Source organism: Marivita cryptomonadis (genome assembly GCF_002115725.1).
Classification (GTDB): Bacteria; Pseudomonadota; Alphaproteobacteria; order Rhodobacterales; family Rhodobacteraceae; genus Marivita; species Marivita cryptomonadis.
Genome location: NZ_JFKD01000024.1, coordinates 1 through 46,572, shown reverse-complemented (window position 1 = coordinate 46,572; position 46,572 = coordinate 1). Strand labels below are relative to the sequence as shown.

The window sequence follows — 46,572 nt, the reverse complement described above, 5'->3', positions numbered from 1 at the left end:
CCCCGGTGCCAAAGTCCCTACCCGATCCGCGATCCGCAACGCGCGGGCCGATCCTTCGGTGGCCAGCCACAGCAACGCCGAGGGATGCAACGCCACGCCGCGCAGTTGGGCGATCTCGTAGGCCGCGGCCATCGTGCGCAGCATCGAAAAGGACGATCCACCGCCGGTATCGGTGGCCAGCCCGACGCGTTGACCCTCGGCCACCAGCCCGGCCATGTCGAACAATCCCGACCCGATAAAGGTGTTGGAGGTGGGGCAATGCACCAGAGCCGCGCCCACCTCGCGCAAGCGGTCGCGTTCGCGCGGTTCCAGATGGATCGCGTGGCCGTAGAGACCGTTGGCACCCAGCAACCCATACGCCTCGTAGGTGTCCAGATAATCCCGGGCCTCGGGATACAAGCCCCGCACCCAAGCGATCTCGTCGGTCTGTTCGCTCAGATGCGTCTGCATCAGGCAATCGGGGTGTTCCGCCCACAAGGCACCCAACGAGGACAGTTGTTCGGGGGTCGAGGTGGGCGAGAAGCGCGGTGTGATGACGTAGGACGCCCTGCCCTGCCCGTGCCACCGCTCCAGCAGCGCCTTGCTGTCGTCATAGGCCGATTGCGCGGTATCCAGCAGACCGTCGGGCGCATTGCGGTCCATGCAGGTCTTGCCGCCCAGCACTCGCATCCCCCGCGCGGCGGCTGCCGTGAAATATGCGTCCACGCTTTCAGGATGGATCGTGCAATAGCTGCACATCGTCGTGGTGCCGTGCGACAGGGCCAGATCCAGATATCGACCTGCAATCTCGGCGGCATAGTCCGGATCGCCGAACCGCAACTCCTCGGGGAAGGTATAGGTGTTGAGCCAGTCGATCAGCCGCTTGCCCCAACTCGCGATCATCGCAGTCTGGGGGTAATGCACATGCGCGTCGATGAACCCCGGAAGGATCAGCGCTTGTCCATGATCCTCCACCACTGCGTGCGGATACTCCCGCCGCAGATCGTCCGCCGTGCCCCGCGCCAAAACATGACCGTCCTGCACCGCGATCCCGCCGCGCGAGTCGTGATGGGCGGCGTTTGGCCCGTCGATCATGGGATCGCTGCTGAACCAGAGCGTCTGGCCAAGGTGAAGCGTGATATCTGACATGAAATGCCCTTTTTGACACTGGCTCCGTGAACCTATCTCTAGATACAGAGTTGGTAAATCACGCGGACGCTCTGTTTTCTCCCGAGCCGATTGCGTAAAGGTGACACAAAGCGCACAGCGAGGGGGCAAGATGAGCGACGATCCAACCATCGAGGCACCCGAGGTCGAAGAAAGCGAAGACGCCTACAGCCTTGGCCGCAAGGCCGTGGCGCAAATCCTGTTTTCTGTAGACCGGGACGACCGTGAAGAGCTTGTCGCGCTGATGGAGCCGTTGCACCCGGCTGACATCGCCGACCTTCTGGAACAGATCAACGCCTTCGACCGAATGCGGCTGATCAAGCTCTACGACAAGGAATTCGACGGCGACATCCTGTCGGAACTCGACGAATCGATACGGGAAGAGGTCATTGGCCTGCTGTCGCCAGAAGTTCTGGCCGACGCCGTACGCGATCTTGAAAGCGATGACGTTGTCGACCTTCTCGAGGATCTTGAACAAGGACAGCAAGACGCGATCCTTGACGCGCTTGAAGACAGTGACCGCGTCGCGGTTCAGCAATCGCTCACCTATCCGGAATATTCCGCCGGACGCCTGATGCAGCGCGAAGTCGTGATGGCTCCCGAACATTGGAATGTCGGAGAAGCCATTGATTACTTGCGCAATTCCGACTACCTGCCCGATCAATTCTATCACATTGTGCTGGTCGATCCGCGCCTGCGCCCGGTGGGCAATGTCACGCTGGGCAAGCTGATGGGATCGCGCCGCGAGGTGATGCTGCAATCACTGGTCGAGGACACCTTCCACGTGATCCCGGTCGCGCAATACGAAGGCGAAGTCGCCTATGCGTTCAACCAATATCACCTGATCTCGGCCCCGGTTGTCGATGAGAACGAGCGGTTGGTGGGGGTCATCACCATCGACGACGCCATGGCGGTGCTGGACGAAGAGCACGAAGAAGACGTGCTGCGTCTGGCGGGTGTGGACAGCGAAAGTTCGCTTTCGGACCGCGTGCGTGAAACCACCAAGCGGCGGTTTCCGTGGCTGTTGGTCAACCTGATCACGTCGATCCTCGCCAGCCTCGTCATCGCGCAGTTCGAAAACGCTATCGCCACTATCGTCGCCTTGGCGGTGCTGATGCCCATCGTCGCCTCGATGGGGGGCAATGCCGGGACGCAGTCGCTCACCGTTGCGGTGCGGGCGCTGGCCACCAAAGACCTGACCGGATCAAATGTCTGGCGGGTGATCCGACGCGAGGTGATTGTGGGGTTGATCAACGGCATTGCCTTTGCCGTGATCATGGGGATCGTGGGCTATGTCTGGTTTGGCTCGCTTGCGCTGGGGGGCGTGATTGCGGCCGCAATGGTGATTAACCTTGTCGTGGCCGGGCTTGCAGGCACGGCGATCCCGATCGTGCTGGAAAAACTTGGTATCGACCCGGCGCTGGCCTCGGGTGCCTTTGTCACCACGGTCACGGACGTGGTCGGCTTCTTTGCTTTCCTCGGCCTCGCTGTGCTGGTGCTGCTGTGACATTGGACGCGCGCAAGGCCGCCGCGCGAAAAGCCGCCTTTGCCCGCCGCAAGGCCGCGCACGAGGCGGGGCATCGCGGTGCAGCTGGCCATCTGAGCGAAGTGCTCGCTGGCTATCGCGGTGTGCCCGTGTCGGGCTACCTGCCGATCCGAACCGAGATCGACCCCCTGCCCGCCATGGCCGAAGCCGCAGCACATGGGCCGGTGGGCGTGCCAGTGATCCGCGCCGCCGGAGCACCCTTGGTGTTCTCGCAATGGGAGCCTGACTGCGCTTTGGTCGATGGCCCCTTTGGCGCGTCCGTGCCTGCCGAGGAACGGCTGATCACCCCCGAAGTTTTGATCGTGCCCTTGGTCGCCTTCTCTCGAACCGGTGGACGGCTCGGCTATGGTGGCGGGTTCTATGACCGCACACTTGAAGGCTTGCGCGCCCAGCGCCCGACGCTCGCCATCGGCTTTGCCTACGCCGCGCAAGAGGCCGATGACCTGCCGCTGGAGCCAACAGACCAACCGCTCGACATGATCGTCACCGAACGCGAAGTGATCGACATCAAAAGGTAGTTGGGCCACCCGCCCCATAACGGTCACAAAAGACCCATGTCACCGGATCGACACACGCCGCGTGCTGTCCCCGATCAGACGCGCATTTTCCAGCGCGATCACGCTTTGCGCCGCAAAGATCTGCGCAAGACGCAAGGCGTCATCGGAAAACGGCCTGACGGTTTGCCTGTAGATCGTAAAGGCACCAACCAGACGATCCGCCGCCATCATCGGGATCGCCGCGAAAGAGCGCGCGCCGCCAAGATCGGCCGTGGCGAACCGCAAAGGATCGTCCATCCGGTAGAGCGTTTCGGATTTCACATCGATGATGTTGATCACGTCCTGTTGGGTGACCATCCGGCCAAGACCGGTTTGATCGCTCACAGCGAAAGTTGCGCTTTCATCCAGCCAATCCTTGAACGCCTGCGGGATGCCCAGCGTAAAGCTCGCACAGAAGCGGCTTTTCTGGCGGTATTCGAAAAGGATACCGAACTCCGCATCGCACAGATCCAGCGCATAGCGCAGGATCGCGGGCATCACCAAATCGAGGTCTCCATGCGATGCGCCGATGATCTGTAACACTTGGCTGAGCGCCCGTTCCCGGCTCAGTGCCTCCTCAAGGTTCAACGCCAATTCCGAGATGACGGCGGTCATCTCGGTCTGGCTGCGCGGCTCGGCAACGGCGCCGTTCAACCGTCCAGCCAACTCCAGCTTCGAGGAGACCTCCAGCTTGCGATAGATGGCGGCCAGATGTGTCCGTACGGTCGAGGGCGCGATATGCAACTCTGTCGCAATGTCCTGATAGCTGCAGCCAGCGGCGTAGCTTTCAGCAATTTGCTGTTCTCGCGGGCTAAGATGACTGTGATCCGGCATAAAACGCGATCCTTGATCCTGCGCTTGAGTGTGGTCAAAACCCATGCCCCCCGCAATCCTGCAGATGCAGTAGTCGAATTCGATAGGGTCTTTCGCAAAATACTACACCTGCCCGATACGAGGCACGTGGCGCAGGGCGTAATCTGGACGCACGGAATTCAAACCAAGGATCAGCCCCATGTCACAGTTCGAAACCGCTCAATCCTTTTTTCAAGCCTGCGAAACCGGTCAGGGTTGGGACACGTGCGCTCAATGGTGCACCGACGCCGCATCCTTTGCCTGTCAATCCGACGCCTTGGCTGAAACGACCACTTTGGCGGCTTATTGCGACTGGATGAAAGGCCTGCTGACCCCGGTTCCTGATGGCCGTTATGTGCTGACAGGGTTCGCCATGGACGAGGCGCGCAACACCGCGATTGCCACGGCAGAGTTTCACGGCACACAGACCGGAGAAGGCGGGCCAGTGCCCCCGACCGGCAAATCGGTGGTGTCGGATTACGCCTATGTCATGCAGTTCGACGGCGACAAGATCAGCCACATGACGAAGATCTGGAATGACGCTCAGGCCATCCGTGCGCTTGGTTGGTCATAATGCGCTGGCGCATTCTGGCGCTGCTGTTCCTTGCCCGCATCGGGCTTGGATTTCAGTTCCAAACGCTTGCCTCCGTGGGCGACGACCTCGTTGTGGCCTTCGGGCTCGACTATGCGGGGCTCGGGCTTCTGATCGGTCTGTTCATGGCACCTGGATTGGTTTTGACCTTGCCTGCGGGCTATCTGGGTCGACGGGTCTCGGACCGTGAAATGGTCGTCTTCGGGCTCGGAACTTTGGCATTGGGCGGTGTCATTTCATCCCTTGCGACCTCGGGCGTCAGCGTCGGCATCGGTCGTGCCATCGCCGGTGTCGGCTTTCTGTTCGCTAATCTGTATTTCACCAAAATGGTGGCCGACTGGTTCGATGGGCGTGAAATCGCAACGGCAATGAGCGTTCTTGTGATGTCATGGCCCTTTGGCATCGCCATGGGGCAGATCGGACATGCCTGGCTGGTCGACGCGTTCGGCTGGCACCTCCCCTTTCGCATTGCCTCCGCCTATTGTCTGCTGGCCGGCTTCGCCGTTCTTGTTCTTTACCGCGCACCGGACAAACCGCGTGACACAAACGCCAGTGGCAACACGCGCCTGACCGGTCAGGAATGGCGCTTGATACTCTGTGCCGCCGGGGCGTGGGGGCTCTTCAACTCCGCCTATATCATCTACCTGTCGTTCGGTCCGATTGTGCTGCAAAGCCTTGGCTTGACCGCGATTGCCGCCGCAGGCGTGATCAGCATCGCAAGCTGGATCATGATCGGGTCCGGCGCAGTTTGCGGTCAGATCGTCGACCGGTTTGGCCGCCGCAATCTTGTGATGACCATCTGTATGGCGGGTGCGGTTCTGGCACTTTGGCTTTTAAGCCTCCCCGGCGCAGGGCTCGCGGCGAGCCTCTTGCTTGGGCTGGTCGGCATGGCACCGGCTGGGGTCATCATGGCCCTGTCCGGCCTCGCCTTACGCCCTCAAGTGCGTGCATTGGGCATGGGCGTGTTCTTCACCGTCTACTTTGCTTGCATGATGGCCACACCACCCGCAGCAGGTGCGCTGCTTGACGCAACAGGAGACGCATTCGCCCCGATCTGGCTCGCTATTGCGATGTTTGCCTGTGTTGTGCCGCTGGTGTTTGCGTTTCAAGCAATCAGGAACGGTGCCGGTGTCGCCCCCCAAAAGGCACCGCTCTAATAAACTGCGAGGCGCAGGATCACCCGCGCCTCGCAGCATCAATCAACGCACTGTGGTCAGATACACCTTCAGATCACTCTGAGCGCGGACCGTTGTAATCCGCGTCCGAAACATGCTCTTGCCAATTGGCCGTTTTCCCCTCGACCGCAGTCTGCACTGCCAGATGGGTCATGGCACAATCCGGCGACGCGCCGTGCCAGTGCCGTTCGCCCGGCGCAAACCAAACCGTATCTCCCGGGCGAAGCACTTGCACCGGCTGGCCTTCTGACCCGGCCAAACCCAGCCCGGACACGATGTGCAAAGACTGACCCGCCGGGTGGGTGTGCCACGCCGTCCGTGCACCCGGCTCGAATGTCACCATCAGGATCTTGACGGCGGACTCATCGTCGCCAGAGACGACCGGGTCCATCCGAACGGTCCCGGTGAAATAATCGGGGCTTGGCGCTTGCGATGGCCGGTCTCCGGCACGGTGAATTTTCATGGTGGGCTCCTCTCTATGTGTTTGGCTGAGATAACGCAGCGGCGTCGAATGGAAAGCGTCGCGGTGTGACCCGAGGCACGGCTGTCTTTTACCGATCCCCCGGTGCGATGCCCCGCAGACGCAGGCTCAGGTCTTCGACCTCTTCCGCCGTCCAGCGTGACAGCACACGCGTGGTGCTTGCAGGCTGATGGCCCAGCCCAAGCGTCTTACCTGCGCGATGCGCCCCCTTGGGCCGGATTGGACGCTGGGAAAAGCCACCGCCACAGGTAGCGCAGACATTGTGCAGAACGGTCTCAACGCACTGGGCGCAATAGGTGCACTCATAGGAACAGATGCGCGCGTCTTCGGCGTCAGGCGGCAAATCCTTGTCGCACCATTCGCAATTCGGTCGAAGTTCCAGCATGGCAGCCCCGGCAAGAAACGTTGGATATTGGATCAAAACCTCTCTTGCCAGCAAACTGCAAGCACCGCGATCACGCGATGCCGGTTTTCAACCATGCTTCGGCCTCGTCACGCTCGTCCAGATCGAACGCCTTGATGTCGAAACCTGGGATCAGCGCACCTTCGATCTCGGCCGCAGTGCGCAGCCACGACGTATCACTAAGAACGGCGCACCGATCGAACCGACCCAACAGGCCAAACAGCTTGGGCAGGCGCGCCATCTCGGCCGCAATCGCCCCAAGGTCGGGAAAGGCGAACGACGTAACCGTATAGAGCATCGTGCCCTTGTTCACATCTTGCGACTGTTCAAGCAGATCATCGAGACCCTTGGCCATTTCGTCAGACGAAATCTTGCCGGACAGGTCAACATCGACGCGGTTCGCTTCGGGTTTGGTGATTGTCAGCATAGTCCACTCCATTGGCTGGACCTAGACTCCACACCAAAAGACGCGATTACGCCATGACTCAAATCAACCTAGGCAAGAAATCGCTGCATAAAGACGGCTGGGAACGTGATCCCCGGACGCAGGTCTATGTCGATCTCACCTTCTGCAACAAAGCCCATGCTTTCGTAGAAGGGCACTGCCGTCCGAGTGCTTTGGCAATGCAGCTGCATCATCCCGCAGGCATGGGCATGCAGGATGATATGCTCGATCAACCGCCGCCCGATTCCTTCACGGATGCGCCGATGGTCGGTCACCATATGGCGGATATGCCCGATGCCGCGCGTCCCCGGCTTGCCGCCCGGCGCTTGCATTGTCCATCCGCCCGCGCCGACAATATCGTCACCGTCGCAGATGACGAAAAATGTCCCCGTTGCGATCAGCGCGGGCTGCGCCTTCGAGATCAAAGGCACCGCTGTCACCAACACCGAAGGCGGGTAATCCGGCTTGAGCAAGATCGGATAGCTTTGGCCGAACAGCCGATCAAGCGCATCCGTGTCCGACGGCTCTGCCGGGCGCAGGGTCAGGGTATCTGTGGTCATCTGGGCCTCCGCGAATATGTCTTGCGCGCAACCTAGTGCCAGACATCCACGCGGCCAGCCTAGGCCGCGTTCCAGGTCGGCCCTGCCGGATCGTCGGTTGACCGCACCCGGTACATCGACGCCTCTCCGGTCATGGCAGGCGTCACGCTATGGGCCAGACCGGGGGGCACCGCGACCGTGTCACCGGGGTTCAGCGCTGTGGTCCCACCATCCCAGCTCAACCGCCAATGCCCGCGCATCGGCATCAGAACCTCGTGGCTGGCAACGGTATACATGGCCTCAGGGATCGACCCACGCGTGATGAAATCGACGTCAAAGCCCGGACGATCCCGCAACCGCCCCTCTGGCCCGATCACCTTGGCAGGCTGGCGGTCGGCCAAAGCCATCAGATCCCAATAGCGGGCGACATAACCCGGAACGACATCGGCTGTGGTCGGTTCGGGAAACGCGCTAAGCTCTGCATCCGAAAGCAGCGGCATCGGCTTGACCCCGTCGGGCAGAGACTGCCCCTTCTTGCTATCATACAGCTTGCCGTTCTTGCCCAGAACCAGCCCATGATCCTTGGCGTCCTCAATCACCTGCGGCGCCCAGATCACCCCGCCCCCGGCATCGTCGCCGCCAAGGATCGCCATGATCATCCCGTAATCGGTGCCGATATTCTCGAACCCGCGAAAGATACCTGTGGGAATATTGAAGATGTCGCCCTCTTCCAGCACCACCTCACCCGCATTGCCCCAACGCCCCCAGAAGAACCGCCAACGGCCCTTGAGCACAAAGAACACCTCGGCCGTCCGGTGGCTGTGCAGCGAGTTACGGCACCTCGGCGGTTGGCCGGCTGCACCGATGTTAAACCCCGGTGTTTCGGTGATGTGCACGTGCTGATCCGCACTTTCCGACACGCCGCCACCGATGATGGTAAAGTTTTCCTTCTGATCGCTACCCGGCGTGTGGGCGTCGATAAAGGCGGTGCGACAGGGGCGCAGATCGCCATAGCGGACGATGCGGGCTTCCATCTCTTGCGGGGTCATTGGTCAGTTCCCTTGGTGTTGTCAGCCCTGATGGGCCAGAATTTGCATCCAGATCGCGGTCTCATCGTAAAGCGTCCATTCCCGGCGCAACCCGCGCGGACCGAACTCGGCATGGCTGATACCCATCACATGCACCTCGGCCCCCGAAGGGATGCCGAACGCACCCCAGCCGTCATGTTTGCCCGTCAGCGACCAACGGATCGCAGCGCGCGGCGGCATGTTGAGCTCTTCCATCCCGATCTGGTGATGAATCTCGAATTTGGCTGATGGAAAGGCCGACCGAAGACCAAGCCAGAATGCATCAACCCCTCCGGTGCCATGCACAGTCTGGCCGCCGGGATATTCCGCATGTACCGCGCGATCATACTGGTCGGGAATGACTGAAAACTCGCCATCCATGATCCGTGTCAGCAACGCGGCAAAAGCAGCGCCCCACTGATCGTCATTGCCCCGCCCCGTATAGGGCCCTTGCACATCGACCGCCGGGCGGAAGGGCTGGCTTTCAGGATTAAGCCCGGCGACGCGCGCCTGCGCCCAATCCTTCACATCAAACCCCAACTGCCGGACAATCGCGCCATTGTCGCGGATCAGCCATTCGTCGCTGATCATGTTGTTCTTGGCATAGCAATCCGCCATCGCACGCGTCGCGATCTTGCGCCCCGTGGCGGGGCCGAACTGCCCGTCATTCACATGGGTTGCCGTCGACAGGATGCGATGCGACGATAGCATCCCTACCTCGGGTGTCCCCGACCAGATCACGTCTTCACCCAACAACTGCCGGTCCGGGAATTCATGGCAGGTCGCCATCGTCGCCGCCGTCATCGCGGGTTCGCCAAAGCCGATGCCACCGGGCGTGCGAACAATCACCTCCGGGTGGTAATAGTCCTTCATCCGCGCCCCAAGTCCACGATCCTCCCAGATCTCCTTGGTGATCCCAAGGATGTAATCGGGGAAATCCGTGAAACGGTTGTCGAACCCTCTCATTGCAAGCCTTCCGGTATGCGGGCCGATCCACGCAGGATCAAAGGCCCGTCGATTTCAGTCACCTCCGCTTGCGCGGATTTGTCTTCGATTTGGTTAATGAGCGCCGCCACGGTCGTCTTGACCATGCGCCCCACAGGCTGCCGCACCGTGGTCAGGTCGTAAGCCGCGAACGCGGCCATCGGCACATCATCATAGCCCACCACCGACACGTCATTCGGAACCGACAGACCCAGTGTGCAGCGCAGGTGATCCATGACCGCAAAGGCCATGTGATCATTGCCGACAAACAGCGCATCCACACCCTTGGCCAGCAAGTCATCGGTGGCACGCACCGCCTCGGCATGGTCATACCGCCCGTCCTCGACACCCACGCAATCCTGCCCCAGCTCTGCCAGCCGCGCGACAAACCCCTCGGTTCGGTCACGCCCGGTAGACGATCCCTGCCAGCCCGCAACATGGCCGATGCGGGTATGTCCACCGGCCACCAGAAAATCCGCCACCTTGGCCCCGCCCAACCGATTGGCCGAGGTGACCTGCGCCAATCCGCTGCCCACCTGCCCGCGATTGAACAGCACAACGGGAATGCCTGCCGCCTCGCAGCGCGCCGCCAACGCATCGCCCAATCCGACACTGGCCAGCACGATGCCATCGACCTGATGATCCAGCATCTGCTGAATGATGCGGTCCGTATCCGTGTCCGCCGCCCCTTCGGGCACAGTAAAGACCAGCGTGTGATACCCCTCATCCTGCAAGTCGCGGCTGAACCGCTCCAGCGCGTCGGGGTAAAACGGGTTTCCCAGATAGGCCACCACCAACCCGATGATGCGGCTGCGCCCGGTAATCAACGACCGCGCCAGCACATTGGGCCGGTAGCCCAGCGCGTCGGCCGCTTCGCGCACCCTGTCCGCCGTGGCCTTGCTGGCCGACGCACCAGAGAACACCCGGCTTACCGCCGACTGGCTGACCCCGGCCCGCGCCGCCACATCAAAAGAGGTGACCCGCCGCGTCATCCCGCCGTCCATCCCCCATCGATCAAGAGCGAAGTGCCCGTCACCAACGCACTCGCATCCGAGGCAAGAAACAGGCAGGCCCCCATAATGTCCTCGACCTCGCCCACGCGCGGCAGCTTGATCTTGCTTTCGATCCACGCGCGTTTCTCGGGGTCGGCAAAGGTCGGCTTGCTCAACTCGGTCAAAACGAAGGTCGGACAGATCGTGTTGACGCGGATATTCTCCGGTCCCCATTCAATCGCCATCGCCTTGGTCATGCCTTCCAGCGCATGTTTGGTGGCGCAATAGACCGCCCGTTCAATCCCGCCGACATGCGACATCTGGCTGCTGATCTGAATGATCGACCCACCGCGTCCGACCATCTGCCGCGCCACAGCCTGCGCCAGAAAATACGCCGCCTTGATGTTGATCTCCGACACCGTGTCGAAATCCTCGGGCGTGGTCTCAAGCGCAAGGCTGTGCCGCGCAAGCCCAGCGGAATTCACCAGAATGTCGATCGGTTCCAGCGCTGCCACCGCGTCCCGCACCGCCCCGATGTCCGTTACGTCGAGCACCAGCGCTTCAGCGCTGAACCCGGCCTGCGCCATCTCATTTACCGCTGCCTGCACCTGCGTCGCACTCCGCGCCGCAACAATCACATGCGCGCCCGCTTCGGCCAGCGCCACGGCACAGCCAAACCCAATGCCGCGCGACCCGCCAGCGACCAGCGCCCGCTTGCCATCAAGCCGAAAGGACGGGGTTCTGGGCAGCGACATAGGGACAACTCCGAGGCTTTGCATAGGTGTGCAAAATTACGCTACTCCGGGCAAACCGCTCTGTCCAGCCCCCGCTTCACGGATAGGCAATCCCCCGAAACGGAGGGAAATCTGCATAGCGCCGCTCCCGCTGATCGCGGCGCTCAGACGGCTCCGCACCTGCACGAACCAACGTCCCCTTCGGCGCGATGTAGCTGTCGATCCGCCGCTGCGGCTCAGGTCGCCACGCGATGTTGAACGCGCACAGCTTGGGAAAAAACCAGACTTCAGCAAACGGCAGATGATCATAGAGCCACCACGCCAGATCCTGCCAATCCCGCCCCTGGTCGTATTGGTCCGCAAACCACGGGATCACAACACTCGCCCCCGCCACGTCAACATCCGGCAAGTCCCAGATATGGCACTCCAACGGATAGTCATTGCGCGCGCAGTTCAGCCCGTTTTCGTTGCCAAAGCGATTCAGGTCAGCCGACCGAAACCCCGACCGCACAGCGATCCGACCAAAGGTCTCTTGCAAGGGATCAAGCAGCGCTTCGCAGAACGCCCGCCCCCGCGCGATGGCGAGATCGGGATGGTCGGGGATATTCTGAACCTTGTGAAAATTCCCGATCTCGGAATAGAGAAACTCCCGCATGTAGAAATGCCGCGACAACCGGACCCGGCCCAGCGTCTCAAGGCTCCACATGCTTTGCGGGCGTCTCAATACCCGTTCCAGCGAAACGCACCATCCCCCGCGCGCAAGGGCGAAAACGGGTTATGCGCCGCTTCCCAGACATGGCCTTCCGGATCGCTGAAATAGCCGTGATAGCCGCCCCAGAACACCTCTTGCGGCGCTTTCAACACGGTGCCGCCCGCCACCTCGACCCGGCCAATGATGTCGTCCACACCAGCGCGGTCTCGCGCGTTGTAGCCCAGCGTCAGCGCGCCTCGCCCAAGCTGCGCCACGTCGATCCCGATATCCTCGGCCAGCTTCTCCAGCGGATAAAGCCCCAGCGTCTGCCCCAACAGATCATAGGCAATCACCCCGTCCTGCGTCTCGACCCGCACCCAGCCCAGCGCATCATAGAACGCCGCCGTCTTGTCCGCATCCGTCACGCCCAGCGTGATCAGCGATACCCTCTGCTCCATGCCAACTCCTTCATCCGGGCGAACACATCGACCCCGATCTGAGCGTACATGTCCAAAAGGTCTACGAGAACCCAGTTTTCCCGGATCAGCCCATCTTCCAGCCGCCAGAAATCGAGGCTGCGCAGGGTGATCCTCTGCCCCGTTGGCGGCAGACCCAGCCAGCCATCACCCGACAATGTCTGCTGCATGTTGGGCCAGCCGGTCACACCCACATACGCGCCTTCGGCCATGAAGTGATGCACCGTGCCCTCTGGATGCTGCCCCCGGTCGGGCATAGCGTTCAGAAACGGAATCTGGTGGAACCGCCGAAATTCCTCCACCCCGCGCGCCGTGCCGATGCCCGCAGGGCCGTACCACATGAAGTCCGGGTGCCAGAACCGCTCCAACTCCATGACCTCTGGCCCACCCTGCAACGGGTGCCGCGTCATCGCCGTCAGCATGTCGATCACATGCCGCGCACTGCCGTCTGACAAAGCCGGATCATGCGGCCCCAACCCGTCCTGCGTCATGGGTGCAGGCGCATGCTGAAACCGCCCCAGCTGCGGCGCCATCGGCCAGACGCCCGCTTGCATCATCATCTCGGGAACGTCCCAAATCGCCTGCATCTCGACACACGCGTCGCCCTCGATCCGGTAGAACTCGTGAAACCGCATCGCAGCAGAGCGCCCTGTCGGCGGAATGCCCAACCATGGCTCCGCCCACCGCCCAGCATACTGCCCCCCCGAGCCAACCCAAAGCGCGCCATCGGCATCGAACCCCGCGATCCGAATAAACTCCTGCCGTTCCAGATCGGGCAGCGCCGCCTGCAATGGTGCTACTGCATCGCAGGCAAACGCCTCCGCCCCGTGCAGATCGCCAAACGGATGACACATTCGAAACAACGCATCCGGCGCAACTTGTGCCAACGCATCCGCAACACCCTCGAAATCCCGCATCGCCGCAAAAACCGGCGCCATCACCGCCTTCGCGTCCTCGACCTCAGACATGAGGCCCCCTTGCTTCTTCTTTTTCCAAATATGCCGGGGGGTTTGGGGGGCTGGCCCCCCAAGTGTTTCCGCCTGCGGAAACAAACAATGCGTCAACGCAACGTCCCCGGCCCCAATTCACTCCGCCGCATCCCGATACGGCGCGCCTTCGCCATACGGCACGTTCACCCCGCCATAGCGCCGCACCCGCACATTGCACTGCTCGGCATGGCCGACAAACCCTTCAAGAATACACAGCCGCGAGCCGTATTCCCCTATCAGCGTCGCCGCCTCGTCCGTGGTGATCTTCTGGTACGAATGGGTCTTGAGGAACTTGCCCACCCAAAGCCCACCGGTATAGCGCCCCGCCTTCTTGGTCGGCAAAGTGTGATTTGTCCCGATCACCTTGTCACCGTTCGACACATTCGTCCGCGCCCCAAGGAACAACGCCCCATAGCTTGTCATATTGTCGAGATACCAATCGTCCCGGTCGGTCATCACCTGCACATGCTCGGAGGCGATCTCATTGGCGACCGCCAGCATCTCGTCATGATCGGCGCACAGGATCACCTCGCCATAGTCGCGCCACGAGACAGACGCCGTGTCCCGCGTCGGCAAGATCTCCAACAGCCGGTCTATTTCGGCCAATGTCTCTTCCGCCAGTTTCCGCGAATTGGTCACCAGCACAGCGGGCGAATTGTACCCATGTTCAGCCTGCCCCAGCAGATCCGTCGCGCAAATCTCTGCATCCACCGTGTCATCGGCAATCACCATGGTCTCGGTCGGCCCAGCGAACAGATCAATGCCCACACGCCCGAACAACTGCCGCTTGGCCTCGGCCACAAAGGCATTGCCCGGCCCCACCAGCATATGCACGGGATCAATCGTCTCGGTCCCGATCGCCATCGCGCCAACCGCCTGAATGCCGCCCAGCACGTAAATCTCATGCGCCCCACCCAGATGCATCGCGGCGATCACGGCAGGGTTCGGTTTGCCCTGCCATGGCGGCGTGCAGGCGATGATGCGCGGCACCCCCGCCACGCTGGCCGTTGCAACCGACATATGGGCAGACGCGACCATCGGGAACTTGCCCCCCGGCACGTAGCAGCCCACCGACTGCACGGGGATGTTCTTGTGACCCAGGATCACGCCGGGCATCGTTTCCACTTCGATATCCAGCATCGAGTCGCGCTGCGCCTGCGCGAAATTGCGGACCTGCTCCTGGGCAAACTTGATATCCGCCAGCTCGCGAGGTGAAAGCTCTGCGATCAGCGCGTCGATCTCGCCTTGGGTCAGACGAAAGCTGTCGGGCGTGTAATTGTCGAACTTTGCTGCCAGATCGCGCACCGCCGCGTCCCCGCGCACTTCGATATCGGCCAGCGTCGCCTCGACCACCGCGCGGGTCTTGGCATCGTCTTCAGCACGTTCGGTTTCGGGTTTCCCCCGCTTGAGATATTCGGCCATATCCACCTCCCCGGATCAAATGTCCGGATCAGCATAACGGGGCGCACGGCCCTCTCAAGTGAATTTTGCATACGATTGCAAAAACATTCGATCAGGCAAGCACCTCAATAATCGCGTCTTCGATATGGCGCAGGTTCTGCGGTTCGGAAAACCGGTGATCAGTGCCCTTGACCAACGTCAGCCGCAGGTCTGGACTGTCGATGTGATCCAGCAACCGCAAGGCCGTTTCCCGGCGGACAGCGGTGTCCTCGGTCCCCTGCACCAGCCGCACCGGATACGGCATGTGCAGTGGCGAGCGGAGAACAAGGTTCTTGCGCCCGTCTTCGATCAATCGGCGGGTCACGATGTACGGGTCGCCATAATCCGAGGGCAAAGCGACCTGCCCGTCCTCCATCACCTTGCGCCGGTCTTCTTCGGAAAACCCGGCCCAGAAGCCGTCCTCGGTGAAATCGGGCGCTGCGGCGATGCCGACAAAGCCAACCACATGCTTGAGCCGCTGCGTCATCAGAGATGCGATCCAACCACCCATGCTTGACCCGACCAGCACCACCGGCCCCTCACACGTGGCCTCGATCACCGCCTGCGAGTCGCGCGCCCAGTCGCCAATGCACCCCTCTTCGAACACTCCGCCCGACACGCCATGCCCCGAATAGTCGAACCGCAGAAACGCACGGCCGGTCAGCTTGGCCCATGCCTCCAGATGCACCGCCTTGGTGCCCTCCATGTCCGACTTATAGCCCGACAAGAACACGATCACCGGCCCCGAGCCCTCGGTCTTGGCATAAGCCAACTGATGCCCGTTCGGCCCGTCGATATGTTTGATTGCGGTCATGCCTGCCTCCGTTCCGGTTTGGCACGACTTTACGCAAAGCGCACCGGAACCCAAGAGGCGTCAGGCGTTTTCCACCTCATCCAGCCGCAGCGCCAGCAATCCCCCGGCCAGCGACAGCACGGCAAAGCCCGTGAGCGACGCCACCGGTCCCGCCAGTGCCAGCAGCCCGCCGAACGCCCCGGTGATCAGCAGCAGCACACCAATCGCCGTATTTGCCAAGGCGGCATAGGAGGACCGCGCGTCCTCGGGCGACATGTCCACCAGATAGACCGACCGCGCCGACCGGACGCCCTGATAGGACAGCATGAAGAAAAACAGGACCACCGGGATCACCCATGCCGTCGCGGCCCAGCCACTCACCTCAGCCAAGACGGCAAGCGTGGCAAACCCGGCGGCCAGCATCCCCGACAGAAACAACACCTTGCGCGAAGATTTGTCGGACAGACGACCCCAGACGTAAGACCCCGCAAACGCCGCCGCAGCCGACGCCAGAAGCAACGCACCCAAGCCCTGCAATGCAGACTGCCCCCCGCCCAAAAGCACGAAATAGGGCGGCGCCAGTGCGGTCACCGTAAGCAAACCGCGCACCGCGATGAACAGCCGGAATTGGCGGTCTTCCTTCAGAGGTGTGAAATCGACCGATGTGTCTTCGGTGTCTTCCGAAGCCGATTCCTCGACCCACGAAAACACCAATGCCGCAGCACCCCAAAGCGCCGCCGCCAACGTGATCGCCATCACAACCGGCATCACGTCGCGCAAGAGGCCCGACAGCAACAACCCGGCAAAGACCAGCACCGCGATCGAGGCAACCGATCCGGCCACACCCGTCACTGCACCGCGACGGGTCTTCCCAACCGTCTTGCCCAGAATATCCTTATAGCTCACCGAACAGGCCGCCCGTGCGACGGCCAACACCGCCAATGCTGCACACAGCGCCAACCCGGCGGCCAATCCTTCTAGCGTCAAAGCAATGAACGCGATGGCAAGCGCAGCGATCCCCTGCCCGGCAGACCCGATCACCCAGGCCCACTTGCGGTGCTGCAAGGATTGCACCCACCCCGCAAACACGATCTGGGGCAGCAAAGCCCCCGCCTCGCGGATCGGCACCAGCAACCCGGTCAACGCGGCAGGCGCACCCAGCGCACCCGCCAGCCAGCTCAAAACCAGTTTGGGGTCAATCAGCCCATCCGCCACCTTGGTCATCGACAGGCTGACCATGTGGCGCAACCCGTTGCGCGCCTCACGGTCCCTTACCGCCTCATCCGCCCCTGTGATCTCTTCGTAGGCGTCGGTGACGGGATGGGACATTGGGGCGAATCCTGTGGCTGTGGACGACTGCGGGCAAACGCGCCAACGCGTGATTGGTTCCCGTCATCCTCCAAAACCGCGAATACCATCAAAGGCTTGGCACAAAAATCCATGGCAATATGTTACCTCATTGTCACGTGACTATAGAATCACCTATAGTCATCAACATGGATATGATCTTCAAAGCCCTCAACGATCCCGCCCGCCGCGCGCTGCTTGACAGTTTGCGGCGCAAGGACGGGCAGTCACTCAGCGAACTGGAAGAGCAGCTCGATATGAGCCGGTTCGGCGTGATGAAGCACCTCAAGGTTCTCGAAGACGCCCATCTTGTCATCTCGCGCAAACAGGGGCGGTTCAAATACCACTACCTGAACGCCCTACCCCTGCAGGATATGCTTGACCGCTGGGTCGCGCCCTTCCTGCGACCGCAAGCACAGATGATGAGCGATTTGAAATCCCGACTGGAAAGAGAGACCCGCATGGGAAAACCCGATTTCATGATGCAAACCTTCATCCGCTGCTCGCAGGATGCGCTTTGGGACGCGCTGACAAAGGCCGACCAGATGGCCGCCTATCACTTCATGTGCAACGAGGTGCGCGGCGACGCGCGGCCTGACAACGTGACCGAGTTCATCAAACCCGATGGCGATCCGATGCTGCGGCAGGTCACGACCGAAATGGACCCGAAAACCCGCATCGCCATGACGTTCGAGCCGCTCTTTATGGGGCCTAATGCGCCTGCCTCACACATGGTCTACCTGATCGAGCCGCAGGGCGAGACCTGCAAACTGACCATCGAACACTATGACATTGCACCGGGTCAGGAAGGCTTTGCCGAAGGCTGGGCGCGACTGGCGGCATCGCTCAAGTCGTATCTGGAAACGGGCACCGCACTCAAAATGGCAAGCTGAAGGAACGTCACCATGACCAAACCAGACTTCATGATGGAAACCTATATTCGCTGCACGCAAGATGCGCTCTGGGACGCGCTGACCTCAGCAGAGGCAGTGGTGAATTACGACTTCCTCGGCCAAAGCGCTCGGCGCGACGGCGACACCCTGATCTACATGACGCCCGATGGGTTCGAGACCTTGCACAGCCGCGAGATCACGCTTGACCCCAAAACCCGCATTGTCACGACATTCGAACCGAAATGGGAACCCGACGCCAAGACCAGCGAGGTGACATACCTGATTGCTGTTGAAGGCGACTACTGCAAGCTGACGGTCGAACACCGTGGTTTGGCGCATGATCCCAGTGGCGGCACAGCCGATGGATGGGTGCGAACCCTGTCAGGTCTCAAAACGTGGCTGGAAACCGGTCAACCGATGCATTTCGGCGGAGACCACCTGTGGGCTGAGCACGAGGGAGAGGCGCCATGACCTTTTCCACCGAACTTGGCATCCTCACCTGCCTGATGATCCTCGCCGCGAGCCTGTGGATTCCCTACATCGTCGGCGTCAACAAACACGCGGTCGCCGGGACGGATCCGTTCGAGCGCCCAACCCCGCTGGATCAGTATCCTGCATGGGTCCACCGCGCGCACAGGGCGCACCTGAACCTGCTGGAACAGGCGCTGCCGTTTTCGGTGCTTGTGCTTATCCTGAATGCGATTGACGGCTTTTCGGCACTGACCTACTGGACCGCCATCGTGTTCTTTTGGGTCCGTGCGATCCACGCGGTCGGAATGATCTCGGGCTTTGCCAAGATGCCGCTGCGGCCGCTGCTTTTCCTGATCGGCTGGGCGTGCTGCCTGATGATGGGTTACGCGGTGTTCGCCGCGCAATTTTGAAAAGGCGTCGGGTGCGTGCTTGCACGCACCTTCCTTTTATCCGCCGATATAGGCGCCGCTTTTAGGGCGGTAAAAGTTCTTCTGATTGTGCAAACGACCCAGAAGGTCATTGATCCGCTTCATCGACACATCGACCTCACGGGTGTTTTCACAGGGGCGCAGCGGGTCTGCGTCCTGGCTCAGAACTTCAGAGTTCAAAGACCGCTTGGTGGTCCGCAGCGCATCCTCGATCAGCTCCATGTCTTCGACGGTCAGTTCGAAATTCTTGTTGTAGCCGGGCATTGTCTGCTCTCCCGTGTCGTATGACGCTAAAGGTTTCCGATAGTGGAATGTCGTTATACATAGCAATTGCGTCGCTTTCGTCCATAGCGAAAGCAAAGATTAACCCATTGTTTGCAAACACTTTTCAATAATACATTTGTATACCGCGCAAGAATCTTTCGCGACCAACCGCAAAAGCGCCGACTCACCGGGTCGTTTCCGACCCACCCTGTCTTGACGCGCCGCCGCCCCCCTGCCAAAAGCCGCGCACGATACATAACCCGCAACCGGGCGTTCCGTGGGCGCCAAACTGACGAGGAGCTAGGCCAATGAGCCAGATTTCCCTGACCTTCCCCGATGGCAATGCGCGCGAGTTCGATGCAGGTGTGACCCCTGCCGAAGTGGCCGAGAGCATTTCCAAGTCCCTCTCCAAGAAAGCCATCTCTGCCACCGTGAACGGTGCGCATTGGGATTTGCAGTGGCCGATTCAAAGCGATGCGCAGATCGCGATCAACACTCTGCAGGACGACGCGCCCGCGCTTGAACTGATCCGGCATGACCTTGCGCATATCATGGCGCGTGCGGTTCAAGAGATCTGGCCCGACGTCAAAGTCACCATCGGCCCGGTCCGCGACAATGGCTGGTTCTACGATTTCGACCGTAAAGAACCGTTCACGCCCGAAGACCTTGGTGCCATCGAAAAGCGGATGAAAGAGATCATCAACGCCCGCGATGCGGTCCGCACCGAACTGTGGACCCGCGATCAGGTGCGCCAGTATTACACTGACAACAACGAGCCCTATAAGGTCGAGATCCTCGACAAGATCCCCGAGGGCGAGGACATTCGCATGTATTGGCATGGCGAATGGATGGATCTCTGCCGCGGCCCGCACCTGCAACACACGGGTCAGGTTCCTGCCGACGCGTTCAAACTGATGAACGTGTCCGCCGCCTATTTCCTTGGCGACAACACCCGCCCGATGCTGCAACGCATCTATGGCGTGGCGTTCAAGAACCGCGATGATCTGAAAAAGTACCTGACCTTCCTCGAAGAGGCCGAAAAGCGCGACCACCGCAAACTCGGCCGCGAGATGAACCTGTTCCACATGCAGGAAGAGGCCCCCGGTCAGGTGTTCTGGCATCCCAATGGCTGGACAGTCTACACCGCGTTGCAGGACTACATGCGCCGCAAGCAGCGCGCCGGTGGGTATCTCGAGATCAACACGCCGCAAGTTGTGGACCGCAAGCTGTGGGAAGCGTCGGGGCACTGGGAAAAGTACCAGCACCACATGTTCGTCGTCGAAGTCGACGAAAGCCGCGATGGTGAAAACGACGATGCCAGTGCCAAGAACAAGGATCACACACGGATCAACGCGCTCAAGCCGATGAACTGCCCCTGCCACGTGCAGGTGTTCAACCAAGGCCTGAAGTCTTACCGCGACTTGCCGCTGCGGCTGGCCGAGTTCGGGTCGTGCGCCCGGTTCGAGCCATCAGGCGCGTTGCACGGCATCATGCGGGTGCGCGGCTTCACCCAGGACGACGCGCATATCTTCTGCACCGAAGACCAAATCCAGCAGGAATGCGCCAAGTTCATCGACTTTCTTGCTGGTGTGTACCGCGAGCTGGGCTTCCCAGAGTTCGAAATCCGCTTTGCCACACGCCCGGAAAAGCGCGTCGGCAGCGATGAAAGCTGGGATTACGTCGAGGGCGCGCTGGAGAACGCGATCAAGGCGGTTGGCCGGGATTACACTCTCGAACCCGGTGACGGCGCATTCTATGGCCCCAAGCTTGATTTCTACCTGACTGACGCGATTGGCCGTGTCTGGCAGTGCGGCACCTTCCAGGTTGACCCGAACCTGCCGGAACGCCTTGGCGCCAGCTATATCGGTCAGAACGGAGAACGGCACCGCCCGTTCATGCTGCACCGCGCCTGCCTTGGGTCGTTCGAACGCTTCATCGGCATCCTGATCGAGAACTGGGAAGGCAAACTGCCCTTCTGGCTGGCCCCGCGTCAGGTGGTTGTCGCCTCCATCGTGTCGGAAGCAGATGATTATGTGCGCGAGGTCGTGGCCGAACTGACCAAAGCGGGCGTTCGCGCCGAGGCCGACATCCGCAACGAGAAGATCAATTACAAGGTCCGCGAACACTCGGTCGGCAAGGTCCCGGTGATCCTTGCCATCGGCCACCGCGAGGTCGAGGAACGCACGGTCACCGTGCGCCGCCTTGGAGAGAAGCAAACCTCTGTAACATCGCTGACCGATATCGTGAGCAGCCTTGGCAAAGACGCGACTCCGCCGGATCTTCTGTAACATTCCCGCGCAGGAAACTTTCACAAAGGCCCCGTTTTGTTACGGGGCCTTTTTTATTTTATTGAAAACGCAGTGAAAACTCGGCTCAAGAAGTTCACCCTACGTCACGCCCGCGTGAAACACACCGCCGTGAATAGCGCGACAGCCTGCCGCGGGGCATGGTTGGTTCATCGACGTTGCACAGGCTCTGTCGACCCAGTTCAACTTGTTAAGTAACCAAAAGGACCATCCTCATGTCGAAAGCTCTTAAAACCGTTGCGATCGTTGGTGCAGTCGCAGCAAGCCTCGCCGCGCACACAACAACCGCCACCGCCCAAGCCAAGGAAAAGTGCTTTGGTGTGTCCCTCGCCGGTCAGAACGACTGTGCCGCTGGCCCGGGCACAACCTGCGCTGGCTCCTCCACTGTTGACTACCAGGGCAACGCATGGACACTGGTCGACGCGGGCACCTGCGGCGAAATCGAACTGCCCGCGATGGCCGATGGCTCCGCACGCATGGGTTCGCTCGAAGAGCTGAACCGCGACCTGCCGGGCTGATCGCTTTGCGGGGGGCAAGACGGTCCCCCCAAGCACAATACGCAAGCCGGGCGCCTGTCCGGCTTGCACCACAAGGACATCACCATGCCCGATGCGTCACACAGTTTCCCACACCTGCCCGCCCTACCCGGCGTTGGCTACAAAGCGCAGCACTTCACCGACATTCTGAACGATCCGAACCCGGTTGGCTGGTTAGAAGTGCATGCCGAGAATTACATGGGCGATGGCGGACGACCCTTGGCGCAATTGCGTGTTCTGTCCGAACGCTTCCCGATTTCCGTGCATGGTGTCGGCCTGTCGATCGGCGGCGAAGGCCGGTTGGATCCGGATCACCTCGGGCGGCTGAAACACCTGTGTGACTGGCTTAACCCGGCCAGTTTCTCCGAACATCTGGCATGGTCGACCCATGACAGCCATTTCCTGAACGACTTGCTGCCGCTGCCCTACACGTCGGACACGCTGACGCGCGTTGCAGAGCACATCGACGACGTGCAGACCGTGTTGGGCCGTCGGATGCTTCTCGAGAACCCGTCTTCTTATCTGGCCTTTGCGGAAAGCACCTATTCCGAGACCGATTTTCTGGCCGAGATCGTGCGCCGCACTGGCTGTGGCCTGCTCTTGGATGTGAACAACGTGTTCGTGTCCGCAACCAATCTCGACTATTCCCCGCAAGGTTATATCGACGCCTATCCGCTTGACGCCGTTGGGGAAATTCACCTTGGCGGTCATGACGAAGACGAAGACGACCACGGCGCGCCCCTGTTGATCGACAGCCACGGGCGCGAGGTTGTGGACCCTGTCTGGGCGCTTTTGGATTACACGCTGGCGCAATCCGGCCCCAAGCCGCTGCTGGTCGAGTGGGACACCGATGTACCCGACTGGCCCATTCTGGCCGACGAGGCCCGGCGCGCGGCATCCGCGTTGACACGCGTGTCGTCATGACCAACCAGACGGCCTTTCACGCGGGGCTCCTGAACCCGTCCACGCCCGTGCCCGACGGGCTGACCGATGCCCAGGCCCGCCCAGCCGGACGACGGTACGGCGTCTATCGCAACAACGTCACCGTGTCCCTGCGCGAGGCACTCGCCGAAGGCTTCCCGTCCCTTGTCGGCCTGATCGGACGCGAAAATTTCGACCATGTCGCCCGCGCCTATTTACGCCAATCACCGCCCACGTCGCCACTGATGATGCATTACGGGGCAGGTTTCCCCGAATTCGTGGCCTCGCTCGATCAGCTTGCGCATCTGCCCTACCTCGCAGACGTGGCCCGGATCGACGTTGCGATGCGCCAAAGCTACCACGCCGCGGACAGCACCGGCATCGCTCCCACCGCCTTGCAGGCGCTGGATGAGGACACGCTGCTGGCCACCCGCTTCAGCTTTGCGCCATCCATGATCCTGATCCGGTCACCTTGGCCCATCGGATCGATCTGGCACTATACCTTGCGCGGCGGCCACAAACCGACAGGCCACGCGGAGGACGTTCTGATCCTGCGCGCGGAATACGATCCAGAGCCGTTTGTGCTGGGTCCCGGCGCGGGCGATGTGCTGCTTGCATTGCGCTCCGGTACTCCGTTCGGCCCTGCCATCGAACAGGGCGGCGATGGGTTCGATCTTGCCGCGCTGCTTAACATCCTGCTTTCGAACCACGCGATAACCGACTTGAAAAGCTGACATTTTCCAAACGAAAGGCCGCCACCATGGACCGCCTGATCTTCCTGCACACATCCATCTTTGCGCCAATCGAACGCCTGTTCGACAGTCTGGTCCCGCTTCTGGCACGGTTCGTATTTGCAGCCACGCTGCTGATGTATTTCTGGTCTTCCGCCATGACCAAACTGGGTGACGGGATCATGGGAATTTTCATCCCCTCTACAGGGGCTTACGCGCAAGTCTTTCCAAAACAGATGGAGGCGGTGGTCTATGATGTGTCGCAGCTTGGGGTTTTTCACTGGGCCGTTGTCCTGGCAGGCACCTGGGCCGAATTCATCCTTCCCTTGCTGATAGTGATCGGGCTGTTCACGCGTTTGGCAGCGCTGGGGATGATCGGATTCGTGGTCGTGCAATCCCTGACAGACCTCTACGGGCATGGCGGCATCGAACATGCGGAAACGCTGGGGGCGTGGTTCGACAGAGTGCCGGACAGCGTGATCCTGGATCAACGGGCGTTCTGGATGCTGATCCTTGTCACACTGGTGATCAAGGGCGCAGGTGCGCTGTCGCTGGACCGCATCCTGTCGCGGCAAGTTCTTGGGGCGCCCGCCACTGCCTGACCCCTTGCACCCGACTACAGGGCGGTTATCTCTGACGAGAACACAGTCAGGGGGCGATATGTCGGATCGAACGGTTCTCAAGATCAGCGGCGCGGATGCACGGCATTTCCTGCAAGGGCTGGTCACGAATGATGTCGACCGGCTGGATCAGGGTCTGGTCTATGCAGCGATGCTGACGCCGCAGGGCAAGTACCGGGCCGACTTCTTTCTCGTGCCGATGGGCGATGCAATTCTGCTGGATGTGGACAATGGCTTGGCCCCTGGTCTTAAGCAGGCATTGACCATGTACAAATTGCGGTCCGCGGTCGAGATCGAAGAGACAGATCGCGTTGTGACACGGGGCTTGGGCGATGCACCGGAGGGAGCCTTTGCCGACCCGCGCGATCCGGCGATGGGCTGGCGCGGCTATGACGGACAGCCGGGGGATGCAGGCGTCGATTGGGATGCCGTGCGCGTGGCGGCCTGTGTGCCGCAAAGCGGTATCGAGCTGACCACAGACAGTTTCATCCTTGAGATGGGGTTTGAACGTCTGAACGGCGTCGATTTTCGCAAGGGCTGTTATGTCGGACAGGAAGTCACGGCGCGGATGAAACACAAGACCGAGCTGCGCAAGGGATTGGCGAGGGTCACTGTCGATGGCATGGCCCCTGTCGGGTCAGACATCGTTGCCGGGGAAAAGGCGGCTGGCACGCTTTTCACCCAAGCCGCTGGGCAGGGATTGGCCTATCTGCGCTTTGACAGGGCCAATGACGACATGCGGGCAGCTGGCGCCACCGTGCGGTTCACGCCCGACGCACCCCACGCCTGAAACCCCGCGCGGGTGTGTCCCGGCAGGGGTTCAGGTTTGATGTGTCGTGGAAGCGGCGCCGCCCCGGAGGTCGACAACTGGGTTTTTCGTGTCGAGGTTACCCCCGCGACCTGTGGGGCGATGCCCCGGCAAGATATATCTCTGGTTGGTCGACGCCGTCACGCGTCACGTTGGTCAGATGTCTGTGTCGCGGCATGGGAGTGACCCTTCCCGCTCGGTGCGCACCGTGCGAACGGGTATGGCGCAGCGTGGGTTAATCACAGGAAAACGAAGCGTTCGGTGCCAAGACCTTTGCAAAGGTCTTGGACGCGCGTTCAGACGCGCTTGGCGTTTTCGACTTACCTTGCGCCCGTAGCCGGCTTTGCCACCCGCACAAGATCGGGATGCGCGCCCACAGCCGCAAACGTGCGCGCAACATCCGCGTTGAACGCATAATGTGACGCGGTCCACGCCCCGATCCCCTGCGCCGCAAACCGCGTCTCCATTGCTGCGATCATCGCGGTGGCATGCCCCGCCCCGCGATGGGGTTCTGCGACAAAGAGATGATCGAGATACGCGCGCCTCACAGGGCGGCGGAACGCATCCGCAGGACGCTCTTGAATAAGGTACAGTGCGTAGCCCATCAGCCGTCCGCTATGCCGGACACCAACCGCTGCGCCGCAATCGTCGAACAGATGCGCCAGATGGTCGGCGAATTCGTCGTCGGTTCCCTCATCATGAAACACGTCGGGCAAGGCCGCCACGTGATGGCGGTGCAACGCACGAAACAGCGGCACCATGTCGGGAATGTCGTCTTTGGTGAGAACTTGCATAAGAAAAGGCCTCCTGACTGATGCCGGAGGCCTTTTGATCTTTTATCATCCCCCGGCGATTTCGGGGGATATGCGCGCGAGTCCCGAGATCAGGCGCGCTCGGAATATTCCATGGTTTCGGTGTTGACGATGATCATCTCGTCCTGCCCCACAAACGGCGGCACCATGACTTTGACCCCATTATCGAGGATCGCAGGTTTGAAGCTGTTGGCAGCGGTCTGACCTTTGACGACCGGCTCGGTCTCTTCGATCTTGCAGGTGACCTTCTGCGGCAGCGTCGCGTTGAGCGCCTCCGCCTCGTGGAATTCCACGAGGATGGTCATGCCGTCTTGCAGGAACGGACGGCGTTCGCCCAGAATGTCAGCAGGCAGTTCGACTTGGTCGTAGGTGTCGGTGTCCATGAACACCAGATTGCCGTCAGTTTCGTAAAGGAACTGCATGTCCTTCTGCTCAAGCCGCACGCGTTCCACCTTATCGGCAGAGCGGAAGCGCTCGTTGAGCTTGGAACCGTTGCGCAGGTTTTTCATTTCCACCTGTGCGAAGGCACCACCTTTGCCGGGTTTCACATGGTCGACCTTCACAGCGGCCCAGAGACCACCGTTATGTTCCAATACGTTACCGGGGCGGATTTCGTTACCGTTGATTTTGGGCATGGCTAAACTTTGTCAAAAGGTTGATCCAACTTTGGCTGCCCCTATATCTGGGTGATGATACGCTGTCCAGACAACCAGATTTCGTTCCGCATCCGCGGCAAGCCATGCAGTTTTCGCATAAAAGGTATGCAAAACTAGGGTATCCGAATCGTTTGGAATGCGCCATAAGCAACTCCACGCCGGAAAACACAAGAGCAATAATCACAGGACGGATCATGAAAGATTTCGTTGACGGTACCGCCTTCAACGCTGAGCAAGGTAATCGCGCGCGCAAGCTTTTTGCTGCCGTGGTTCTTGCCGCATTGGATGACGCGATCGCAGATGACAAAAAATATGGCAATGGCCCCGAGCAGATCGCCCGTTGGGCGCGGTCCCGCGACGGCCGTGAAGTGCTAAGCTGCGCGGGCATTGACCCGAACGAACGCGTTGTCTCGGGATTGATGGAATTTGTCGGCAAGGGTGTCCGCACCTCGGTTGCGCTGTCGCGCGAAGAAAGCGAACGCCGCAATGCTGCCCAGCAAGCCGAAGCTGCATAAACTACTGAACTTATTTGTAAAAGCGCGCCCTTTATTGGGCGCGTTTTTTTGTTTGGACACTGGCGCTATTCTTTGATCGGGCTGGCCCCGAACATACAACGCGCTCAGTCAAGCTCTTGCGAAATCAGCATGCGGTGGATCTCGCGGCGTACCAGTTTGCGCACATTCCGCGTGATCCGTTCGCCCAACGCGCCCTGCAATTCCTGCCGGACAATCTCGACCACCATTAGGCGCAGCGTTTCCTCGTCGATTTCAAGCGCTGCATGGTCGTCCATGTCGACGGTTTGCAAAGCCGCTGTATCCACCTGCTCAGCAACAGGATCGGGGGCGTCATAGCTGTTCTGCTGCGGCCACGCATCCTGTGCGTGCAAGACGTTCGACTCGTGCGAGGCAGGTTCTTCCTCCACCTCTTCGAACGGCGCGTCAGGCCATGTCATTGGTTCGGCAATCGCGGAAAGTTCGTCCGCATCGGGGCGGTCACGCTCTTCCTCGAATTCCTGGCTGTCGCGGGCGACCAGACGACCCAAAGCCGCAACTTTGTCTTCCAGTGTCAGAAGCGCAGGTGATGCGTGCCCCTCTTCGGAGGCAGGGGCCGAGTCGCCGCCGTCAACACGGGCGACTTCTTCAATGTTGTGCCACGCCGCGTCGTCTTCCCATGCCTCAGGGTCGTCGGCTTGGAGCGCTGCATCATCATGGGGCGTTACCGCATCGTCATGATCGCTGGGCCCGTCCTCTTCGATTGACCATTTTTCATCTGAGTCGTCTTGCCAGCCTTGCGGTTCCTCGGCATTGGAGCTGTCGTCGTCCTCGTCCTGAGACAGCGCCAAGGCGGCAGATACTTCTTCTTCGATCAGACGACTGAGTTCGCTGCGCGGGTCCATGCTGCCAGACGCGTCATGCGCCGTATCCTGCGCGACCACGTCCTCGTCGCTTTGCGCGTCGTCCCATACGTCTGAGGGCTGCTCGGACGTGTCGTCTTGTGTGTCCCGCATCTCAACCTCGTCGATGTCGGGAAACGCGCCTTCAACCGCGCCAAAATCAGCAAGCCGGGCATCTCCGGGAATATCGTCAATCGCGAGCTCTTCGGCGGGGTCGTCCTGCGGGAGGATGGGCTGCGTCAGAAGAACCGGCTCTGGCGCGGGGGATGGTTCGGGAGTGTCGTCCCGCACCCGTTGCGCCGCAGTCAGGATCAAACGACTGGTTTTTTCAGGCTTGCGCGCAACCGGCGTTGCACGCACCTCTTCCGCGACGAGCTTGCGAATGGATGACAGAACATCCTCGATTTCCACATTTGTCACGGGATTAGACATGGTTCACCACTACTACCTCGACGACAAAGTAGCTTGGTGCAGCGTTTCACACAACAGATGAGCAAAAACTTAGTTTTTTCCTAGGGCCTTGAGAACACGGTCAAGCTGCTGGCCCTGCTGGCTTTTCTGAATCGGGCCATCTTTGACCAGATTGTAATAGCTTACGGGGTCGTATTGCTGCACGTTCAACTTCAAATCGGTCGCGGTGAGACGTCCCAGCGTGGACAACACGCGATAGGCCGCAATCCCTTCGTCCACTTGCGCAGAAATTCGGGCGGACCGCGCATTCAGCAGTTCCTGTTCGGCGTTCAGCACGTCCAGCGTGGTGCGTGCGCCAAGCGCTGCTTCCTCGCGAACACCACGAAATGCGACGGTGGCCGCGCGCACCTGACGGTCTGACGATTCGAGGCTGGCCTGAGCAATGCGGAACTGCGCATAGGCGTTGCCGACATTCTGCGACACCTGATCAATCACCTGATGCAACTGGCCGCGCGCCGAATCGCGGTTGGCCATGGATTGCCGAACCAGCGAAGTCAGACGCCCGCCCTGATAGATGGGACCGCCAGCTTCGAGCCCGATCGATCCGCCACGCGTGAACCGGTCGGAGTCGAGACCTTCAGTCACGGTCAGCCGACCAGACAAGCGCACTGTCGGTTTCATCGCCGCTTCGGCGCGCAGGATGTTGAGTTCCGAGGCGGCAACCTGGTGCTGAACGGATTTGACCTGCGGATGGCTGCGCACAGCAATCGCCTTGGCCTCGTCCACGGATGTCGGGAATTGCGGCAGGCTGCGCAGCGGCTGCAACGCACCGGGCGTGCGGCCAACGATGGCGAGGTATTGCTCTCGGGCCACGGTCAACGCGCCTTGTGCGGCGGCCAACTGGCTGCGAGCGGCTGCAAGGCGCGCCTCGGCCAAAGAGGTGTCGGTGCGGGTGACTTCCCCCACTTCGAACCGCTCTTGAGCGGCGCGCAGTTCTTGGGTGATCAGGCGCACGTTGTTTTCCCGCAGGGCGACGTTTTCAATCGCGCGGCGCACCTCGAGATGTGCCTCAACCGCCGACAACAGAACCTGCTGCTCGATCGAGACAAGCTGCTGGCGTGTGGCCAGCACGGCTTCCTTGGCGGTTTCGATGGCGAGTTTGTTTTGGCCGTTGTCGATCAGCGTCAGTTCCGCGATCAGGCTTGCCGACACGGTGTTCGACACCGTCGGTACGATAAAATTGCTGGTCGATGCGCTGCGGGTGGTGCCGAATTGGCGGGTGGCATCCGCAGACCAAGAGATCACCGGGCGCAAAGATGAAACAGCCTGCGCGACATCTTCATCGGCAGCACGCAAGACAGCGCGGTTTTGTTCAAGAAGACCGCTGGTGTTGTAGGCCCCGATCATCGCATCGGCCAGAGTTTCGGCCCGCGCCATTGGAGCCGCAATCACAAGACCTAGAGCGACAGCCAGACCCGTCAGTTTCAACCGCTTCACCATACCTGCTGCCCCTTGTTGATCTGTCTGTATTTATTTGTTTTAAACGGCGCAATTACAATGTGAACGCAGCTTTTTTCGCAAAGCCCAGTAGAACCGGCGCGGATGCGTTGAACGCAAAACGCCACGTGACGTTACCATCAATCTTATAGCCGATTCTGACAACGCCCAGTGCACCTTCCATGAAGACACAGCCGATCCGACCACCATCCTTGAGCTGTTCGAGCAGCGCGTCGGGCACCTGCTCGACTCCGCCTTCGATCAGCATCGCGTCATACGGACCATGTTGTGCGGCCCCTTCGGTGAGCAGCCCGGTATGCAAAACGACATTATCGGCACCCTGCTCCGAAAGGATGACCTGCGCTTCGCTGGCCAAGGCTTCATCCTCTTCGACCGCGATCACCGCTTCGGCCATCCGCGCGACCAGTGCCGAGGAATAGCCGTACCCCGCCCCGATATCGAGCACGAGCTCATCGCTCTCAATGTTGAGCGCATCCAAGAGCTTTCCCAGAGTGCGCGGTTCAAGCACGACCCGGCCGGGCGCAATCGGCACGTTCTCGCTGATGTAAGCCGCCTCTGCCTGTTCGCGCGGCACAAAAAGTTCCCGTGGGACCGACAGCATAGCGTCGATGATCGGAAATTTGGTCACATCGGAGGGACGTACCTGCGTGTCGACCATCATGGTCCGGCGGGCGGCAAAGTCTGTCATGGGCTAAACTCATCCGTTCAGTTCGCTGCTGGCGTTCTGCCACAGCTGACCAATTTCAGCAATGCGCAGATCGCGCGAAATACTGCCACATGCTGTGTTGAATTGCACATCCGATATCCGCTTGACGCGCCCCCCGCGACCGCCTAATCAGACCTCCACTCTGGCGAGTTGGCGGAGTGGTGACGCAGCGGATTGCAAATCCGTGTACACCGGTTCAAATCCGGTACTCGCCTCCATACATATAGTGGTAATTTGCGTATTTTGTGCAAATTACCACAACATATAGTCCAGCAGGTCTTGTACACAACCCGTACACAGTTTTGACGTGCGACGCTGGGCCTTTTGCGCTATAGTTCCATAAAATCAAAAGCTTGGATTTTGATGCGATGAGCTACGGTGCAAAAACTGTGCAGGTGCACAAAAAGCTGCGTTTGGACAAGCGCAAAGGCAGCAACAATTGGTACGCTCGCATAACTTTGCCCAACAGCAAACGTGACGTAAAAAGCACAGGAACAGACGATGTAGAGGAGGCGAAAGAGATAGCCTTAGAGCTGTATTATGAAACACAGGCTCGCCTTAAAAACAAGCTGCCCGCAAATACTCGCAAGTTTAAGCATGTCGCTGAATTCGCCATAAAGCGCATGCAAGACGAACTGGATGCTGGCACCGGCAAAATTGCTTACAAAGATTACATTTCTGCTTTGCAAAGGTACTTGATCCCCTACTTCGAAAAAACCGATGTTGCCAAAATTGATTTGGCAGCGCTGATGCAGTTCGACACGTGGCGAGAACGGCAAGCAGGACGCAAGCTTGCGCAAAGCACCATCAATAACCACAACGCTGCGCTTAATCGCGTTTTTGATGAAGCAGAGCTGCGTGGCTGGCTGAACAAATCTTTGCGCCCTACCCTGCTCAACAAAGGCGTGGAGACGCAAGGCAGGGGTAGCTACACGCTGGACGAATACAAAACTATTTACACAGCGCTGCGCAGCTTTCACCAAAAAACCAAAGACGCTAAAGCAGCGGCAACACGAGAAACGCTGCGCAACTATGTTCTGTTTTTAGCGAACACTGGCATACGACACGGCAAAGAAGCGTTAGCGCTATGTTGGCAACACATCGAATGGCACACAAAAGATGGTGAGCGCTATTTGGCTATCAACGTGGATGGCAAAACCAAAAAACGCAAAATCATTGCACGTGATCGCGTCGTTGATTTTTTGGACCGCCAAAGCCAGCTCAACCCTCGCCTTACTCACACAACTTTCGATCAGCTTGTTACTGCAAAAAGCAATGAGCCAATTTGGACGACACGCTTGGGCGAAGTGATCCGAGTTGCCAACGTTAATCGTGCTTTTAACACATTACTGCAAGAGTTGAATTTGAAGACTGGCGCAGATGGGTTGGATCGAACACTGTACAGCTGGCGGCATTTTTATGCGACGCAAGACTTGGAACGTGGCATGAGCACACATGCGCTGAGCAAGCAAATGGGAAACAGCACTTTGATGCTGGACCGGCACTACAGTAAATACAGTCCTCTCATCAACGCAGATCAACACAGCGGCAGAGATGGAAAAAAGGCCAAGCCCAACACCTCCACCGATCCTGCTGCACTTGCTTTTGAGATGTTGAAATCCGGCAAAATAGACCAGTCAGCCTTTTTGGCAGCGTTGGGCGTACATGCGGACGGTTATGAACCCACAGCTGATATTCGGATGTTGGCATTGGAGGCAATGAACGCTGACTTGATAGACCAGCACAGCTTGTTGAAAATACTCAAATAAACAGGCAAGACGCCAAGCCTTGCTCAGCGCCTTACTTCAAAGTTTGAAGTTAGCTGTTGCCCTTTTTACGGCCCAATTCAGCAATCGCCTTGTCCAATTCACCAGCAGCAGCTGCTGCATAAAAGGCTTCCAGCACAGGACGCACATCAGCAAGCTCGTTGACGAATACAGCGTTGCTTTTGCCGTAGATGTTCAGAACACGGCTGCCATATTTGCATTGCACGTACCACCCACCATCTTGCTCAAAAAACCAGCGCCTTACCGTTCGCTGTACATCCACAAGCACTCGTTCGCCCAACTCGTTCTCACGCCAGCGTTTTTCTGTAACTGTGTATTGTGAACCCGTCAGCGCAGCTTCCACTACCAGCAGCTGCCGTTCCAACGCCAAACAAAGCTTTTCCCTGCGTTGTATGGCAGGATCCTTTTGCACACTGCGTTGAACGGATTTTAGGTTTAGTTTGGCAAGATGTGACATGGAAAAATGCTCCTTGTGTGACGGTCATTGCAAAACTAACGCCGGTACAAAACAGGAACGAGCCGGAAAATAACCTGCCTTTGCTTACAAAGGATAAATAACTGTGAAGGAAACGCAGTTATGAATTGGAACAAGCGCACACATGGTGGTTGGATCGCAGAGCTTGAGAAGCCACACTACAAGATCGTTGGTGTCTTAAAGTTTGACAACGGACGTTTTGTTCACGCCAATCAAGCTCTGCCCATCTTCAAAACATTTTGGCACAGGATGGACGTGATGCTGTTTGGACATGCAGCACGCAAAGGCATGGGAATACAGCGCTGGTGCTTTACGGAATTCGGCGCATGTGGTCAAAACATTCACCTGCATTTCATGTGTACAGCGCCCATCGCCACCAAACCGCTTTGTGCCATTCTCAATGCAGTTTGGAGCGACATTCATGTGCGCACTGCGGGGACAAAATACAATTGGATCACACCGGTTAGTGATGCCAGCAATGCAGCAGCATACACATCCAAAAGTGTGCAGCAGCAGCAAACCGACACCATCGCAGAGCTGACGTCATTTCAGCCCTTAACACCAAATTTACAGGCAGATATTCACAACACAAAACTCGTCACACGCATATGCAACAAAATCTCAAGTTCTCAACTCAACGGCGCATTACAGGCATTGGACTGGCAAATTGAACAACTCCAACAACGGGCACGTGCAAGGCAGCAACGCTAAGGCATCGACAATTCTCAATTTAGGCAGATTGCTGAAGTGCTTGGCATACAGCAAGGTAAAGGCGCAGGACAATTTGGTGTGGGAGATTGGTGTTGGGCTGCGCAGTCAACGCCAATCTTTACTATACCCAATTAACACCAACACCCAAACAACCACTGACACTGACACTGACACTGACAAGATGAATACACGGTGGAAGAACGAACAGGAGACGACATGGACGCAAACACAGCCCCCCTCATGCAGCAGGTATACACTCAGCTTAAAGCGGTGGATTTGGTTTTAAGCGGTGAAGAGTTCAGCGAGCAGTTTTTGAACAGAAGCAGAAGTACGTATTCGCTGCGCAAGTATCAAAACAAAGATTTCACCATACTAACCGCCATACAGTGCGTGCGTGCATTACGCCGTTGTCATTTCCGCCCTCAGCTCACAACCCAACAGCAGCAGGTATTGGCAGACGTTGAAGCGCAGCTGATGCAGTATTTGCGAACACAGCATCACATTGCAGAGGTGTGTTGAGCGAAAGATTATACAATACATATTCCTTAATCATTTGCTCATAAAATCAATGACGTCAGTGCTTTAGCAGATTTTACAAAAACCATCGTGCCACCAAAGATTAGGATTTATGCTGTGCGTGTACACAGCCACATCTTTTTGGAGAGACAGCAAATGAAGCAAGCCCGTTTGTTGACGCAAGTTGAGCGTCGTCGTTTGCACAGTGTGATCAATTCACAGCGTCATGCAGTTCGAAATCACACAGCAGTGGCGTTGAGTTTTTATGCAGGGTTACGCGCCTGCGAGATTGCTGCGCTGCGTGTTGGCGATGTTTTTGATGCGGCAGGCAATGTGCTGGATACCATTTACATGTCCGCCCAACAGACCAAAGGGAACGCCAGCAGCACGGCGCTTGTGAACGGCAAATTGCGCAAGGCGTTGCAAAAATATGCAGACGCCTATCCGCAGCGCATCGCCCAACCCAGCTCGCCATTGATCTTCAGTGCGCAGGGTGGGGGATTTACAGCGCAGACGATGGTGAACTTGTTTCAGCACTTGTACAAGATTGCTGGTATCACTGGTGCGAGTTCGCACAGTGGGCGTCGTCAGTTTGTGACGGAGCTTGCGGATAAAGGCATCAACGCACGTGTGATCCAAGCGCTTGCCCGTCATAGTCATCTCAACACCACCATGCGCTATATTGATTTGAATGAGAACAAGCTGCGCAGCGCTGTAGAGCTGGTGGATTACTGATCTTCGTTCTCGTTGTTTCGACTATGTGTGCAATTGCTTGGAGCGTTATTTTACAGCGGTGTTTGTTCCGCGTCACTCAAACCATGTAATTTTGCAAGATATTACATCTTCAGCGCACCAAGCTCACCGGCTTAACTGGGCTTTGTGGTTTCAGCTGTCTTTTTTTACTGCGCAGCTTTGTCAAATTCCGTTCCCAATCCGTCTTATCGCTGGCTTTGCCCGCTTTGCGTTTTTTTGGTTTGCGTTCAATCTCTTGTATGCGCATCAAACTCCCCTGCCAAATCCATAAGTACTGGTGCTGCGTCAACTGCCGCTCGCTGATCTTGCCTGTTAAATGGGCGTTCGCACAATATTTATCATTGAGAAAATTTTTCACAGCATCACGTTACTTCAAAGTTTGAAGTAAGGAGCTTGGGATGACGCACGCATTGGATCAGAAACTGGACGCACTGAAGGCAGCGGCTGAAACGCAAACCGAAACGTATAAGAACAGCAGACAGCAACTATACGAAGGCATTGTTGATGCGTATTTGTGGTGGCGAGAGGCGCATGAAGATCCGGAATATTTGGCCACTAAATACAAAGACGCCGGCATTACAGTCCGTAAACCACAAAGTAATCAGCCAAATTTTTTCGCCCTCTTACGTTTGGTTTGGAATGTTGATGCAAGCACACGTGCCAGCGCCATCAGTAATTGGGCAAAAAGCATGCAACGGATTGATGAGCAGTATTCTGATAATCTTCAAGCTTACCAAAATGATCCTCGCGCTCACTTACTCAATTTTATTCATGCCAGTGGTGGGCTTGGTGGCTTACGAGGCGAAAAAGAGCTGTATGCCGACGAAGTGGATACCAACGAAGACAGTGAAACTGCGCCTGCACCTGCGAAGAAAACGCCAGTTGCGCAAGCTCTTAGCACGCAACGCATTGAAGCCGCATCGAACTCACAGCCATTGGCTACACTCAATAATTTTCCCAATGCAGTCACAAACGACAACGGGCTAATTGTCATGCTAGGCCGCCGCACAGAACATGGCACCATCGACATTGTTGGCACTGACTACAGCGAAGCTGCTCTTGCGCTGGCTTTAGATTACTGCACCAATATTGATCGAACTTCAGTGGCACCCAATCTGCGATTGATCGCAGAGGCTTTGGAGCCACACGCCTTACCCAAAAAGCTGGAAAAACATCGCAAACGATATTTTGCAGAGAGCACTATTGTACGCAAAAAGCAGGGACAAAAGCCTGAAAAGATCAAAGTGAACACCACATTACGCACACGGCCTGAGCACAGCGACATCCTTGTCAGCAAAAGTCCCACAACTGTCAGTGTTGTATCCCAAATCAAACGCAAACAAGACTTCGATTTTGCCACCGAAGCCACTTTGTTTGGAAAAGACAGGCAGTGGATCGAAGCTGAGTTGCTGGGAAAAAACAAACTCACGCTTTACACAGCCGAGCCAAGTGCAGGCTATACACCCGACACCAGCACACGTGTTGCCGACTACAACATCACGCTCACCGACACTGCCAGTTCCAAAAACCGACGTCTTCATTTTTACGATGTAACAAAGCTGTCGGATCAAAGCGCTATCCAACAACCATTCGTCTCTAATCCCAGTCAGATTGAGTACGATTGGACAATGCAAGTCAGCAAGCAGTGGCTAGCAACGTTTGATGCCGTGTGTTTAACGGCTTGGATTAACAAAATTGCCGGTAAACACAACAAACCGGAAAATCGCACAGTAATGGTGATGCTGACTGAAGACGAGCTTGTGTTGCATGCTTGGTGGGATGAAAAAGCTCAGCAGTACCAACTCAGCTATTCAGTAGCGCTTGCTGGTATCACTCCAAGCTTCAAACAAGACGCCAGCGCTTCCTTCCAATGCGCAGCAAAAGACTTCGTTCTGTTGTTCAGTAGTTTGCCCAACATCGTATTGGATACGGATAAAATTACAATTCAAGCAAATTCACATGTGATGAACATCAACTACAGCACGTCCATCGCTGACTATCAGCACTTTATTCCAGCAGCTGACACCAATGGCAAACGTGATGAAACTGTGTTTTCAAACACGCTCAAAACACAGGAGGCCAGCGAATGAACAGCAATTTGCCCGGTGTGAATTTTTCCGAAAAATATGACAAATATGCCGTATATTTACCCAGCTTGCAGAAAAAATATGCACAGCTGGCTTGCATGCCTAGTCAAGCAGTAAGGGGTGGAAAACTACCAGGCAACCTTACACTCAACGATTTGAATTACTTCAACGACCAGAGTGCCCTTTGGCACAGCAAATACGCCCTATACAGCGCAGGCTTGTTTAGCAGTTCCCACCTCTCTACCGCCGATATTGTAAGCACACGTGATCCCAAACGCACAACGGTGATTGGAGACAGCGGCGGATACCAGATAGCCAAGTTCAAATTTGCAGGCTCGAAAAATTGGCAAAATCTCAAAAATGATGAGTTTTGCAGAAAATGGATGCAAAACTCGGATTTGAAAGCGCAATATTTACGTTGGCTCGATGTATATTGCGATTATGCAATGACATTGGACATGCCGATTTGGGCTACCAGAGACCGAAAATCAGCACTCAGAAAATTGAGTGTGGATCAACTCATTGATTTAAGCGTTCACAATCTTCGGTATTTTGAGAAAAATTCAGGCAAAGACACAGGAGCACGTGCCAAGTATCTGAACGTCTTACAAGACATTGGCGATGATACTGGCAACGCTTGGTACAAAGCAGTAACGCCATTCACCTTTACACGTGGGTGGGCATTGGGCAGCGATACAAAGAAAGACTTAACCAGTGTGCTATACTGGCTAACAAAGTTGCTGAATGACAAGCTTTTGGACGAAACAGAATGGATACATATACTGGGCACCAGCTCAGCGGAAGAAGCTGTATATTTTACCGCAATCCAAAACGAACTGCGCCGAGTAACTGGCAATGCTGGTTTGAAAATAAGTTTTGACAGTAGCAGCCCATTCCGAACTGCTGGAGAATTCCGTCAACTTTGCCAAATGCCCACACTGGAAGACGCAATTGCAACATGGCGAATAAAAACTGAGGGACTGGTCCAAAACCCCAAATACGTCAATGCAACATCTCGCACATACCTTTTGCCAGACAGCAACTCTCCTGCCTTACAGCGGGTGAGTATAGAGGAGATGATGGTTGAAAAGGATGTAATGGCGCAGGAATATTTGGATAACTTTAGCGAGCAGCTTCTGGCAAATCACAATCAGTACATTTACCACAAAACCTTCACTGACGCATGTGACTTGGTGTTTGACCCAAAACTAGGAGATCAAAGTCGCATACCCTTCGAAATTGCAGAAGGTTTGCTACAAATCGAGCAAGCTTTTAATTGACGCAACTGCTCGTTACTTCAAACTTTGAAGTAACGAGAAGCTATGCAAGTTTTCACGCCGACCAGCTTAAGGCTGCGCGACAGCCGCTTAGCAAATATATCCATGAGTTGGGTGTATTACACCTTGATACATAAGAGAAATACAAAAATAATTATAAATCCAAAATTGACACTGAGCCAAACTATTGAAAGCGTTGAAGCCTCAATCGCAGCAATCATTAATTTCAGTGATGGCTTAGAAATCTATACTATTATATTTTCGCATCAATTTTGCCCGCCGCCGTTCTGTAATTGGCTGAAACTTCTTTCTAGTTGCAGCCGGCGCTAAACTTGTTTCAGATATCCACTTATGAACTTTGTAGTCTAGTACATCAATTATTTTTTTTAGTGCTGCTGGGCGCTCTTCAACCTTTACACGTTCGTGCTTTTTCACTTCGAGCAAAAACATTTCCTCAATTTCCAACAACATTGAAACAACTTCGCCACTTGCATATTTCGTTTCGGGCTGTGTAATAGCCCTCTCAAGCAGAGGCAGCCTGGCGTCAGGTAAATATTTTTGCTCAAATTCTGTATTTATTTTTTCAAATTTTTGATAAACGGGCTTTGTATCAAACAAATCCAAATGCGCCTTTTTCGCAAAATCCAAATTCAGTAATTGCTCCTTTAAATTTTTGTTTACTTCAGAAATTCCCCTCTTGTCATTCCAATGTGGAATAATTTCGTTTAATTTACGAAGCAGTATGCACTGCATTGGCGATAAAGAATGATTAACTCGCGCCTGAATTGGAGTTATAGACTTAAAGCTAGCTACGCCAATAGCGTGCAGAAAATCAGCAAAAATATCTTTACCAATAAAGGCAGAGTGATCATATACACGAAAGCAGCAGTTGTCTGCCCCAAACGCTTGCGCCCATTGCTTTGCAATCTGCAAAAAATTGTAATAGTAATTTTCTGGCACAACGGTTTCTAAGAAGCTGTCGAAAGTGTTCGTTGCTCCACTTTTCAAATGTGTGCTATACAGAGATTTTGCCAGTGCAGATTGCTCCCTAAAATAGCAAATAACCAAATAATCCGAAAAGAATTGGTCAAGAAACGATTTCAACGCATCTATCTCAATCTGAGTGCGCAGGCTACTGTGGAAATGTTCTGAAGTTATAAGAAAATTATCACAGTTTCGCGCATTTTTAACTTCATACATAAAGTCATCAAAAAAATCTTTGAAATATTCTTTTTTTTCTTCATTCGACTCAACGCCGATTTTTTTTAAATTATAGCCCTCATAACCGCTTTTAAAGTAAGACGGCACTTTCCAATTGTTCGAAATGCCTAAGCGCTCCGGCAAATAAACTCCATCAGCATAAAGTTCTGATGCATTCTCATACAATGAATTTTGAATGTAAGTGGTGCCAGTTTTCTCAAGTCCAATATGTAAAACACACCGCATTTGCATTTAACCCTTCGCGCCTAAATTTTATTCACTGTTACAGATCGATTAATATGCTACCGGTAAGTCACCTTGCATTCGATCCACCATTTCAGCGAGTTTGAGAGGCAAATTGACAACCTTAGCAGGTGAAGACAAGCAATATTACTACGTTATTGTCAATTTTGGCCGCCATACAGCCGACATTAATCCTTGCATTGCAGGCTTTGAAGATATGTTGAAAGCGTTCGTACCGCTTCGCAGCCTCACGCATAGCCGACAGCTGCCGCTGTGCACGTTCACGTTCAGTGTTACCTGTAGCAGCGACACAGCTGTGTGTCAGCTCTCAGACACAAGCACTTAAGTTTAATGCACCAGCCACAAGCAGCATTTTTTCTCAACTGGCACTTCCCCACACAATCATCGCATGAAGCTCGCCTTACTTCAAACTTTGAAGTAACGTGTGGTTACCTGAGTGCACTCAGTATTGATGATCAGAACCAAAATCGCATGTGCACGGATAAAATGTATGCATTTATGGCATGTACACAAAATTGTGCACATGTTCTAATTATGCTTTTACTCCTCTGATGATAAACGACTTTATTAGATGTATACCTTTTGCAAATCCGTGTACACCGGTTCGATTCCGGTACTCGCCTCCAATAAAATCAATGGGTTACGAATTTCTCTGCTCATTGGGTATCACCTCTGGTATCAGTTTCACGTTCTGTGCCTGTTCTGTTCGGGGTCATTTGCGCTTTGCTACCGCCTGTCTCGCACGCATGATTTGCCGAGCCTCCCCTGCATATTTGATGATCATCTCTTTGGATGTGTGGCCGCTATAGCTGGCGATTTCATCGTCAGTGCAGCCCGCCCACGCCAATTCCATCACGCCGCGATACCGCAAGGCGTGTTGGTCATGGGCCATAAGGCCCAATCGCTTACGGTCACGCACCATCACACGCGCCATCGCGTGATAGTCCATTTTGGAACCATCAGCCCGCGTCAGGATGTGGCGCGATGGATGGGGCGCAAACCCAAGATCAGCTTTCGCACTATCGAGTGCCGCCTTGAGTGCAATCGTGCAGGGCAGTGAAAGGACCGTATCTGTCTTATTCTGGCGCAGCTTGAGGGTATCGCCGTCATAGTCGCCCCATTGAAAATCCACCCAGTCACCGGGGCGCTGCACGCTCCCCACACCAATCTCAAAAATCAGGCGGGGCAAAGGCGCGCCCTCTTCCCGCATCTTCTCGACAGCCCAATCGGTCCACGGCAGGTGTGGCTTCTTGCGACCTTCTGGAACTTTGAGCTGTTCTATTTCGGTTGCTGGATTGTTGTCGCGCCAACGCTTTCGGATCGCCAACTTGCATAACATGCTGATCGCTGTGGGAAGGTAATTGGCAAACCTGACCCGATGGCGATTTTGGTCCATCGCCTCGTAAATATCGGCTTCGGTCAGCCGAGACACATCCATGTGACCGATTTTTTCTGTCAGATACTCGAAGGCATTATCAAGGTCACGTCGGTAACGGGGGGAAAACCCGGCCCACTTATCTGTTTCTCGCATTGCGCCGATGAGCGCAGTCCATGACGTTTTCACATTAGCCTTTTTGCCACTTAAAATCTCCCAGTATTGGCGGTCGAATTCAGCCGTGCCCTCTTCAGCAGTGATACGTCCAAGATAAATCATCTTCCCGTTGACGCTCTTGCGCACATACCAACGGCCAGACGGATGCCGCCAAAGGTATTTCTTGCGTCGGCCTACCACTGAATTTGATCCCATAGCTCTGTCACATCCCCTGCTGAAATTCGTTTCAGAACCTCAGTATCCCAACGAACAACACCGGGCGCAATTTCATGCCCCGGTGGCAAGTGACCTTCATCGACCAAAGCCTTGAACTCGTTCGTCCGTAAATCGAGCAACCGCGCGGCGGTCGTCTCGCTGGCCATGATGGGTGTGTGCCGCGTCATTTCTCAGCCCCCATTTCTTGGCCCGCACTTCGCGGCGCACCCTTTTGTGCTTTGACGGTGAATTGAGACACATACTTTTCCCAAGCGCCGCTCGGAATCTTCGGGTTGCGTTGTCCAGGTGCGGTGAAGATATGGTCCAACATATCTTCACGGATCAGATATCGGACGTTTGTCACCGGAATTCCAATTCGGTCCGCCAATTCCTTGGGTGTTTCGAGAAGTTTGGTCATGCTTCACCTCATGTTCAAGTTGACCACAAAACGAAGCGAAAGATTCTGTTTTGCCTTCAGGATCAAACAAAAGTACGCTGAAGTTGGATCAAACAGCCGCATCGCCACCAATTGTGGTTATATTTAGCATATATAACCAGCTTTGTGGTCGGCGCAACTAGTAAGAGAGTTGTTCATGACTATTATGGGCCTAGGAAATCGTCTTTCGGCGGTAAGAAGCCAAGCGCACCTCTCTCAGGAGGAGATGGCGCAGCGACTCGAGATCAGTCGTAGCGCTTATCAATACTACGAACGAGGCCAAAGGGACCTGACGGGCTCGCTGCTCCTGAAGATATTCCAAGAGTTCGATGTTGACCCGCTCTGGATACTGGAAGGCGATACAGAAAGCGGTAAGAGCAGGCGACACGAAGAGGTCACGCAGGCCTACCGCAAGATTGGCCTCGCGGTTGAGCATCGTATTGGTGAACGCGGTTTGAGCGTGACACCAGAAAAGAAATGGGACGCCATTGATTTTCTCTTTGCTGAATTTCTCGGTTCCGATGCCTTTAGCAGCACCGAAAGCGCCCCCAATACACAACGCATAGACAGCATTTTGGGGTTGGTGGCATGATGTCTAACACTGATTTACCCGCTAATGTTCACGTCCTAAGGCCACGGAAAGTCTCATTATCTGAGAAGCTTGACCTTTTCCTCGACGAACATGGGCTCGATCTCAAGGAAGCGGCAAAGCAGCCTGACCCCTCCCGCCCGAAGAGCATAAACGGAAATGCGTTGGTCTGCGCGTCCTGTGGTGAAGCGGAGTATCTGACCCGCGACTATTGCCGTTGCGGCCATTACCTTCGCGGGCAATTGGAGGACGAATACCTCGCTTGGGAAAACCAAGTGTATGATGACCACAACAAACTTGCCGATGCGATAGCGCTGAAAATAAAGCCGCTGCGCTATCTCTTCGCCATTGGCTTGCCATTTCTTGTTGGGCCTATGCTCTACCTGAATTTCTGGGCGGATAGCTTCACACTTTATCCGTTGCTATGGATGGCACCGGGCATCTTGATTAGTGGCATCGTGGCGCTGACTGAAAAGGTTCTCACGCGCCCTCTGGAAGCGAGCGCTCATTTCCTAAACACCTATTCCATTGAGACTTTTATTGACCAAAGATTTTTTCAGCTGAAAGTGATTGACCAGTAAATGACCACCAAAGAGCAGATCAGCGAGTTTATCGCGCGCTGGAAGCCGTCTGGCGGCAGCGAACATGCGAATTACCAGCTGTTTATCATCGAACTGACTGAGCTGCTTGGCCTCGAACGCCCCTTCCCGGCGACTGACGACGATGCGAATGATCACTACCGCTTTGAGCGGCCTGTGACCTTTGCACATACTCACAAGCGCAGCACCGGTTTTGTGGACGTCTACCGCGGTGGTCATTTCATCTTGGAAACCAAGCAAGGCGTAACCCAGAAGAAGAACCGGCAAGGCGACCTGACTAAAGGCACGCCCGACCGCAAACAAAAGCGGACCGGCCACGGCGTGCGGGGAACCGCCGCCTGGGACGACACAATGCTCAAGGCGCGCAATCAGGCTGACAACTACGCCCGCGCGGTAGCCAAAGACGATGGCTGGCCACCTTTCCTCATGGTCGTCGACGTTGGTCACGTGATCGAGCTCTACGCTGACTTCTCGCGCCAAGGCCAAGGTTACAACCAGTTTCCAGATGGCAACCGATACCGCATCTTCCTTGATGAGCTGCACAACGAAGACACCCGCGACCTGCTACGCACCATCTGGACCGATCCCTACAGCCTCGACCCCTCGCTCAAATCTGCCGAAGTCACCCGTGATATCGCCGAGCACCTTGCCGAACTGGGCAATAGCTTTGAAAGCCAAGGCCACAACAGCGAAACCGTTGCCCGCTTCTTAATGCGTTGCCTGTTCTCCATGTTTGCTGAGGACGTGGAGCTGATCCCACTGGGCAGTTTCACCGCCAAGCTCAAGGAATTGCGCGGCCACCCCGAACACGCTGAACCCACGCTTAAAAGCCTGTGGGAGGTGATGAACACCGGGGGCTTCTCTCCCGTTCTGATGCAGGACCTCAAGCGCTTTAACGGCGGTCTGTTCAAGGATGCCGACGCACTGCCGCTCAACACCATGCAATTGGGCCTGTTGATCGAAGCGGCAGAGGCGGATTGGAAACAAGTCGAACCCGCGATCTTCGGCACGCTCCTCGAGCGCGCCCTCGACAAACGCCAGCGTCACAAGCTTGGCGCGCACTACACGCCGCGCGCTTATGTGGAACGGCTGGTCACGCCCACGATCATGGAACCGCTGCGCGAAGATTGGCGCGACGTGCAAACCGCCGTACAGCGCTTGACCGAAGACGACAAATCCGACGACGCCCTGCAACTCGTCAGGGACTTTCATAGCAGGCTCTGCGAAATCCGCGTGCTTGATCCCGCCTGCGGCTCCGGCAACTTCCTTTATGTCGCGCTTGAGATGATGAAACGCCTTGAGGGCGAGGTGACCGCGCTGCTGTCCGAGCTGGGCGAGACCCAAACTAGTTTCATCACCGTTGACCCGCACCAATTTCTTGGGATCGAGCTGAACCCATGGGCCGCGAATGTGGCCGAGCTGGTGCTGTGGATCGGCTATCTACAATGGCACTTCCGCACCTATGGCAAGGCCGCTCCTTCAGAACCCGTACTGCGCGACTTCAAGAACATCCGCAACGCCGACGCTGTGCTCGAATGGTCAGAACGTACTCCGCGCATGGACGACACCGGCGCACCAGTCACCCGCTGGGACGGCGTAACCACGGTCTGCCACAACGTGACAGGCGAGGAAGTGCCAGACCCCGACGCCCGCGTGCAGGTCTATGACTATGCCAAGCCGAAGGCGACCAAATGGCCCGAGGCAGAGTTCATCGTCGGCAACCCGCCCTTCATCGGAGCCTCGCGCCTGCGCGACTCGCTGGGCGATGGCTATGTCGAGGCACTGTGGAAGGCCTATCCCAAGATGCCGCAAAGCGCAGATCTTGTGATGTTCTGGTGGGAAAAGGCAGCGCTAGCTGCGCGGGCTTGGAACGCCAAGACCAGCAAAGGCACCCGCCGCTTTGGCCTGATCACCACGAATAGCTTGCGCCAAACGTTCAACCGGCGTGTGCTGGAGCCACATTTGAACGACCCGAAAAAGCCGCTCTCGCTACTCTTCGCCATTCCTGACCATCCTTGGGTCGATACGCTCTATGGGGCTGCGGTGCGGATCGCCATGACCGTGGGAGCGGCGGGCAATCGGGTTGGGCGGCTGCTGACCGTCGCGACAGAGAGCAAGGAAAAGAGTGAAGCTGACGGACGCACCGTGACATTTGATCATCAGATCGGTAAGGTGTTTTCCAATCTTCAGATTGGAGCAAATGTTGCTGGATCAAAACCGCTCTTTGCAAATGAGGGCTTGGCTTATCGCGGCGTCCAGCTCATCGGATCGGGCTTTATTGTAACTCCTGAGATCGCCAAGTCTCTTGGGCTCGGAGCAGTCGATAAGGCAGAAAATCATATCCGAGAGTACCGCAACGGTCGTGACCTTACGGCAAATCCACGCGGAGTTATGGCAATCGATCTTTTTGGACTTTCAGAGTCCGAAGTGAGAAGTCGATTTCCTGCGATTTACCAACATTTAACTGACAACGTGAAGCCGGAACGAGAGCAAAACAATCGCGCAAGCTATCGAAAGAATTGGTGGATACACGGCGAGCCACGTAGAGACTTAAGACCAGCCCTAGAAGGATTGCCACGATACACTGCAACAGTTGAAACCATGAAGCATCGGATTTTTCAGTTCTTGGATGCTTCAGTGTTGCCAGACAATAAGTTGATAGTGCTTTGCGTGTCAGAACCTGAGCGTTTGGCTATACTTTCTTCTCGCCTTCATGTTTGTTGGTCGCTCGCCGCCGGAAGTTGGTTAGGTGTGGGAAACGATCCAGTTTACGCAAAGACAAGATGCTTCGATCCGTTCCCCTTCCCCGAGCTCACCGAGGGCCAGAAAACTCACCTCTGCCAACTGGGCGAAGACCTCGACGCGCACCGCAAGCGCCAACAAGCCGCTCATCCCAAGCTGACCCTAACCCAAATGTACAACGTACTGGAAAAGCTACGCGCGGGGGAAACCATCGAGGGGAAGGACAAAGAAATCTATGACCAAGGCTTGGTCAGTATCCTTCGTGACCTGCATGACCAGATCGACGCCGCCGTGGCCGAAGCCTATGGTTGGCCTGTGGACATGAGCGACGAAGACATCCTCCTCCGCCTCGTCGCGCTCAACAAAGAACGCGCCGAAGAAGAGGCACGCGGCCATATCCGCTGGCTCCGCCCCGAATACCAGAACCCTACCGGCGCACAGGCCGCCAAGGGCAAGACCACAGAGATGGACCTGGGCGCGGTCGCCAAGATCGAAAAGGCTCCATGGCCCAAAACCCTCCCCGACCAAATCGCCGCCGTCCGCGAGGCCCTGTCCGAAATGGGCGAAGCCACCCCCGACCAAATCGCCCGCCGCTTCATGCGAGCCCGCACAACGAGCGTGCAACCGCTGCTGGATAGCTTGGCTGCACTGGGCCAGGCTGAGAAACTGGAAGAGAACCGCTATGCT

General features: G+C 56.9%; 51 protein-coding genes and 1 tRNA gene. 24 read left to right on the top strand and 28 right to left on the bottom strand.

Annotated features, from left to right (window positions below; translation table 11 throughout):
* Positions 1-1,128 (bottom strand): guanine deaminase (guaD, locus tag MCRY_RS19555; protein ID WP_085633016.1); only part of this gene is annotated, 1,128 nt, incomplete at its 3' end.
* A gap of 130 nt (positions 1,129-1,258) precedes the next feature.
* Here guaD and mgtE point away from each other — a divergent pair.
* Positions 1,259-2,653 carry a magnesium transporter gene (gene mgtE / locus MCRY_RS19550; protein WP_085633014.1) on the top strand — a complete coding sequence of 465 codons (1,395 nt, stop codon included), beginning with the start codon at positions 1,259-1,261 and terminating at the stop codon, positions 2,651-2,653.
* Positions 2,650-3,210, top strand: coding sequence for a 5-formyltetrahydrofolate cyclo-ligase (locus MCRY_RS19545; protein ID WP_085633012.1), 561 nt, complete (start codon positions 2,650-2,652; stop codon positions 3,208-3,210). The genes mgtE and MCRY_RS19545 overlap by 4 nt, the downstream gene beginning before the upstream one ends.
* Positions 3,211-3,249: 39 nt before the next feature.
* Here the strand turns inward: MCRY_RS19545 and MCRY_RS19540 are convergent, their stop codons facing one another.
* Entirely contained in the window at positions 3,250-4,062 is an 813-nt protein-coding gene (locus MCRY_RS19540; protein ID WP_085633023.1) for a LuxR C-terminal-related transcriptional regulator, read from the bottom strand.
* Between the two features lie 178 nt (positions 4,063-4,240).
* Here MCRY_RS19540 and MCRY_RS19535 point away from each other — a divergent pair, with 178 nt between their 5' ends.
* Together MCRY_RS19535 and MCRY_RS19530 are read left to right on the top strand one after the other, a co-directional pair.
* Positions 4,241-4,654: an ester cyclase gene (locus MCRY_RS19535; RefSeq protein WP_085633010.1), complete on the top strand. Its 414-nt coding sequence runs from the start codon at positions 4,241-4,243 to the stop codon at positions 4,652-4,654.
* Positions 4,654-5,829, top strand: coding sequence for an MFS transporter (locus tag MCRY_RS19530; protein WP_085633008.1), 1,176 nt, complete (start codon positions 4,654-4,656; stop codon positions 5,827-5,829). The genes MCRY_RS19535 and MCRY_RS19530 overlap by 1 nt, the downstream gene beginning before the upstream one ends.
* Positions 5,830-5,902: 73 nt before the next feature.
* Here MCRY_RS19530 and MCRY_RS19525 read toward each other — a convergent pair whose 3' ends face one another.
* The 14 genes from MCRY_RS19525 to MCRY_RS19460 form a co-directional block, all read right to left on the bottom strand.
* Positions 5,903-6,310 carry a (R)-mandelonitrile lyase gene (locus MCRY_RS19525; RefSeq protein ID WP_085633006.1) on the bottom strand — a complete coding sequence of 136 codons (408 nt, stop codon included), beginning with the start codon at positions 6,308-6,310 and terminating at the stop codon, positions 5,903-5,905.
* An 88-nt stretch (positions 6,311-6,398) separates the two neighbouring features.
* On the bottom strand, positions 6,399-6,749 hold the full coding sequence (locus MCRY_RS19520) for a DUF1272 domain-containing protein (RefSeq protein ID WP_238939454.1): 351 nt from the start codon (positions 6,747-6,749) through the stop codon (positions 6,399-6,401).
* Between the two features lie 34 nt (positions 6,750-6,783).
* The gene (locus MCRY_RS19515) at positions 6,784-7,158 is read right to left on the bottom strand and encodes a SpoIIAA family protein (protein WP_085633004.1); all 375 of its coding nucleotides are present in this window, start codon (positions 7,156-7,158) and stop codon (positions 6,784-6,786) included.
* A gap of 68 nt (positions 7,159-7,226) precedes the next feature.
* Positions 7,227-7,736 carry a GNAT family N-acetyltransferase gene (locus MCRY_RS19510; RefSeq protein ID WP_085633002.1) on the bottom strand — a complete coding sequence of 170 codons (510 nt, stop codon included), beginning with the start codon at positions 7,734-7,736 and terminating at the stop codon, positions 7,227-7,229.
* A 59-nt stretch (positions 7,737-7,795) separates the two neighbouring features.
* A complete protein-coding gene (locus MCRY_RS19505; protein WP_085633000.1) occupies positions 7,796-8,764 on the bottom strand; it encodes a cupin domain-containing protein in 969 nt (322 codons plus the stop codon).
* Between the two features lie 21 nt (positions 8,765-8,785).
* On the bottom strand, positions 8,786-9,748 hold the full coding sequence (locus MCRY_RS19500; RefSeq protein ID WP_085632998.1) for a nuclear transport factor 2 family protein: 963 nt from the start codon (positions 9,746-9,748) through the stop codon (positions 8,786-8,788).
* Positions 9,745-10,758 (bottom strand): LacI family DNA-binding transcriptional regulator, encoded by a 1,014-nt coding sequence (locus MCRY_RS19495; protein ID WP_085633019.1) that lies wholly within the window; start codon positions 10,756-10,758, stop codon positions 9,745-9,747. Before MCRY_RS19495 ends, MCRY_RS19500 begins: the two co-directional genes overlap by 4 nt.
* Entirely contained in the window at positions 10,755-11,513 is a 759-nt protein-coding gene (locus tag MCRY_RS19490; RefSeq protein WP_085632996.1) for an SDR family NAD(P)-dependent oxidoreductase, read from the bottom strand. Before MCRY_RS19490 ends, MCRY_RS19495 begins: the two co-directional genes overlap by 4 nt.
* 76 nt (positions 11,514-11,589) lie before the next feature.
* A complete protein-coding gene (locus MCRY_RS19485; RefSeq protein ID WP_085632994.1) occupies positions 11,590-12,198 on the bottom strand; it encodes a hypothetical protein in 609 nt (202 codons plus the stop codon).
* A gap of 14 nt (positions 12,199-12,212) precedes the next feature.
* Positions 12,213-12,641, bottom strand: coding sequence for a VOC family protein (locus tag MCRY_RS19480; protein WP_085632992.1), 429 nt, complete (start codon positions 12,639-12,641; stop codon positions 12,213-12,215).
* The gene (locus tag MCRY_RS19475) at positions 12,620-13,627 is read right to left on the bottom strand and encodes an ester cyclase (protein ID WP_085632990.1); all 1,008 of its coding nucleotides are present in this window, start codon (positions 13,625-13,627) and stop codon (positions 12,620-12,622) included. Before MCRY_RS19475 ends, MCRY_RS19480 begins: the two co-directional genes overlap by 22 nt.
* A gap of 117 nt (positions 13,628-13,744) precedes the next feature.
* Positions 13,745-15,070: a histidinol dehydrogenase gene (gene hisD, locus MCRY_RS19470; RefSeq protein ID WP_085632988.1), complete on the bottom strand. Its 1,326-nt coding sequence runs from the start codon at positions 15,068-15,070 to the stop codon at positions 13,745-13,747.
* A gap of 91 nt (positions 15,071-15,161) precedes the next feature.
* Positions 15,162-15,902, bottom strand: a complete 741-nt coding sequence (locus MCRY_RS19465) for an alpha/beta hydrolase (RefSeq protein ID WP_085632986.1) — start codon at positions 15,900-15,902, stop codon at positions 15,162-15,164.
* 60 nt (positions 15,903-15,962) lie between these two features.
* Entirely contained in the window at positions 15,963-17,210 is a 1,248-nt protein-coding gene (locus MCRY_RS19460) for an MFS transporter (protein WP_085632985.1), read from the bottom strand.
* Between the two features lie 167 nt (positions 17,211-17,377).
* On the opposite strand from MCRY_RS19460, the gene MCRY_RS19455 reads away from it, so the two are divergent.
* The 3 genes from MCRY_RS19455 to MCRY_RS19445 are packed head-to-tail and all read left to right on the top strand — an operon-like array spanning position 17,378 to position 19,002.
* Positions 17,378-18,121, top strand: coding sequence for an ArsR/SmtB family transcription factor (locus tag MCRY_RS19455; RefSeq protein WP_085632983.1), 744 nt, complete (start codon positions 17,378-17,380; stop codon positions 18,119-18,121).
* A 12-nt stretch (positions 18,122-18,133) separates the two neighbouring features.
* Entirely contained in the window at positions 18,134-18,592 is a 459-nt protein-coding gene (locus tag MCRY_RS19450; protein ID WP_085632981.1) for an SRPBCC domain-containing protein, read from the top strand.
* Positions 18,589-19,002 (top strand): MAPEG family protein, encoded by a 414-nt coding sequence (locus MCRY_RS19445; protein WP_085632979.1) that lies wholly within the window; start codon positions 18,589-18,591, stop codon positions 19,000-19,002. The genes MCRY_RS19450 and MCRY_RS19445 overlap by 4 nt, the downstream gene beginning before the upstream one ends.
* 36 nt (positions 19,003-19,038) lie before the next feature.
* On the opposite strand, the gene MCRY_RS19440 is transcribed toward MCRY_RS19445, so the two are convergent.
* Positions 19,039-19,284 carry a hypothetical protein gene (locus tag MCRY_RS19440; protein WP_085632977.1) on the bottom strand — a complete coding sequence of 82 codons (246 nt, stop codon included), beginning with the start codon at positions 19,282-19,284 and terminating at the stop codon, positions 19,039-19,041.
* 308 nt (positions 19,285-19,592) lie between these two features.
* On the opposite strand from MCRY_RS19440, the gene thrS reads away from it, so the two are divergent.
* The 6 genes from thrS (at position 19,593) to ygfZ (ending at position 25,188) form a co-directional block, all read left to right on the top strand.
* Positions 19,593-21,572, top strand: coding sequence for a threonine--tRNA ligase (gene thrS / locus MCRY_RS19435; protein ID WP_085632975.1), 1,980 nt, complete (start codon positions 19,593-19,595; stop codon positions 21,570-21,572).
* A 233-nt stretch (positions 21,573-21,805) separates the two neighbouring features.
* On the top strand, positions 21,806-22,108 hold the full coding sequence (locus MCRY_RS19430) for a BufA1 family periplasmic bufferin-type metallophore (protein WP_085632973.1): 303 nt from the start codon (positions 21,806-21,808) through the stop codon (positions 22,106-22,108).
* An 84-nt stretch (positions 22,109-22,192) separates the two neighbouring features.
* Complete coding sequence (bufB, locus tag MCRY_RS19425; protein ID WP_085632971.1) at positions 22,193-23,050, top strand: MNIO family bufferin maturase; 858 nt, start codon at positions 22,193-22,195, stop codon at positions 23,048-23,050.
* Positions 23,047-23,781 carry an HvfC/BufC N-terminal domain-containing protein gene (locus tag MCRY_RS19420; protein ID WP_085632969.1) on the top strand — a complete coding sequence of 245 codons (735 nt, stop codon included), beginning with the start codon at positions 23,047-23,049 and terminating at the stop codon, positions 23,779-23,781. The genes bufB and MCRY_RS19420 overlap by 4 nt, the downstream gene beginning before the upstream one ends.
* A 26-nt stretch (positions 23,782-23,807) precedes the next feature.
* Complete coding sequence (locus MCRY_RS19415) at positions 23,808-24,380, top strand: DoxX family protein (RefSeq protein WP_085632967.1); 573 nt, start codon at positions 23,808-23,810, stop codon at positions 24,378-24,380.
* Between the two features lie 58 nt (positions 24,381-24,438).
* Positions 24,439-25,188 carry a CAF17-like 4Fe-4S cluster assembly/insertion protein YgfZ gene (ygfZ, locus tag MCRY_RS19410; protein ID WP_085632965.1) on the top strand — a complete coding sequence of 250 codons (750 nt, stop codon included), beginning with the start codon at positions 24,439-24,441 and terminating at the stop codon, positions 25,186-25,188.
* A gap of 338 nt (positions 25,189-25,526) precedes the next feature.
* Here the strand turns inward: ygfZ and MCRY_RS19405 are convergent, their stop codons facing one another.
* The gene (locus MCRY_RS19405; RefSeq protein ID WP_085632963.1) at positions 25,527-26,000 is read right to left on the bottom strand and encodes a GNAT family N-acetyltransferase; all 474 of its coding nucleotides are present in this window, start codon (positions 25,998-26,000) and stop codon (positions 25,527-25,529) included.
* An 89-nt stretch (positions 26,001-26,089) separates the two neighbouring features.
* A complete protein-coding gene (efp, locus tag MCRY_RS19400) occupies positions 26,090-26,653 on the bottom strand; it encodes an elongation factor P (RefSeq protein WP_085632961.1) in 564 nt (187 codons plus the stop codon).
* 215 nt (positions 26,654-26,868) lie between these two features.
* Here efp and MCRY_RS19395 point away from each other — a divergent pair, with 215 nt between their 5' ends.
* Positions 26,869-27,189, top strand: coding sequence for a DUF6280 family protein (locus tag MCRY_RS19395; RefSeq protein ID WP_085632959.1), 321 nt, complete (start codon positions 26,869-26,871; stop codon positions 27,187-27,189).
* Between the two features lie 104 nt (positions 27,190-27,293).
* On the opposite strand, the gene MCRY_RS19390 is transcribed toward MCRY_RS19395, so the two are convergent.
* From MCRY_RS19390 to MCRY_RS19380, 3 genes are all read right to left on the bottom strand, one after another.
* Positions 27,294-28,499, bottom strand: coding sequence for an MSCRAMM family adhesin (locus MCRY_RS19390; RefSeq protein ID WP_138488090.1), 1,206 nt, complete (start codon positions 28,497-28,499; stop codon positions 27,294-27,296).
* A gap of 69 nt (positions 28,500-28,568) precedes the next feature.
* A complete protein-coding gene (locus tag MCRY_RS19385) occupies positions 28,569-29,978 on the bottom strand; it encodes a TolC family outer membrane protein (RefSeq protein WP_085632955.1) in 1,410 nt (469 codons plus the stop codon).
* Between the two features lie 52 nt (positions 29,979-30,030).
* The gene (locus tag MCRY_RS19380) at positions 30,031-30,684 is read right to left on the bottom strand and encodes a protein-L-isoaspartate O-methyltransferase family protein (protein ID WP_085632953.1); all 654 of its coding nucleotides are present in this window, start codon (positions 30,682-30,684) and stop codon (positions 30,031-30,033) included.
* 162 nt (positions 30,685-30,846) lie between these two features.
* Here MCRY_RS19380 and MCRY_RS19375 point away from each other — a divergent pair.
* Positions 30,847-30,920 (top strand) — tRNA-Cys (locus tag MCRY_RS19375).
* A 150-nt stretch (positions 30,921-31,070) separates the two neighbouring features.
* A complete protein-coding gene (locus MCRY_RS19370; protein WP_139834130.1) occupies positions 31,071-32,471 on the top strand; it encodes a tyrosine-type recombinase/integrase in 1,401 nt (466 codons plus the stop codon).
* Positions 32,472-32,520: 49 nt separating this feature from the next.
* On the opposite strand, the gene MCRY_RS23440 is transcribed toward MCRY_RS19370, so the two are convergent.
* Positions 32,521-32,946: a hypothetical protein gene (locus MCRY_RS23440; RefSeq protein ID WP_244897939.1), complete on the bottom strand. Its 426-nt coding sequence runs from the start codon at positions 32,944-32,946 to the stop codon at positions 32,521-32,523.
* 120 nt (positions 32,947-33,066) lie between these two features.
* Here MCRY_RS23440 and MCRY_RS19360 point away from each other — a divergent pair, with 120 nt between their 5' ends.
* From MCRY_RS19360 to MCRY_RS19350, 3 genes are all read left to right on the top strand, one after another.
* Entirely contained in the window at positions 33,067-33,675 is a 609-nt protein-coding gene (locus MCRY_RS19360; RefSeq protein WP_085632949.1) for a hypothetical protein, read from the top strand.
* Positions 33,676-33,891: 216 nt separating this feature from the next.
* Positions 33,892-34,194, top strand: coding sequence for a DUF6626 family protein (locus tag MCRY_RS19355; RefSeq protein WP_085632947.1), 303 nt, complete (start codon positions 33,892-33,894; stop codon positions 34,192-34,194).
* A 153-nt stretch (positions 34,195-34,347) separates the two neighbouring features.
* Positions 34,348-34,926: a tyrosine-type recombinase/integrase gene (locus MCRY_RS19350; protein WP_085632945.1), complete on the top strand. Its 579-nt coding sequence runs from the start codon at positions 34,348-34,350 to the stop codon at positions 34,924-34,926.
* 109 nt (positions 34,927-35,035) lie between these two features.
* Here the strand turns inward: MCRY_RS19350 and MCRY_RS22655 are convergent, their stop codons facing one another.
* Entirely contained in the window at positions 35,036-35,302 is a 267-nt protein-coding gene (locus MCRY_RS22655) for a hypothetical protein (RefSeq protein WP_139834129.1), read from the bottom strand.
* Between the two features lie 40 nt (positions 35,303-35,342).
* On the opposite strand from MCRY_RS22655, the gene MCRY_RS19345 reads away from it, so the two are divergent.
* Both MCRY_RS19345 and MCRY_RS19340 read left to right on the top strand, forming a co-directional pair.
* Positions 35,343-37,034, top strand: a complete 1,692-nt coding sequence (locus tag MCRY_RS19345) for a hypothetical protein (RefSeq protein ID WP_085632944.1) — start codon at positions 35,343-35,345, stop codon at positions 37,032-37,034.
* A complete protein-coding gene (locus MCRY_RS19340; RefSeq protein ID WP_085632942.1) occupies positions 37,031-38,311 on the top strand; it encodes a hypothetical protein in 1,281 nt (426 codons plus the stop codon). Before MCRY_RS19345 ends, MCRY_RS19340 begins: the two co-directional genes overlap by 4 nt.
* Before the next feature lie 234 nt (positions 38,312-38,545).
* Here MCRY_RS19340 and MCRY_RS19335 read toward each other — a convergent pair whose 3' ends face one another.
* From MCRY_RS19335 to MCRY_RS19320, 4 genes are all read right to left on the bottom strand, one after another.
* Entirely contained in the window at positions 38,546-39,760 is a 1,215-nt protein-coding gene (locus tag MCRY_RS19335) for a hypothetical protein (protein ID WP_085632940.1), read from the bottom strand.
* Between the two features lie 724 nt (positions 39,761-40,484).
* The gene (locus MCRY_RS19330; RefSeq protein ID WP_238939455.1) at positions 40,485-41,519 is read right to left on the bottom strand and encodes a tyrosine-type recombinase/integrase; all 1,035 of its coding nucleotides are present in this window, start codon (positions 41,517-41,519) and stop codon (positions 40,485-40,487) included.
* Positions 41,498-41,707 (bottom strand): hypothetical protein, encoded by a 210-nt coding sequence (locus MCRY_RS19325; RefSeq protein ID WP_085632936.1) that lies wholly within the window; start codon positions 41,705-41,707, stop codon positions 41,498-41,500. Before MCRY_RS19325 ends, MCRY_RS19330 begins: the two co-directional genes overlap by 22 nt.
* Positions 41,704-41,937, bottom strand: a complete 234-nt coding sequence (locus MCRY_RS19320; protein ID WP_085632934.1) for a hypothetical protein — start codon at positions 41,935-41,937, stop codon at positions 41,704-41,706. Before MCRY_RS19320 ends, MCRY_RS19325 begins: the two co-directional genes overlap by 4 nt.
* A gap of 175 nt (positions 41,938-42,112) precedes the next feature.
* On the opposite strand from MCRY_RS19320, the gene MCRY_RS19315 reads away from it, so the two are divergent.
* The 3 genes from MCRY_RS19315 to MCRY_RS19305 all read left to right on the top strand — a co-directional run.
* Positions 42,113-42,547: a helix-turn-helix domain-containing protein gene (locus MCRY_RS19315; protein ID WP_085632932.1), complete on the top strand. Its 435-nt coding sequence runs from the start codon at positions 42,113-42,115 to the stop codon at positions 42,545-42,547.
* Positions 42,544-43,125 (top strand): hypothetical protein, encoded by a 582-nt coding sequence (locus tag MCRY_RS19310; RefSeq protein ID WP_085632931.1) that lies wholly within the window; start codon positions 42,544-42,546, stop codon positions 43,123-43,125. The genes MCRY_RS19315 and MCRY_RS19310 overlap by 4 nt, the downstream gene beginning before the upstream one ends.
* Positions 43,126-46,572, top strand: a 3,447-nt coding sequence (locus MCRY_RS19305) for a class I SAM-dependent DNA methyltransferase (RefSeq protein ID WP_085632929.1), incomplete at its 3' end; no start/stop codon positions are given.

What these genes read in the sequence shown, in the direction of transcription:
- MCRY_RS19455 (WP_085632983.1), top strand. Translation starts at nt 17,378, where the DNA reads ATGGATATGATCTTCAAAGCCCTCAACGATCCCGCCCGCCGCGCGCTG.
- MCRY_RS19360 (WP_085632949.1), top strand. Translation starts at nt 33,067, where the DNA reads ATGAATTGGAACAAGCGCACACATGGTGGTTGGATCGCAGAGCTTGAG.
- MCRY_RS19415 (WP_085632967.1), top strand. Translation starts at nt 23,808, where the DNA reads ATGGACCGCCTGATCTTCCTGCACACATCCATCTTTGCGCCAATCGAA.
- MCRY_RS19380 (WP_085632953.1), bottom strand. Translation starts at nt 30,684, where the DNA reads ATGACAGACTTTGCCGCCCGCCGGACCATGATGGTCGACACGCAGGTA.
- MCRY_RS19530 (WP_085633008.1), top strand. Translation starts at nt 4,654, where the DNA reads ATGCGCTGGCGCATTCTGGCGCTGCTGTTCCTTGCCCGCATCGGGCTT.
- MCRY_RS19465 (WP_085632986.1), bottom strand. Translation starts at nt 15,902, where the DNA reads ATGACCGCAATCAAACATATCGACGGGCCGAACGGGCATCAGTTGGCT.
- MCRY_RS19500 (WP_085632998.1), bottom strand. Translation starts at nt 9,748, where the DNA reads ATGAGAGGGTTCGACAACCGTTTCACGGATTTCCCCGATTACATCCTT.
- MCRY_RS19505 (WP_085633000.1), bottom strand. Translation starts at nt 8,764, where the DNA reads ATGACCCCGCAAGAGATGGAAGCCCGCATCGTCCGCTATGGCGATCTG.
- MCRY_RS19475 (WP_085632990.1), bottom strand. Translation starts at nt 13,627, where the DNA reads ATGTCTGAGGTCGAGGACGCGAAGGCGGTGATGGCGCCGGTTTTTGCG.
- MCRY_RS19335 (WP_085632940.1), bottom strand. Translation starts at nt 39,760, where the DNA reads ATGCAAATGCGGTGTGTTTTACATATTGGACTTGAGAAAACTGGCACC.
- MCRY_RS19345 (WP_085632944.1), top strand. Translation starts at nt 35,343, where the DNA reads ATGACGCACGCATTGGATCAGAAACTGGACGCACTGAAGGCAGCGGCT.
- MCRY_RS19310 (WP_085632931.1), top strand. Translation starts at nt 42,544, where the DNA reads ATGATGTCTAACACTGATTTACCCGCTAATGTTCACGTCCTAAGGCCA.
- MCRY_RS19490 (WP_085632996.1), bottom strand. Translation starts at nt 11,513, where the DNA reads ATGTCGCTGCCCAGAACCCCGTCCTTTCGGCTTGATGGCAAGCGGGCG.
- MCRY_RS19320 (WP_085632934.1), bottom strand. Translation starts at nt 41,937, where the DNA reads ATGACCAAACTTCTCGAAACACCCAAGGAATTGGCGGACCGAATTGGA.
- MCRY_RS19315 (WP_085632932.1), top strand. Translation starts at nt 42,113, where the DNA reads ATGACTATTATGGGCCTAGGAAATCGTCTTTCGGCGGTAAGAAGCCAA.
- MCRY_RS19535 (WP_085633010.1), top strand. Translation starts at nt 4,241, where the DNA reads ATGTCACAGTTCGAAACCGCTCAATCCTTTTTTCAAGCCTGCGAAACC.
- MCRY_RS19325 (WP_085632936.1), bottom strand. Translation starts at nt 41,707, where the DNA reads ATGACGCGGCACACACCCATCATGGCCAGCGAGACGACCGCCGCGCGG.
- MCRY_RS19405 (WP_085632963.1), bottom strand. Translation starts at nt 26,000, where the DNA reads ATGCAAGTTCTCACCAAAGACGACATTCCCGACATGGTGCCGCTGTTT.
- MCRY_RS19440 (WP_085632977.1), bottom strand. Translation starts at nt 19,284, where the DNA reads ATGCCCGGCTACAACAAGAATTTCGAACTGACCGTCGAAGACATGGAG.
- MCRY_RS19350 (WP_085632945.1), top strand. Translation starts at nt 34,348, where the DNA reads ATGAAGCAAGCCCGTTTGTTGACGCAAGTTGAGCGTCGTCGTTTGCAC.
- MCRY_RS19450 (WP_085632981.1), top strand. Translation starts at nt 18,134, where the DNA reads ATGACCAAACCAGACTTCATGATGGAAACCTATATTCGCTGCACGCAA.
- bufB (WP_085632971.1), top strand. Translation starts at nt 22,193, where the DNA reads ATGCCCGATGCGTCACACAGTTTCCCACACCTGCCCGCCCTACCCGGC.
- hisD (WP_085632988.1), bottom strand. Translation starts at nt 15,070, where the DNA reads ATGGCCGAATATCTCAAGCGGGGGAAACCCGAAACCGAACGTGCTGAA.
- MCRY_RS19340 (WP_085632942.1), top strand. Translation starts at nt 37,031, where the DNA reads ATGAACAGCAATTTGCCCGGTGTGAATTTTTCCGAAAAATATGACAAA.
- MCRY_RS19540 (WP_085633023.1), bottom strand. Translation starts at nt 4,062, where the DNA reads ATGCCGGATCACAGTCATCTTAGCCCGCGAGAACAGCAAATTGCTGAA.
- MCRY_RS19515 (WP_085633004.1), bottom strand. Translation starts at nt 7,158, where the DNA reads ATGCTGACAATCACCAAACCCGAAGCGAACCGCGTCGATGTTGACCTG.
- efp (WP_085632961.1), bottom strand. Translation starts at nt 26,653, where the DNA reads ATGCCCAAAATCAACGGTAACGAAATCCGCCCCGGTAACGTATTGGAA.
- MCRY_RS19510 (WP_085633002.1), bottom strand. Translation starts at nt 7,736, where the DNA reads ATGACCACAGATACCCTGACCCTGCGCCCGGCAGAGCCGTCGGACACG.
- MCRY_RS19390 (WP_138488090.1), bottom strand. Translation starts at nt 28,499, where the DNA reads ATGTCTAATCCCGTGACAAATGTGGAAATCGAGGATGTTCTGTCATCC.
- ygfZ (WP_085632965.1), top strand. Translation starts at nt 24,439, where the DNA reads ATGTCGGATCGAACGGTTCTCAAGATCAGCGGCGCGGATGCACGGCAT.
- MCRY_RS19430 (WP_085632973.1), top strand. Translation starts at nt 21,806, where the DNA reads ATGTCGAAAGCTCTTAAAACCGTTGCGATCGTTGGTGCAGTCGCAGCA.
- MCRY_RS19485 (WP_085632994.1), bottom strand. Translation starts at nt 12,198, where the DNA reads ATGTGGAGCCTTGAGACGCTGGGCCGGGTCCGGTTGTCGCGGCATTTC.
- MCRY_RS19460 (WP_085632985.1), bottom strand. Translation starts at nt 17,210, where the DNA reads ATGTCCCATCCCGTCACCGACGCCTACGAAGAGATCACAGGGGCGGAT.
- MCRY_RS19525 (WP_085633006.1), bottom strand. Translation starts at nt 6,310, where the DNA reads ATGAAAATTCACCGTGCCGGAGACCGGCCATCGCAAGCGCCAAGCCCC.
- MCRY_RS19420 (WP_085632969.1), top strand. Translation starts at nt 23,047, where the DNA reads ATGACCAACCAGACGGCCTTTCACGCGGGGCTCCTGAACCCGTCCACG.
- MCRY_RS19385 (WP_085632955.1), bottom strand. Translation starts at nt 29,978, where the DNA reads ATGGTGAAGCGGTTGAAACTGACGGGTCTGGCTGTCGCTCTAGGTCTT.
- MCRY_RS19355 (WP_085632947.1), top strand. Translation starts at nt 33,892, where the DNA reads ATGGACGCAAACACAGCCCCCCTCATGCAGCAGGTATACACTCAGCTT.
- MCRY_RS19445 (WP_085632979.1), top strand. Translation starts at nt 18,589, where the DNA reads ATGACCTTTTCCACCGAACTTGGCATCCTCACCTGCCTGATGATCCTC.
- MCRY_RS19330 (WP_238939455.1), bottom strand. Translation starts at nt 41,519, where the DNA reads ATGGGATCAAATTCAGTGGTAGGCCGACGCAAGAAATACCTTTGGCGG.
- thrS (WP_085632975.1), top strand. Translation starts at nt 19,593, where the DNA reads ATGAGCCAGATTTCCCTGACCTTCCCCGATGGCAATGCGCGCGAGTTC.
- MCRY_RS19495 (WP_085633019.1), bottom strand. Translation starts at nt 10,758, where the DNA reads ATGACGCGGCGGGTCACCTCTTTTGATGTGGCGGCGCGGGCCGGGGTC.
- MCRY_RS23440 (WP_244897939.1), bottom strand. Translation starts at nt 32,946, where the DNA reads ATGTCACATCTTGCCAAACTAAACCTAAAATCCGTTCAACGCAGTGTG.
- MCRY_RS19480 (WP_085632992.1), bottom strand. Translation starts at nt 12,641, where the DNA reads ATGGAGCAGAGGGTATCGCTGATCACGCTGGGCGTGACGGATGCGGAC.
- mgtE (WP_085633014.1), top strand. Translation starts at nt 1,259, where the DNA reads ATGAGCGACGATCCAACCATCGAGGCACCCGAGGTCGAAGAAAGCGAA.
- MCRY_RS19370 (WP_139834130.1), top strand. Translation starts at nt 31,071, where the DNA reads ATGAGCTACGGTGCAAAAACTGTGCAGGTGCACAAAAAGCTGCGTTTG.
- MCRY_RS19395 (WP_085632959.1), top strand. Translation starts at nt 26,869, where the DNA reads ATGAAAGATTTCGTTGACGGTACCGCCTTCAACGCTGAGCAAGGTAAT.